This window comes from Nocardiopsis sediminis (genome assembly GCF_042650565.1).
Lineage (GTDB): Bacteria > Actinomycetota > Actinomycetes > Streptosporangiales > Streptosporangiaceae > Nocardiopsis_B > Nocardiopsis_B sediminis.
Map to the genome: position 1 here is coordinate 57620 of NZ_JBHSBH010000022.1, position 40908 is coordinate 98527.

Consider the following 40908-nt stretch of genomic DNA (forward strand, 5'->3'; position numbering starts at 1 on the left):
CCGCCGTTCGCGCCGACCGCTAGTCGGCGCTGCTGTGGGTGTGCGACGACACCGCGCCGTGCGGGCCGGCGTGCTCGAAGGCTTCGTGGTACTCGGCACGGCCGTCCTTGGCGTGGGCCTTGACCTCGAAGGAGGTCGCCCCCTTCGGGCCGGCCTTGCTGAACTCGTTCTCGTAGTGGGCGTCGGCCATGGCCACGGCGGGCGCCCCGAAAGCCAGGGCAGGAGCGGCGATGGCCGTGAAAACGATCCGGCGGACAGTCGACTTCTGCATGGTGGCTGGTTTCCCTTCGCACACAGGCTCCGGCGATCTGCCGGACCCTCCGGCCCTCAGGCCCGTGGCACGTCCCCGCCCCCGCGACGACCGCGGGCTGCATGACGGCCACTCCCATGCTCAGCGCAGACCCGCCCAAGATAGAACACAGTGTGGCTGTGCAATCACAAAAATCCCGATTCGCACGGAAAAGCCCGCGCCGCGGCGCGGGCCCGTGGTGTGGCGGGGGTGTCAGAAGGCCGCGCCGAGGTCCGGGTGGTCCTTGGGGCGCAGGAAGTCCGATGGCGGGATGCCGCCGCCGGCCGGGCGCTCTCCGGTGATCGCGCCGGGGTCGGTGCCGAGGAGGTCGGCGTCGGTCCAGGAGTCGGAGATGTCCCACGAGTTCCCGGACCCCGCGGAGCCGTCGCCGGTCTCCACCGGGCTCGCGTTGCCCACCGACAGGTTCGCCGACAGCTCGGCGGAGGAGCGGTCGAACTGGAAGCCGACGTCGTCGTTGCCGTAGGCGGTGCCGCGGGTCACGTTCAGGGCGCCGGGGTTGCCGTTGTCGGTGTAGCCGTCGGCGGCGTTGCCGAACGACATGGTGTTGGCGACCGTGTGGGCGACGCCCGGGGCCGGGTCCCCGCCGCCGAGCTTGAAGCCGTTGCCGTCACCGGAGAAGTCCGGCAGGTCCCAGCGGTTGAACCCGTTGCCGTAGGCGATGGTGTCCTCGATGGTGATGGGCGACTCGAACAGCCAGGCGTCGAAGCCGTCGTCCACGTTGTTCCACAGCCGGGCGCCGCGGACGACGTTGCCCGTTCCCGAGCCCTCCTTGATGGCCAGCCCGTCGGCGCTCTCCCCGTTCTTGCGGGGGTCGCGGTTGCCGTAGCTGTCCAGGTCGACGATGAGGTTGCCGGTGGACGCGCCCTGGAGCTGGAACCCGCTCTCGTAGTTGTCCCGGGTGGTCAGGCCGGAGAACATGTTGGAGTCGCAGTCGTTGCAGTAGATCCCGTAGGGCCCGTTGATGATCTCCAGCCCGTTGATCCGCCAGTGCGACGCCTCCTGGTGGATCGCGCCGCGCTCGTCGCGCGGGATGCTGCCGCCGACGGGGGTGTGGCTCGCGGGCAGCTGCTCGCCGTCGATGATCGCCCGCTCGCCCTCGTAGGCGGTGAGGGTGATGGGGGCGTCGGCCGTTCCGTCGGTTTCGATGGTGATGTTGTCGTCGGTGAGGGCGTAGGTGCCGCCGCGCACGGCGATCACGTCTCCGGGGCCGGCGAGGTCGACCGCGCGCTGCACCGTGGCGAGCGGTTCCTCCAGGGTTCCGGGGTTGGCGTCGTCGCCGTCGGTGGCCACGACCAGGGTGGGGTCGGCCGCGGCGGGGGTGGGGTCCGCCGCGGCCGGTGGGACCGCCGCGACCAGCGCGGATGCGGTCGCGACAGCGGCGAACACGGTGAGGGGACGTGCCGGGTGGGGGGAGCGTCTCGGGGGCATGGGGCTCCTTGCCGAGATGGGGAAGCGCTTTCCGGATGCGCTCAGTGTGCCACTCCGCCCGCGTGTGTGCCAGGGCCCTGCGCCCCCGGCGCGGGCCCGGCGCCGCCGGGCCCGCGCACCGCCGCTACCGGTGCGCGACGGGGGTGGAGCCGTCGGCGACCAGGTCGATCAGGGATGCCTCGGGCCGGCAGCAGAACCGGACCGGCGCGTAGGGCGAGGTGCCCAGCCCGCCCGACACGTGCAGCCAGGCGCCCTCGTAGCGGCTCAGCCCCCAGGCCCGCGGGCGGTCGATGCCGCAGTTGGTCACGAGGGTGCCGTAGAACGGCATGCAGATCTGCCCGCCGTGGGTGTGCCCCGCCAGGAGCAGCTGGTAGCCGTCGGCGGCGAAGCGGTCCAGGTTGGCCGGCTCGGGCGAGTGCATGACGCCGAGCCGGAGGTCCGCGGTCGGGTCGGCGGGCCCGGCGATGGCGTCGTAGCGGTCCAGCTTGATGTGGGAGTCGTGCACGCCCGCGGCCGCGATGTCGAGCGTGCCGGCCTTGAGCGAGCCCGTGCGGTTGTTCAGGTCGAGCCAGCCCGCCCCGGTCATGGCCGCGCCCAGGGTGCGCCACGGCAGGTCGGGGACGGTGCGCTTCTTGTAGTCGGCCTTGCTGCTGCGCCACAGGTAGCGGGCGGGGTTCTTGAACTGCGGGGAGAACAGGTCGTTGGAGCCGTACACGAACGCGCCCGGCCGGTCGAGCAGCGGCCCCAGCGCGTCGATGAACGGGCCCACGGCGTCGGGGTGGGCGAGGGAGTCGCCGGTGTTGACCACCAGGTCGGGTTCGTAGGCGTCGAGCCCGCGGACCCAGTCGATGAGCATCTTGCGGCCCGGGGTCAGATGGGCGTCGGAGAGGTGGAGCACGCGCAGCCGCCGGCTGCCCGCCGGCAGCAGCGGGATCTCATAGCGCCGCAGCCGGAACCAGTTCCGCTCGATGACCGACGCGTAGCCCAGCCCGGCGACGCCGATCGCGCCCGTGACCATGGCCGCCCGGCCCACTGTGCGCAGTGCCCTGCCCATCGTGCCCACCGCTCCTTGTTGATCGCCCGTTGCGACGATGGTGTCAGATCCGGTGCACCGGAATGTCCGTACGGCGCCGCGGCCGGGGCGCCGGGGGAGGGCGCCGGGAAAACCCCTCGGTGCGGTGCGCCCGCTGACCCTATGATCTCTCCCATGTCCGAACTCAAAGACCGTCTGAAGGCCGACCTCACCGCCGCCATGAAGGCGCGCGACGACGTGCGCACCCGGACCCTGCGCATGGTGCTCACCGCGATCTCCAACGAGGAGGTCGCCGGCAGCTCCGTCCGCGAACTCGGCGACGACGACGTCGTCAAGCTGATCACGCGCGAGGCGAAGAAGCGCCGCGAGGCGGCCGAGGCGTTCGAGAAGGGCGACCGGCCGGAGCAGGCCGAAGCCGAGCGCGCCGAGGGGGAGGTGCTCGCCGGCTACCTGCCCGCCCAGCTCGGCGACGACGAGCTCGCGCGGTTGGTGGCCGACGCGGTCGCCGAGTCGGGGGCGAGCGGGCCGCGCGCCATGGGCCAGGTCATGAAGATCGTCAACCCGAAGGTGGCCGGCCGCGCCGAGGGCGGCCGCGTGGCGGCGGAGGTCAAGCGGCAGCTCGGCGGCGCCTGACGCACAACGAAGGGGCGGGCGATCGGATCGCCCGCCCCTTCCGTGTCCTCGGCCCTGCCGCGCCGGCCGTCGTGCCCGGCGCTACTCCTCGCGGCGCCCGGGCGTGTACATGCCGGTCTCGGCGGGCGTGCCGTTCAGCGGCTGCCACACGCCGCTGTCGGGGACGCTGGTGGTGCGGTCCGACCCGCTGCCGTCGCTCAGGAAGACGTTGACCGTGGCGCCCTCGGCGAGCTGCGTGCCGGGGTCGGGGTTGACCGCGGCGACGGTGTCGCCGGCCTCACTCGACCGCACCCGGGTGCCGGACACGCTCACCCGGAACCCCGCCTCTTCGAGCATGCTCACCGCGGAGTCCTGGCTCAGCCCGATGACGTCGGGCACCCCCGCCTCGTTGTTCGCGGGGCGGGCGGAGTCCTCGTCGTCGTCGCGTGACGGCTCCGATGTGGAGCCGAACTGCGAGGGCGCCGCCGGGAAGTCCTCCTCGTCGAGCTCGGACACCGCGGCCCGCATGGTCTCCTGCCAGATCGGGCCGGGGATGGTCGCCCCGAACACCTCGCCGTAGTGGCGGTCGCCGATCGTGACGTTGCGCAGCGGGTAGTTCTGCGGCCCGCGGGGGTCGCCAACGAACACGGCGCTGGCGAGGTTGGGGGTGTATCCGGCGAGCCAGGCGCTGGCCGAGCCGTCGGTGGTGCCGGTCTTGGCGGCGGCCGGCCGGCCGATGCCCAGGCCGTTGGTGGTCCCGCCCCGGAAGGTCTGCTGCAACAGGTAGCTGACGCCGGCCGCGACGTCCTCGTCGATGGCGCGCTCGCAGTCGCTGTCCATCTCGATGGTCCGGCCGGACTGGCGGTCCTCGATCTTGGTGATGGCCTGCGGCTCGCAGTACATGCCGCCGGAGGCGAAGGTGGCGTAGGCGTTGGCGACGGTCATGGGGGAGACCTCTTCACTGCCGAGGGTGAAGGAGTTGTTCCCCTGGGTCCGCTCGTTGTCGAAGGACGTGCCGTCGGCCCGGTGCACGCCGAGCCGCTCGGACATCTCGATGACGTTGCACAGCCCCACGCGCCTCTGGAGCATCGCGAAGTAGGTGTTCACCGACCCCTTGGTGCCCGAGACCATGTTGTTGCTGCCGCTGCCCTTGGTGTCGCCGGCGTTGCTCACCGGCCACGGGGCGAGCGGGGCGCCGTCGCAGTTGCGCTGCCCGGTGACCGTGGTGCTGTTGCTGGAGCTGAACGAGGTGCCGAAGCCCAGGCCCTGGTCGAGCGCCGCGGCGAGGGTGAACGCCTTGAAGGTCGATCCGGCCTGGAACCCGGTGCTGCCGCCGCGGTCGAAGTCGGTGGCGAAGTTGATCGAGGTCTCGCCGAGCCTGGATTCGTCGGGGCCGTAGTTGCGGCTCTGGACCATGCCGCGGATCTCGCCGGTGCCCGGTTCGATCAGCACCTCGGCGGCGACCTTGCGCGACTCGTTGGTGCGCGGCACCCACTTGTCGACGGCGTCCTGGGCGGCGGACTGCATGTCGGCGTCGAGCGTGGTGTGGATCTGGAGCCCCGCGGTCCGCAGCCAGCGGGCGCGCTCGGTCTCGTCCTCGCCGAACTGGTCGTTCTTCTCGATCTCCTGGACCACGTAGTCGCAGAAGAACGGTTGGTCGCTGGGCATGCAGCCGTTGCTGGGGTTGGAGACGTCGAGTTCCAGCTCGGTGCCCTTGGCCTCCTCGGCCTCTTCGGCGCTCGCCGCGCCGACGTCGACCATCCGGTCCAGGACGATGTCGCGCCGCTCGGTGGCGTCGTCGGGGTTGAGCCGCAGGTTGTACAGGTAGGGGTAGCGGACCGCGCCGGCGAGGGCGGCGGACTGCTCCAGGTTCAGCTCGTCGGCCCCGATGCCGAAGTAGTGCCGGGCGGCGGACTCGACGCCGTAGGCGCCGTCGCCGAAGTACGCGATGTTCAGGTAGCCCTCGAGGATCTCGTCCTTGGACATGCGCTGTTCGAGGGTGATGGCGTAGCGGAGTTCGCGCACCTTCCGCGAGATCGTGGTCTCGCGGGCCTCCTCCTGCTCGGCCTGGGTGGTGGCGCTCTCGACCAGGACGTTCTTGACGTACTGCTGGGTGAGCGACGACCCGCCCTGGGTGCTGCCGCTGAGGGTGCGCAGCGCGGCCCGGAACGTGCCGGAGATGTCGATGCCGCCGTGCTCGTAGAAGCGCGCGTCCTCGATGGCGATGATGGCGTCCTGCATCACCGGCGACATGTCGTCGAGCTTCACCAGCTCGCGGTTCTGGTCGTAGATCTCCGCGATGACCTCGCCGTCGCGGTCCAGGATCTCCGATCTCTGCGGCGGCGGTGGTGTCTCCAGTTCACTGGGCATGTTGAGGAACCCTGTGGCGACGTTGCGCGCGGTGATGCCCAGTCCACCGACGGCTGGCAGTGCAAGGGCGGCGCACAAGACGCCCGCCACGATTCCGACGCCAAGGAGTTGACCGATTTTTTGCAGCAATGTCCCCTGACCCACCCCATCAGACTACGTGCGGTCGGCCGGCTCGTGGTGCGCGATTTACCGTGATTTCGGGGGAATCCTGACGGCTGCACACACGGGGCCCCGCTATCCCCCTTCTATTGTGAACGCTCCGGCGAGCGACATCGGCCTGCCTGCGGATCGTCACCGTTCGTATGGGAAGGATGACGGGTGGCATACGCGGCAATGGCCCCAGCGGGCTATATGGGAAATGGGCCCAATGGGGCCTGTTGGCCGTGCGTGGTGATCCGTAGTTTCGTGCTCAGTGGTGAGGAGGGACTCAGGCGCCGAAACGCAGGCCCCGATGGCGATCCGGCCCGTGCCCGGCCCCGCTGACAGCCCCCGCTTTCCGGTGCCCCGCCCTCCGCCCCATGCCATGCCGACGCCCGCGCCCGTCGGCGCAAGGACGAACACACATGCTGATCTTGGGAGTGGGGCACATGTGGATCACGGACTGGACCTCGCGCGCCGTATGCCGCCAGGCCGATCCGGACGCGCTCTTCGTGCAGGGAGCCGCGCAGAACAGGGCCAAACTCATCTGCCGGGGCTGCCCGGTGCGCACCGAATGCCTGGCCGACGCGCTGGACAACCGGATCGAGTTCGGGGTCTGGGGAGGGATGACCGAACGCGAGCGGCGCGCCCTGCTGCGCAGGCGGCCTGATGTCGCCTCGTGGAAGGACCTCTTGGAGAACGCCCGCAAGGAGTACGAGGGCGAGCCCGGCCCCGCCGGCCCCGGCGACGGATCCGTGGCGGTCTGCTGAGAACGGGTTTCCCGCTCGGCACCTACCGGGCCAGGTCGTGGCCGATCGCCCGCAGGGCGGCGAGGTCGTGGACGTCTTCGGGGCGCGCCGGGACGTCCACCACCGGTACCTCCGGGTGCGCGGCGGTCAGGCCCCCGCGCAGGCGCGCCTCGCGCGCCCGCACCCGGGCCGACTCCGCGTGCAGCCGCAGCGCCGCCTCGGCCAGCGGGTGCTCGGCGGCCTCCGCCAGTGACCGCGCCGCGGCCTCCGCCCGTTCGGCGGCCAGCCCGGGGGCCGACACCGGATGCACGCGGTTGAGCACCAGCCCGGCGAGCGGCATGCGGTCGGTGCCCAGCCGGTCGATGAAGTACGACGCCTCGCGCAGCGCGTCGCTCTCGGGCACCGCGACCACGATGAACGCCGTGCCGGGGGCCTGCAACAGCCGGTAGGTCTGCTCGGCGCGCTCCTGGAAGCCGCCGAACACCGCGTCGAACGCGGTGATGAACGTCTGCACGTCCTTCAGCACCTGGGCGCCCACGATCTTGCCGATCATCGACGTGACCATGCCGACCCCCGCGCCCAGCAGGCGGAACGCCCCGGTGGCCGGGGGCGCGCTGAGGAAGCGGATCAGCCGGCCGTCGAGGAACCGGCCCAGCCGCTTGGGGGCGTCGAGGAAGTCGAGGGCCGACCGGCTGGGCGGGGTGTCGACGATGATGAGGTCCCATTCGCCCGACTGCCGGAGCTGGCCGAGCTTCTCCATGGCCATGTACTCCTGCGTGCCGGAGAAGCTGGTGGACAGCGACTGGTAGAAGGGGTTCGCCAGGATCTGCCGCGCCCGTTCGGGGTCGGCGTGGGCTTCGACGATCTCGTCGAAGGTCCGCTTCATGTCGAGCATCATGGCGTGCAGGGAGCCACGCGGGCGGCCGGTGCGCTCCGCCGTGGCGTCCCCGGTCTCGGCGGGCAGCTCCACCGGGCGCGGGGTGTTGTCCAGCTCGCTCAGGCCCATCGACTGCGCGAGCCGGCGTGCGGGGTCGACCGTGATCACCACGGCGTGGCGGCCGCGCTCGGCGGCGAGCACGCCCATCGCGGCGGCGGTCGTGGTCTTGCCCACGCCGCCCGAGCCGCAGCACACCACGATCCGGGTGGACGGGTCGGCCAGCAGGGCGCCCAGGTCGAGCCGGGGCCCGGACGGAGGGGGCGCGGTCACGCCGCCCCCTGTGCCCGGAGCAGGCCGGCGAGCGTGTCGAGGGCCGCGCGGTCGACGCCACCCGCGCCCAGCATCGGCAGCTCGTAGCGGGGACGGTCGACGCCGGCCAGCCGGTCGCGGATGGCGGTCTCGACGCGTACCCGGCGGGCGTGCGCGGTGATCTCGGCGGCGAGGCCTCTCGCGGCCTCGTCCGGCCGGTCCACGCGGGCGGCCTTGAGCCCCTGCGCGAGCGCATCGGTGTCGAGGGTGCCGGCGATCGCGTCGGCCAGCGCGGCGTCGTCGAGGAAGCGCTCGCGCACGAGGTTGACCATGATGGCGCCGACGTTGAGCCCCACCTCGCGGACCTCGCCGATGCCGTCGATCGTCTCCTGGGCGGGCATTTCCTCGAGCAGGGTCACGAAGTGCACAACGGTCTGCGGGGAGCGCATGGTCTCCATGACCTTGTCGGCGTGGTTGCGGATGGGGCCCATCCGGGCGAGCCCGGCGACCTCGGCGTTGACGTTGAGGAACTGGGCGATGCGCCCGGTGGGCGGGGCGTCCATGACCACGGCGTCGTAGGCGTAGGGCGCGCGCGGGTCGTCGCGGGCGCCCCGGCGGCGGTCGCGGGCCCGGCGCCGGACGGCCTCGGTGGCCTTGCCGGTCAGCAGGACGTCGCGTACGCCGGGCGCGATGGTCGTGGCGAAGTCGACCGCCCCGAACCGGGTGAGCGCCTGCCCGGCGCGGCGGATGCCGTAGAACATCTCCAGGTACTCCAGGAGCGCCGCCTCGGCGTCGACGGCGAGTGCGTGCACCTGTCCGCCGCCGGGGGCCGAGGCGACCTCGCGCTCGCCGTAGGGCAGCGGGGGCTGGTCGAACAGCTGGGCGATGCCCTGGCGGTCCTCGACCTCGACCAGCAGCACCTTGCGCCCGCCGGAGGCCAGCGCCAGGGCGAGGGCCGCGGCGAGGGTCGTCTTGCCGGTGCCCCCTTTGCCGGTGACGACATGGAGACGGACGCCGTCCCAATCGCGATCGCGTGCACTCACCTCACGGAGTTTATGTCGCAACCGCCGGGCTCGTCGGTCCGCGCAGGGGGTGCGGTGAGTAAGGTGGCGCCCATGACGAAGTGGGAGTACGCGACGGTGCCACTGCTGTCGCACGCGACGAAGCAGATCCTGGACAACTGGGGCGAGGACGGCTGGGAGCTGGTCTCGGTGATCCCGGGGCCGTCGGTCGACGGCGATCCCCGCAACCAGCAGCTGGTCGCCTACCTGAAGCGGGAGAAGTAGCCACATGAGCGACCCGGAGCAGCGCCTCGCCGAGCTGGGGCTGACCATCCCCGAGGTGGTCCCGCCGGTGGCGTCCTACACGCCGGCCGTCCGCACCGGCGACCACGTGTACGTGTCCGGCCAGGTGCCCATGGTCGAGGGCACGCCCGCCGGGACCGGCAAGGTCGGCGCCGAGGTCACCCCGGAGCGGGCGGCCGAGCTGGCCGCGGTGTGCGCGCTGAACGCGATCGCGGCGCTGAAGGCCGAGCTCGGCGACCTGTCGCGGGTGCGCCGGGTCGTCAAGGTCGTCGGCTTCGTGGCCAGCGACCCGTCCTTCACCGGCCAGCCGAAGGTGATCAACGGCGCCAGCGACCTCCTCGGCGAGGTCTTCGGCGCCGCGGGGGTGCACGCGCGCAGCGCCGTCGGCGTGGCCGCGCTGCCGCTCGACGTCCCCGTCGAGGTGGAGATGATCGTCGAGGTCACCGACTAGCGGGGCCCCGGCGGAGCCGGGTGGCGCAGCGTTCGTTCACCGTGATGACTGGAGGACGACCATGACAACGGAACATCCCCCGGCCGGCGACACGGCCGACGGGCATGCCGAGCCGGTGGAGCCCCGCCCCGCCGCCACCGTCGTCCTGCTGCGCGAGGGCGCGGCCCCACCCGGCGCCGCCTCGGGCGGGATCGAGGTCTACCTGCTGCGCCGGGCGCGGACCATGCCGTTCGCCCCCGGCGCCTATGCGTTCCCCGGCGGCCGCGTGGACCCCCGCGACGCCGACCACGGCGTGCGCTGGGCGGGCCCGTCCCCCGGCGACTGGGCGGCCGTCCTGGGCGCCGCCGAGCCGCTGGCGAGGTCCCTGGTGTGCGCGGCGGTGCGCGAGACCTTCGAGGAGTCCGGCGTCCTGCTGGCGGGCGCCTCGGCGGCCGAGGTGGTCGCCGATACGCGCGGCGACGACTGGGAGGCCGACCGGACCGCGCTCATCGACCGCTCGCTGTCCTTCTCGGACTTCCTGGACCGGCGGGGACTCGTGCTGCGCTCGGACCTGCTGAAGGCGTGGTCGCACTGGATCACCCCGCGCGGGGAGCCGCGCCGGTTCGACACGCGGTTCTTCGTCGCGGTCCTGCCCGTCGGCCAGCAGACCCGCGACGTCGGCGGCGAGGCCGACCGCGTGGTGTGGATGCGCCCGGCCGACGCCGTCGCCGGGTGGCGCGACGGCTCGCTGCCGATGCTCCCGCCCACGTCGACCACCTGCCGGGAGCTGGCGGGGTTCGCCGCCCCGGACGCCGCCATGGCCGCGCGGCGCACGATCGCGCCGATCCTTCCCGAGCTGCGGCGGGTCGGCGGGCGGACCCGGATCGTGGTGCCCGGCGACACCGGCTGCCCGCCGCCGTGAGGCCGTACGCGCCCCCTGTCCATGCGGGACCCCCGCCATTGCCGGCCCCGCACCGTTCCAGTGAGGGAGACGAGGTTCGATGAGGATCGACGGCTCAGGCACCCTGCGTGCGAGCTGCGTGCTGTGCCCCAACCCGGGGCCCATGACGCTCGACGGGACCAACACGTGGGTGCTGCGCGAGCCCGGTTCGCGGGGTGTCGTCGTGGTCGACCCCGGCCCGCATGACGAACGGCACCTGGAACGCGTGGCGCGCACGGTGCAGGAGCAGGGCGCGCAGGTCCTCCTGGCGCTGCTCAGCCACCACCACGGCGACCACAGCGAGGGCGCGCGCTACTTCTCCGAGCTGACGGGCGCCCCTGTGCGCGCGGTCGACCCGGAGCTGCGCATCGGGGGCGACGGGCTGACCGACGGCGAGCTGATCACCGCCGACGGACTGGAGCTGCGTGTGGTGGCCACACCGGGGCACACCGCCGACTCCGTGTGCTTCCACCTGCCGGCCGACGACGTCATCCTCACCGGCGACACCGTGCTGGGCACCGGGACCACGGTGATTTCCGGCGACGGCGGGCTGGCCACCTACATGGACTCCCTGCGCCGGCTGCGCGACCTGGTGATCACCACCGACGCCCGGGCGCTGCTGCCGGGGCACGGTCCCATCTGCACCGATCCGCTCGCCAAGCTCGACGAGTACATCGGGCACCGGGAACTGCGGCTCGCGCAGGTCACCGAGGCCGTTCGCGCGGGCGACCACACGCCGGCGCAGATCGTGGCCCGGGTCTACGCCGGCGTCGAGGACGCCGTGATCCCCGCGGCCGAGGCGTCGGTCCGCGCCCAGCTGCGCTACCTGGCCAAGCGGGGTGACATCCCCCCGGAGCTGGGGGAGTCCTGAAGGGCGGCGACCCGGAACCCGGGAAGAGGGAATGCCGAAAGCCCGGCCATCGGCCCTATCCGGCGCTCCCCCCGTACGTTGTCGGGGGCCACCGGGCGGGGCCGAGGACCGGGCTCGCGGTGTCGGCGGGTCAGCGTGCGCGCCGGCGCATCCGCTCGATGTCGAGCAGCACGACCGCCTTGGCCTCGATGCGCAGCCAGCCGCGCAGGGCGAATTCGGCGAGCGCCTTGTTGACGGTCTCGCGCGAGGCGCCGACGAGCTGGGCCAGCTCCTCCTGGGTGAGGTCGTGGTGCACGTGCAGGCCGTCCTCGCCCTCCTTGCCGAACCGGTCGGCGAGGTCGAGCAGGGCCTTGGCCACGCGGCCGGGGACGTCGGTGAACACGAGGTCCGACATGACGTCGTTGGTGCGCCGCATGCGGGTCGCGAGCGCCTTCAGCAGCTGCAACGCCACCTGGGGCTGGCCTGCGATGAAGGGCCGCAGGTCGTCGTGGCCCAGACCGGCCAGGACGGCGTCGGTCACGGCGACGGCGCTCGCCGTGCGCGGGCGCGGGTCGAACAGTGAAAGCTCGCCGAACATCTCACTCGGGCCGAGCACGCTCAGCAGGTTCTCGCGCCCGTCCACAGCGGTGCGGGTCAGCTTGACCTTGCCGCTGAGGATGACGTAGAGCCGGTCGCCCTCGTCGCCTTCGGAGAAGAGGGTCTGGCCCCGGCCGAGGCGAACCTCGCTCACCGAGGCGCGCAGTGCGGCCGCGCCCTCTTCGTCGAGTGCCTCGAAAAGAGGGGCCTTCCGCAGCACCTCGTTGGTCTCGTCCACCGCTTCCTCCTTGCAACCTGACCGTCAACAGTGTGACGTATATCGCACCCCAGTGTGAAACCAGGTCGTTACCTCGGCTTGTCGCCCGGGTGACAACCAGCCCGTCACGGCCGACGGCAGCATCCCCGATCTTAGTTGCATCATCCCCCTGGGCAGTGCTGTCCCCGCCGATCTCGGGCGAATGCCCACATTAATTCGGTCACGATCCACGAAGACGGGAGAAGTCGGACCCGTGAGGCCGACGCCGGACGCGTCCCGGACTACGTACTCTTTGGGTGTGCCTGGCGATCCTTCTCCCGCTCCCGCGGCCGCCGCCGCGGCCGATCGCGGTGACCACCCACCCACCGGCGAGTCACGCCTCGCCCTGGTGCGGCGCGCCCGCAGGATCAATCGCGAACTCGCCGTGATCTACCCCGATGCGCGCGCCGAACTGAACTTCACCGGCCCGCTGGAGCTCCTCGTCGCCACGATCCTGTCGGCGCAGTGCACCGACAAACGGGTCAACGCGGTCACGCCGGGGCTCTTCGCACGTTATCCCACCGCCGCCGACTACGCCGCGGCGGACCGCGAAGAGCTCGAGGGCATCATCCGCTCCACCGGGTTCTTCCGCGCCAAGGCCAACAGCATCATCGGCTTGGGCCAGGAGCTGTGCGCCCGGCACGGCGGCGAGGTCCCCGGCGACCTCCGCGAACTGGTCCGCCTGCCCGGCGTGGGGCGCAAGACCGCCAACGTCGTCCTGGGCAACGCCTTCGGGGTGCCCGGGATCACCGTCGACACCCACTTCGGCCGGCTCGCCCGGCGCCTGGGCTGGACCGGCGCGAGCGACCCGGTGAAGGTCGAGCACGAGATCGGGGCGCTGTTCCCGCCCAAGGAGTGGACGATGCTGTCCCACCGGCTCATCTGGCACGGCCGCCGGGTGTGCCACGCCCGCCGGCCCGCCTGCGGGGCGTGCGCCGTCGCGCGCTGGTGCCCCTCGTTCGGCGAGGGCCCGACCGACCAGGACCAGGCGCGCAAGCTGATCAGGAACGGCCCGTTCCGATGACCGGCCCCAACGCAACCGGGGACCGCGGCCATGGCGCCCCGCGCGACCGCCTGAACGGCGGCGCGGCCGAACCCTCCGGCGCGCCGGCGATCAGCACGCCCGCGTGGCTGGCCTCGCTGGCGGCCGCCTCCAAGCGGATGCCCGTTCCCGCCGTGATGCGCCCGCCCGAGGAGGGCGGCCGCAGGTCGGCCGTCCTCATCCTCTTCGGCGAGGGCGAGCGCGGGCCCGATGTCCTGCTCATCCAGCGCAACAACGGGCTGCGGCGGCACTCCGGGCAGCCCGCGTTCCCCGGCGGTGCCCTGGACCCCTCCGACGACGGCCCCGAGGACTGCGCGCTGCGCGAAGCCCGCGAGGAGACCGGCGCCGACCCCGACGGCATCGAGCTGCTGGGCCGGCTGCCGGAGCTGTACATCAACCGCAGCGGCTTTCGCGTGCAGCCCATCCTGGCCTGGTGGCGCACGCCCTCCGACGTCCACCCCGCCGACCCCGGCGAGGTCGCCGGCGTGGTGCGGGTCCCCATCGCCGACCTCGCCGACCCCGCCAACCGGGTCCGCGTGCGCGAGCCCGGGGGAGCCGCCCGGCCGGCGTTCCGGGTGGGCGGGATGCTCGTGTGGGGGTTCACCGCGGCCATACTTGACCGGTTGCTCGTTTTGGGCGGATGGGAACGCCCCTGGCTCGACACCGCGTTGGAGACAGAGCTACCTATGAACGGGCTACCCGTGAACGGGGCGACGGCGGCGGACGTGCCGGGGAGCCCTTCGGCTCCGTGATCTAAGAGGAGGGCATCGTGCTGGACGTGATCCTCATCGTCCTGGTGATGGTCTTCGCGCTGTCCGGCTACCGGCAGGGGTTCATCGTCGGCGTCATGAGCTTCGCCGGGTTCATCGGCGGCGGCGTCCTCGCGGCGCTCGGCGCGCCGGGGCTGATCCAGGAGCTGGTCGCCGACCCTGGGCGGCAGGCGCTCCTGGCGATCGCGATCGTCTTCCTCTCCGCGGCGCTGGGCCAGTTCGTCACCTCCTACCTCGGGGCGCTGGTGCGCAACCGGGTCACGTGGGACTCCGCCCGCGTCGTCGACGCCCTGGGCGGGGCTGTGGTCAGCGGGCTGTCGGTGCTCCTCGTGGGGTGGCTGGTGGGCAGCGCCGTGGCCAACTCCGCGATCCCCATCGTCAACACCCAGGTCACCGACTCCCGGGTGCTGCGCGCGGTCGACGACGTCATGCCCGACGCCGCGCAGACCTGGTTCTCGACCTTCCGCCGGATCGTCGACCAGAGCGCGTTCCCCCAGGTCTTCAGCGGCCTCGGCTCCGGCGAGCTGGCCGAGGTCGCCCCGCCCGACCCCGATGTGCTCAACACCGAGGGCCTGCGCCAGGCCAGTCAGAGCGTCGTGAAGGTGCTCGGCACCGCCCCGTCGTGCCAGCGGCGGGTCGAGGGGACCGGGTTCGTGTACTCCGAGGGCCGGGTCATGACCAACGCCCACGTCGTCGCCGGCGTCACCGAGGACCTGCGGGTGGTCACCCGCTCCGGCCAGCAGGTTCCCGCCACCGTCGTGCTCTACGACCCCCAGCAGGACATCGCGGTGCTCGACGTCTCGGGTCTGGACCTGCCGGCCCTGGAGTTCGACCCCAATGCGCAGAAGGGCGACGACGCCGTTGTGGCGGGCTTCCCGCGCAACAACGGGTTCACGGCGGTGCCCGCGCGCATCCGCGCCGAGCAGACCGCGCAGGGCCCCGACTTCTACCACTCCCAGCAGGTCAGCCGGGAGATCTACCAGGTGCGGTCGGTCGTGCGCCCCGGCAACTCCGGCGGCCCGCTGATTTCCCCCGACGGAACGGTCTACGGGGTCGTCTTCGCGGCGGCCACCAACGAGGAGGAGACCGGCTACATCCTCACCGCCGACGAGGTCGCCGCCAACGCCGCCGCGGGCCGGACGGCCACGGAGCCGGTCTCGACCCAGGCCTGCGACTGACCATGCGAACGACCGGGGCCGGGGCGGGCCGCGCCTGAGCCGCGGCGCGGGGGACCGGCGGGATCAGTCGCCGGAGCGGTGGATCTCGACCGACTCCAGCACGATGTCCTCGGCGGGGCGGTCGGCGGCGTCGGTCTCGACCGCGGAGATCGCCTCGACGACCTCCAGGTCGGAGTCCGCGGCGACCTCGCCGAAGATGGTGTGCAGGTCGTCGAGGTGCGGAGTGGGCGCCGAGGTGATGAAGAACTGCGAGCCGTTGGTGTCGGGCCCGGAGTTCGCCATGGCGAGCTTTCCGGGGGCGTCGAACGCCAGCTCGGGGTCGATCTCGTCGGCGAACGCATAGCCGGGGCCGCCCGTGCCGGTGCCCTCGGGGTCACCGCCCTGGATCATGAAGTCGGGGATGACGCGGTGGAAGACGGTGCCGTCGTAGAAGCGGTCCTCACCGGTCTGCGGGTTCTGCGCGCGCCCGCCCTCGGCGAGCCCCACGAAGTTCTGCACGGTCTCGGGGGCTCTGTCGGGGAACAGCACCACCTCGATGTCGCCCTCGCTCGTGCGCAGGGTCGCGCCCTCGACGCCGGCGATGTCGACCTCGGGCAGCTCCTCACCGGCGGGGGAGGAGGCCCCCTGGCCGGGCTCCGGCTCCGCGGCCCCGGACTGGCAGGCCACCGATGCGAGCAGGGCGGCGCCGGCGGCGGCGCAGGCCGCGGACCTGGTGAAGCGGTTCATCTGGTTCGTCTCCGGCTGTTCGGCGCAGGGTCGGTCGGACAGCACAGAGTAGCGTTCCGGTGAGAATGCCCCACAGGGCCCTTCGACACGTTCGGGCGGCCCCCGCTGAGGGGACCGCCCGATGGTGCGCGTGCAGCGGCGGTCAGCCGACGAGCCGGTCGTCCTGATCCGGCTCGGTCTGCCCGACCGGCCAGCTCATCCGGACCACGGTGCCGTTCTCGTTGGGCTCGATGCTGACCTCGTCGGCCAGGCCGACGATGACGGCCAGCCCCACATCGGGGGAGAGCCCGGTGACCCCGCCCGGAGGCGTGTGCTCGTCGAGGTACACGCCGCCGCCCTCGGCGTCGTGGTTCAGCGGCGTGCCCGGCTCCTTCGCCGGGGCGAGGTCCGCGACCACGACCTCGAAGCGGTGGGCGGCATGCCCGTTGTGCGGCGCCACGGCGGGGGTGTCCCGGCGTGCGGAGGGCGGGCCCGCGCTGTCGATGAGGTCGAGCCGGATCGGCTGATCCGGGCAGTAGGCGCGGTGCGCCTCGACCGCGCGCGAGCACGCCTCGCCGACCGCCAGCCGGATTTCATCGAGCGCGGATTCCGCGATGCCCGCACGCCGCGCAACGGCCGTGGCCATCAGCCGGGCCGTGCGCACGTGGGCGGGCAGCGCACTGATCGTGAGCTGGACGAGTGCCATGGGTCGCTCGTTACGCAGCTACTTGGACTTACGCTTGTCGATGGCTTCCTGCACTGAGTCGTAGATCCCGAAGACCTTGGTCAGGCCGGTGATCCGGAAGATCTTCAGGATCCGCTCCTGGGTGCACACCAGGTCGAGCGTGCCGTCGTGCGCACGCACGCGCTTCAGCCCGCCGACGAGCACGCCGAGACCAGTCGAGTCGAGGAACTCCACCTTCTCCATGTTGACCACGAGGTGGAAGTTACCCTTGTTGACCAGATCGATCAGGAGCTCACGCAGGCGTGGCGCGGTATAGACGTCGATCTCACCCTCGACCACGACGATCTCAGTGTCGTCCTGGGTGTGGTGATCAAGCTTCAAGTCCACTAGTCCTCCAGCGCCGAACCGCGATAAACCGCGAGTGATCTCTGCCGGGCGTTACCCCACAGTGCGGCATTCAACCATGCGTGTGCACGGCGTCTTCCTGTAACCACAAGAAAACCACGACACCGCGCGTCTGTTCCCCCAGATGTCACACTGAAACCGGTCCAACGTCCGCGATCCCTGTGACGTGCGGAGTCTGCCGAGGAGGGTGCCGGGGTGAATCAGTGGGAGCCGACACTCCGACGGCTGTGGCGTGACAATACCCGGAACTCGCAGGTGACACATGTGGAGCGGCTGGCACGTGGCGACGGGGTAAGTGAAGACTGGCCAGACTGGACACCGCCCCCGGTTCGTGAGCGGTTATCAGCACTGGGAATCACGGCTCCATGGTCCCACCAGGTCGCCGCCGCGAACCTCGCGCGCTCCGGTAGCAACGTGATCATAGCCACCGGTACCGCTTCGGGAAAGTCGCTCGGCTTCCTGCTTCCGTGCGCCGAGGCCATCGGCGAAGGCGGAACCGTGCTCTACATCTCCCCGGCCAAGGCGCTCGCCGCCGACCAGCTGCGCGCCCTCACCGATCTCGACCTGCCCGGCCTGCGCGCGGCCACCTACGACGGCGACACCCCCGGGCAGGAACGGGCGTGGATCCGCACCCACGCCAACTACGTCCTCACCAACCCCGACATGCTGCACCACGCCGTGCTCGGGCGGCACGCGGCGTGGGCGGGGTTCCTGCGCCGGCTGCGCTACGTCGTCATCGACGAGGCCCACCGCTACCGGGGGGTGTTCGGGTCGCACGTCGCCCAGATCGTGCGCCGCCTGCGGCGGGTATGCGCCCGCTACCGCAGCGCGCCCGTGTTCATCCTCGCGTCGGCCACCACCGGCACCCCTGAGGAGAGCGCCCACCGCCTCACCGGGCTGCCGGTGCACGCGATCACCCGCGACGCCTCCCCGCGCGCCGCACTCAGCTTCGCGCTGGTCGAGCCCGAGCTGACCGACGAGAAGGGCGAGAACGGCGCGCCCGTCCGCCGCACGGCCACCGCGGAGGCCGCGTCCGTGCTCGCCGACCTCGTGGCCGAGGGCGTGCGCACCCTGGCCTTCGTCCGCTCGCGCCAGGCGTCGGAGGTGGTCGCGCTGACCGCGCAGCGCACCCTGCGCGAACGCGGGCACGCGCGGGTCCCCGTGGGCGGCGAGGCCGGTGCCGGGGGAGAGGGCGCGGCGGAGCACCACGACCTCGCGCGGGCGCGCCCCGAAGGCCGCCTGGACGCAAAGGTCGCCGCCTACCGCGCGGGCTACCTGGCACACGACCGGCGGGGCCTGGAGGCCTCCCTGCGCAGCGGCGACCTGCTCGGCCTGGCGACCACCAACGCGCTCGAGCTCGGCGTCGACATCACCGGCCTCGACGCCGTGCTGATCACCGGCTGGCCCGGCACCCTCGCGTCCCTGTGGCAGCAGGCCGGACGGGCGGGCCGCGCGGGCGAGGACGCGCTGGCCGTCTTCATCGCCCGCGACGATCCGCTCGACACCTACCTGGTCCACCACCCGGAGGCGATCTTCGGGCGCCCGGTCGAAGCCACCGTCCTCGACCCCGACAACCCCTACGTCCTCGGCCCGCACCTGTGCGCGGCGGCGTCGGAGATCCCGCTGACGGCCGACGACCTGGAGCTGTTCGGGCCCGTCGCCGAGGACGTCCTGGCCGGCCTGGTCGACCGCGGCCTGCTGCGCAAGCGGCCGCGCGGCTGGTTCTGGACCAGGCGCGACCGCGCGAGCGACCTCGCCGACATCCGCGGCGCGGGCGGCCCGCCCGTGCAGATCGTCGACTCCGGCAGCGGGCAGCTCCTCGGCACCATCGACGAGGCAGCCGCGCACGGGACCGTGCACGACGGCGCGGTCTACCTGCACCAGGGGCTGACCTACGTGGTGGAGGAGCTCGACCTCGACGCCGGGGTGGCCCTGGTGTGCGGTGCGGCGCCCGAGTACAGCACCTGGGCGCGCGACGTCACGGAGATCGAGATCCTGCGCACCTTGAAGGAGCACGCCTGGGGCGATGCCGCCACGGTCCACTTCGGCGAGGTCGAGGTGACCCGCCAGGTGGTCGCCTACCTCAAACGTGACGTCCGCACCGGCGCCGTGCTCGGCGAGCAACCACTCGACCTGCCCGAACGCACGCTCAACTCCCGGGCGGTGTGGTGGACGCTCGCGCCCGAGGAGGCGGAGCGCCTGCTCGCGGCCGACGTGGAGCTGCGCGGCGCCGCCCACGCGGCCGAGCACGCCGCCATCGGCCTGCTGCCGCTCTTCGCCACCTGCGACCGGTGGGACATCGGCGGTGTCTCCACGGCGCTGCACGCCGATACCGGACGGCTGACGATCTTCGTCTACGACGGCCACGAGGGCGGGGCGGGCTTCGCCGAACGCGGCTACGCGGCGGCCCGCGCCTGGCTGACCGCCACACGCGCCGCCATCGCCGACTGCGAGTGCCACGACGGCTGCCCGTCGTGCATTCAGTCCCCGAAGTGCGGTAACGGCAACGACCCACTCAGCAAGCCGGGCGCACTGCGCCTCCTCGATGCGCTCCTGGCGGGGACGGCCTGATCGGGGGTGGGGTGGACGGCCCGGGGGCGGCCGGCCGAGCGGATGATCACGGTGAGTGTTTCTCGCGAAACGTAGGGTGCGGATCGAGCGGGAGCGGCGGGAACGGCGGAAAGAGCAGGAGCAGCGGGAAGAGCGGGACCGCGGAGGCGCCGCGGACCCGTCGACCGGACGGGGCCGTGCATCCGTTGTCCGTCGTCTTGACCCTCGCTCGCCGCGACGACGTCCGATCAGGCTGTGGGGGTAGGGGCTCGACGCCGCCCTCCGTACGGTGCCGGTGAGCCGAGAGCGGGACGCCGTCTCACGCGAACGGGCACCTCCCCCGGAGCCGGCCGAACGGTCGGAGGGGGCCGGAGATGCCGCCACCGCCCAAGGGCGGTACGCGCTCCCCGTCCGGTTATCCACAGGCTTGGGATTGCGCTTTCGCCGCACGCACGCCGCCGCGCACTCTGGGATCAGGACGCGGGACACCGCCCCGCGCCCCGTCCCCGGCCCGTTGGAGGTCGCCATGCCCATCCCCCCTCCCGCTGCCGTCCGCCGCCTCGCCCGCATCCCCCTCGAACGCCGCACCGCCCCCGGCCGCGCCGTCGTCCCCGCCGTCGGCCGCGACCGCGGCATGTCGACGGCGGAGTACGCCGTAGGAACGGTCACGGCGTGCGCTTTCGCCGCAGTCCTGTACGTCATCCTCACCAGCTCCGAGGTACGCGACACCCTCACGCAGATCGTCACCGATGCGTTGCGCGTCGGCGGGTGACCGCGGTGGGGTCACCGCCGAGATCGCCGTCGCACTGCCGTCGCTGGCGCTCGTGCTCGGCCTCGCACTGGCCGCCGTCCAGGCGGCGGCCGCCCACGTCGCGTGCGTCGACTCCGCCAGGATCGGCGCCCGCGCACTGGCGCGGGGCGACTCCGAGTCCGAGGTGCTGACCTTGATCGCCCGGACCGCGCCCGAATCCGCCGAGACCCGGCTGTCCCGCGGCGACGGCATGGCCCGCGTCACCGTGACCACGCGGATCCCGATCGGCCCGTCGTTCACCGCCCCGGTCGTGGTCGGCGGCGAAGCCGCCACCCCGGTCGAGCCCGGCACATGACGGCACCCGCACCACGGACCGGCGCGCCCTTGGACGGCCGGCGGTGGCCCACTCCGGTCACGCCCCGGGTTCCGAGTCCCGCACCCGTCCGTGACCGTGCGCCATGCGGCGTCAGAGGTGAAGGGAGGCCCGCCATGCGGTGTGTGCCACTGCTCCTGCTCCGGCATGTGACGACCACACGATCACCGAACGACGCCCCTGTAGAGGGAGGCCGCTGCCGGTCCGCCCGGGTCGTGTCCTGGACTCCGAAGCCCGCGAACGCCTATGACCGTGCGCCGTGTGGCGCGCGGGGTCGAAGGAGGCCCCCAGTGCGCTGTGTTCCGCCGTTCCGGCATGGGACGTCTACGGGGTCACGCAAGCTCGTGGACGGCGGATGTTGCCGGCACGTCCTGACCTCGCCCCGGTCTCGGAGGATCGCGTGCGCCGGCGACCGTGCGCCGTGTGGCGCCGGAGGTGACGGGAGGCCCGCCGAACGGCGTGTTCCGCCGCTCGGGCGCGACGGACCCGTGCCCCTCCCTCCGGGGCACGGGAGGATGCCCCGCGCCGGAACGGCGCCGGACCGCGGTTCTGGGACGGTCTGGACGCTCGTCCTGTGCATGATCGTCTGGTTCACCGCGCTTGCGGTGCTCGTCGTCGCAGGGGTCCGCGCCGACCGCCACCGCGCGGCCACCGCCGCCGACCTCGCCGCCGTGGCCGGGGCCCGCGACGCCGCCCACGGGAGCCGCCTCGCCTGCGCCACGGCTCGAGAAGTCGCTGCGGCCAACGATGCCCGGCTCACGTCCTGCACGGTCACCGGCCTCATCCTGCACACCGAGGTCAGCACCCCCACACGCACCTGGCCCGGCAACGTGACCGCCCGCGCCGCCGCCGGCCCCGTCGAAGCCCCCGGGTGACATCGCCATTCGCTGAAACGCCGCCCCGAGCAACGGAAACGGAGCACGCGCGCCGATGACATCTCCCGCCACGGAGTGCCGCACATCCCCGGCCCACGCACGCGCAGGGGCCTCGGAGCGGGCGCACCGCCCTCCCGCGCGGGCCGACCATCGCTCATGTCTCTGCGGAGCCGTGGTCCCCCGGGGCCAAGGCGTGGGACGCGCACGCCCACCCGGCGGGGGCGCGGTAGGGCCGTGCCCGTCGCGGTCGCCTCCGCCGAAGGGCCAGGGCGGCGGGTGCGCACTTGGGCGTCGGCAGATCGACCGAACGCGTGCCGACCGCGCCGCCGATCGAGCGAGACACCCTCCGCCGCGTGAGCGGACCGTCCGGTCCTTCGCAGGTGGGGCCGATGCCCCCAACAACGATCCGCGGAGGTCCGCCTTCGTCTCTCACCGCCTCAGGCCCTAAAGCCGGGGGCGAAGACCCCGGACGCGCGTCCGGCCGGCCACCCGGGGACGTCACCCCATCGCCGGCGACCACAGACCACGATCCACCGGCCGTATCCGGCCCTGCGGGCCATCCGACGACTTATGGAGGACTCCATGTTCGAGCGTGTCGACGTTGTTTCCGGGATCCGGGCCGCCGCCATGGCCGCATCGGCCATCGTGATCTGCGGCGGGTTCTCCATCCCCGGCCCCGGAGGGGAGGGGATCGTCGACCTCGATGCGCTGGACGTCCGCATCGGCCCTGACCCCCATGGAGCAGGGGCGGACGCCGCGCCATCGCCGAACCCGCCGGTCGACATTTCGCCGTCCCCGTCCCCGTCCCCACCTCCGCCCTCCGACCATGACGACGATTCATCGGAGCCGGAGGACCCGGCCGGTGCAGTCCCACTGGTGCCGTCCCCCATCGTCGATCCGCGCCCTCTCCTCCCCTGGGAGTGGCCCGCACCGCCACCGGGGATCGATCCCGGCGACCTCCCTGATCAGCGCCCGCCCGGACTTCCCGTCCCACCCGACCTCACGGAGCCCCCGGAACCGGAGCGGAACCACGACCGTGCACCCGTGACCCACGACGCCCCTGCCGCCGACGACGAATCATCCGGGTCCTCGTCCGATGCCCCTACCGACCACGAGCCGGAACCGGAGCCGGGCTCCCCGAACGCGTCGGACGACGCTGCACCGGCCGGCCCGGCGATGGCAGCGGGGCCCGACCGAGCCGACACGTCCGGCCACGCCGCTGGTGCCGGCCCCGCGCCCGCCGTCCCGAGCTCTCCGGAGGCCGAACCTCCCGACGGGGGCACGGATACCGGCGGCACGTCGTCCTCCGCTTCCTCCGCAGCGGGGAAAGCGACCGACCCGCAGACCGGCGCACCGTCGGCGGGTCCGGCGCGTCCCCCGCAGGCGGCGCCGCAGCCGATCACCGGCCTCGGGCACCGGCCCGCCGACCACACCTCCGTCGCCGGGGGAGGGCTCGCCGGAACGCTCGCGGCGTGGACACTCGTCCTGCTCGCCGTCGGGACCCTCGCCCTCCGGCTGACGGTCGGCTGGCCCCGGTTCCCGCCCCGCTATCTTGGCCGGCGCCGGGCGTCCGGCCTGCGGGTCAGGGGGTCATCAGGCCCGAAATGAGGCCCGCGGCGAGCGGCACCACCCCGATGAGCACGAACGCCGGAAGAAAGCACACCCCCAGAGGGACCACCACGAGCACCCCCAGCCGCTGAGACCGCGCCAGCGCCCGGTCCCGGGCGCCGGCGCGGATCTCGGCCGCTTGGCGGTGGAGGAGATCGGCCACGGGCGCGCCGCTGTCGGCGGCTCTGGCCACGGCGCGCCCCACCGCCGTGACGTCAGGCGGTCCCGCCACCCGGCCCCATGCGCTGACGGGATCGGCGCCGAGCCGCAGCTGATCTGCCACCCCGCCGAGGAGCGCGCCCAGGGGTCCGGGCACCGCCTGGGTGACGGCCGCCAGGGTGTCGGGCATGGTGCAGCCGGCCCGTAGCCCGGCCGCCATCAGGTCCACGGCCATGGGCAACTCCGCCACCAGCCGCGCGCGTTCCCGTTCACCCGGGCCGGACGCCCCCCGTGCCAGGCGCCGCCATCCCGCCACCGCCAGCGGAACCCCGATGAGGGCGCCCGCGACGGGGCCGGCGACCAGCGCCAGGGTCAGTGCGGGCAGCATCGGGACGGCCCAGAGGACCGCCCGCCCGGCGCGGCTGTTCAGGCTCCGGGCGGCGGGTGGCGCGGCCCCGGGAAGCAGGGAGCGGAGCCGCGTGCGGACGAGTGCCCGAGGGGACCCTGAGAGCAGCACCGCCGCCGCGGTCCCGAGAGCGATCACGCCGACATCCAGCACCGTCATCGCCGCTACACCGCCCCGTAGGCGGCCATGGCCCCGCGGACCATCCGCCGGGTCCACCAAAGGCCGAGCGCGTCGAGGGAGACTCCGGCGCCGAGGCACGACAGTCCCGCGGGGGTACCGAACAGGAACGCGAGCGGGGCGCCGCCCAGCGCCGTGGACATCGCGAGTCCGAGCGCCGGGAGCACGCTCAGTACGATGGCGGTGGTGCGCGGCCCCGAGAGGTGGGCGGCGACCTCCCGCCGCGCCGCATCCTCCTGTGCCAGGCTCTCGGCCAGCCGGTCGATGACATCGGCGAGCCCGGCGCCGGTTCCGGCCGCCACACTCCAGCACGCCCCGAGGTAGCGGAGCCCGGCCGCTCCGGGGAGCGCAGATGCGTCCCGGAGGGCGTCGACCGGGTCGCGTCCGCCCCGGGCCGCCGCCACGACGGGGGCGAGTTCGGCGGCGATGGGCGGATCCAGCGCGGCTATCCCGGATTCGACGGCGGCCAAGGGAGCGCGGCCCGCTCGGAGTTCGGCGGCCAGGGCGCGGCACAGCTCGATGACCGCCCGCCCGCGCCGCCGGGACGCCCGGCCCGAGGCGCCATCGATCCGCGCACGCAGCCACGCCGTCATCGTCGCCACAACGGCCGGGGGGCCGTCCGCTTCCGCGCGGGTGGCCGCCCCGGTCCGCCCGCCACCGGCCGCGCGGGTGAGCGCGCCACGCAGCCGGACGGTCGCCATGGAGGGGAGCGCCCGGGCGACCACGAGTCCCGCAGCGCAGACGAGCATCAGCCACCACCCGGTTTCCGCCCGGATCAGCGGATCGATGAGATCGACCGGAGCAGTCATCGGGCGCACCGCCCTTCGGACGCCGGGCCCGCCGACCGGACCGCGATCGAACGGCCGTGCCGTTCGCTTCCCCGCAAGCCCGGCGAACCCCACTGGATCTGCCCTGTCGCTGTGCGGCGGCCGGCGGGCGTTCCCGGAGGATGGCCGCCGCCGGCGCACGACCCGAACCGGATCGCGCCGCACCAGCGAACGCCAAGGGCGCGTTCCCGTGCGGCTCGGGAGGTCGATCCGGCGAGGTGGGGTCGCTTCCCGGAGGCTTCGTGGGGGATGGGCGGTGCGGCGGGTCGGCGGCACGTGGGCGGTGGATCCGTTGCGTGGTGGTCGGACACGGTGACTCCGTGGGGTGTCGGGCGGTCCTGGAGGGTTGGCGTAGCCGGTGGGGGATGTCCGTGCGGCCGACGCTGCGGGCTCTTCCCCTCGGGGCGCCGATCGGGATCGGGGCAGGGTCGGCGTTCGGACATGACGACGGGGAGTTTCGGGCCGGTCGGTGTGGTGACGAGCGCCCGGAGCTCTGACGGGACGCATACGCGGCCGGGTGTGGTCTGGCAGGCTGGGCGCCGTCGGGCCCTGAGGACCGGCCGTCGTGATCGATTCGGCCGGCTCCGTGGGGTCGTCCAGGGCCGGGGACGACCGTCGGTCGTGGACTCGCGATGTTGGGCTCCGTCTGTGCGCCAGGTATCCGGCCGCGGAGGTCGTGTGGGCGGTGGCCTCCCACCGGTTCGGCGGGCTTTCGTCCTCCCGGGGATCGTCAGGGCTCAGGCGTTCTCGCCGCCGGCGGTCCGGCGGCCGGGGTGAGGGCGATGCGGGACGTGAGTGCGGGCAGGCCGTCGTGGGAGGTGATCGTGCCGTTCGCCGTGAAGCGCACCGCGGGGACGGCTTCGACCAGGCCGGTCGGCGCGCGACGCAAAACGCAGATTTCGGCGACGCGGCGGTTACCGCCAGGGCCCCGGTGGAGGTGGACGATGACCACGCGTGTGGCGGCGAGCTGACTGTGCACCGCTTCGCGGCTGAGCCCGGCCGCGCAGCCCAGGGCCTCGATGCGCGCCGGGACGTCGACCGCGGCGTTGGCGTGGATCGTGCCGGATCCCCCTTCATGGCCGGTGTTGAGCGCTGAGAGCAGGGTCACGACCTCGGCGCCGCGCACCTCGCCCACCACCAGCCGGTCCGGGCGCATTCGCAGCGCCTGGCGGACCAGCTGGTGGATGCCGATCTCTCCGCTGCCCTCGATGTTGGGCGGCCGTGCCTGGAGGCGGACCACGTGCGGATGGTCGGGCATCAGCTCCGCGGAGTCCTCGACGAGGACCAGCCGTTCCCGGTGGTCGGTCAGGGAGAGCAGTGCGGACAGCAGGGTCGTCTTCCCGGTGCCCGTTCCGCCGCAGATCAGGAACGCGGCACGGGATGCGATGAGCGCGGAGAGAAGCCTGGCGCCCGAGGCTGGCACCGTGCCCGACGTGACCAGCTCGTTCAGGGAGAACACGGTCCGCCGGGGGAGCCGGAGCGACAGGCAGGCGCCTTCGGGTGCGACCGGAGGCAGGACGGCGTGGAGGCGGGCTCCATCGGGAAGCCGGGCATCGACCCAGGGCGCCGCTGCGTCGAGGCGGCGGCCCGCCTGTGCGGCCAGGCGCTGGGCGAGCCGCCTGACGGAGTCGTGGTCGGGGAACACGACGCCGGGCGCCCGGCGCAGGCCGCCGCCGTCGTCGACCCACACCTCTCCGGGGCCGTTCACCAGGATGTCGGTGATGCCGGGGTCGGCGAGCAGGGGGTCGAGCGGTCCGGCTCCGGCGAGGTCGGCGCGCAGTACCCGGACGAACGAGAGCACTTCGGCGTCGCCGAGGACGCCGCCTTCGGCGCGGAGCGCGGCGGCGACACGGGCGGGCGTGGGGTCGGCGGCTTCACGGGCGAGGCGGGTCCGGACCGAATCGAGCAGCGCCGGGTCGGGCACGGGGTGCGCGGAGTCGGCGGTCATGAGGGGGTGCCTCGTCGGCGGCGCCGTATCGGCGCGGCGCCGCGATCCGCGGCCGGGCCGCCGCCGGTCCGGCCGCGCGTGTTCCCGGAGCCGCCGGAGCCGCCGGAGCGGTCCAGGAGCGTCGCGACGATGCCGTCGGCGAACCTGGCCAGAGGAGAGGAACGGCGCCCCGCGGGCGGGTCGCCGCGATCCAGGGTCCGGGCGAGGCCGGGCTCGGTCGGCAGTTCACCGAGCATCGGGAGGTCCAGGGCGTGGGACACGGTTTCGGCGGGGAGGTCGGGGCAGGCCCCGCGGACGACGATCCGGAGGTCGCCGGTGTGCTGGCGCAGCTGCGGCACGAGCCGGTGGGCGGACATGACGGCGTGCAGGTCGGCCGGGACGACCAGCAGGGCGGTGGTGCTGCGGCGCAGCGCCTCGCCGGAAGCAGAATCGAGCGCGCGGGGGAGGTCGACCACGACGAGGTCGGCACCGCGTGCCGCGGACGACAGGACGGATCGCATGGCGATCACCGGGATGGGGACGGCGGGGCCGTGGTCCCAGGTGAGCACCGCGCAATCGCGGATGTCGGGGAGCGAGGTCCGCAGCGCGGCCCAGTTCATCCGGCCTTCGCGTGCGGAGAGGTCGGACCACCTGCTGCCCGTGGCGTGCTCGCCGCCGATGAGCAGGTCGAGCCCGCCGCCGAGAGGGTCGGCGTCGATCAGCGCGGTATCCGCTCCGTGCCGCGGACCGGCCAGAGCCAACGCGATGGCCAGTGTGCTGGCGCCGGCTCCGCCGCGGCCGCCGACGACCGAGACGATCGGTGCCGGGGGCGTGCGCGGGCCGGCGGATTCGGCGAAGAGGTCGGCGAGGCGGGGTTCGTCGTGGGGGAGGCGGAGAACGGCGCAGGCACCGATCCGGGCCGCGGCGGTGCCCGGTTTCGCAATACGGATGCGGGGTTCCGGGCCGTCCTCGCGTTCGGCGACGACGACGAGCGGGTGCGGGTCGGGCTCCAGCTCGGCGACGCCGCCCAGGAGGTCTGCTCCCACGACGATGAGTGACGCGCGCGGCCAGTCGCGCCCGGCGTGCTGTGCGGTGTGGGCGACGGTGGGCTCGACGGCCGCTGCGGCGGTGAGCCGGAGCAGGTCGTCGAGGAGGTCGGGGTCGTCGGTGACCAGGAGGGGACGGGACGGGTTCGGGGCTTCCACGGAGCCTCCGTGAGTGGTCGGGCGGGCCCGGAAGGACCGGCGGACGGGCCTCTTTCATGTGGCGGTGTGCGTGGCGGGTTCCCTGGACCGGCGGGTCGGGCTGCGGAGAAGGGAGGCGCCGCTCGGTGGCCGTTCGTGCGTGGTGAGGTCGGTGCGGCAATGGGCGCGAGCGTGACGCAGTGAGCGGGACGGTGTTGTGCCGCGGGGCGCACGTGAGTGGGGAAGGCGGCACGGGTGCATCGGGCGTCGGTCAGGGGCGCGGGCGATGCGGTGGCCGGGTGCGAAATCCGCGATGCGAGGTGGCTGCCCATATCCACGGTCCCTGATCCGGTCACCCCGGCGAAAGTCGACTTCCGCAACCTGTGGATATCGGAACGGCGAGCCGACGAGTGAGCGGAGGCGGCGCCGCCACCGGCCGAAGGCCCTCGTCCGCGGGGCCGTTGGAGCGTGCGGAGGCGCCACCTTCCCCCGGCCGTCACCAGGGGGTGTGGAAAGGCGACGGCCCCCGCCGGGGGGAGAGCGGGGGCCGTCTTACGGTCCGGCTCGGGGGGGTGGAGCCGGGCGCCGCATTCCAATCAGGTCATGTGGGCCGCCGGAGGAGGTTCCGTGGCCGGTCGCGGTGACCGTATCGGCGTGAGTACGGAAGCCGTGCGCCGCATGCACGGAGGGGGATTCCGGGGGAGATCCGGGTGTGCCGCCCGGCCGCGTATCCGGCGGCGGGGGAAGGGCGGGGCGATCCCGTTCTCAGGGAGGTAACAGATATGACACGCTACGTTACCACGCCGGTTTGTCGGCCTTATGGGGAAAGCTTGACCCCGCGCCCGTTTCGCGGCGCCGCCGATCGGAGTAGAAAGGGTGGTAAGGGGGAGGTCGACCCCACCCGCACGAAGACCGGGAACCCACGCGCCACCAAGCCGCGGGAGGCCCGTCCAGATCAGGCTCCACCTGGTCGGACTACATGAGTTGCACGCTTGATAGCCCGGTGGACGTGCTCGCGGCGGCGTCCGTGTTCGACCCGGAAGGGCGGGTACGGGCGCCGTTCGCATTCCCGGTGAATCTCGCAAACGCCCCAAAGCGCGCGATCGACGTCTTCGTGAAATGTGATCCAACCGAGACGAACGCCGTGCGCGTCGCAGACCCCCACGGATCGGGGTGTGTGCCGCCCCTGAACCACCGCGACGCAGGTCAGCCGCGCTTCAGCGCCTCACACGTCGCCAAGGAGTCGCGGGCGCCGGCCGCCACCGCGTCGCAGCAGTGGACCACCCACGCCGCCACGCCATCGGCCGTCCCGGAGGTGTAGCCGCGCAGTGCGGGACCGTACCCCTCGCGCAGTTCCTCGTGCCCCACTTCCGGCGGGACCAGCGACTTGGGGTCGAGCCCGCGCCGGATCAGCGTCAGCCGCTCCGCCGCCCGGGCCACCACGCCGTCGCCCCACCCGAACGGGCGCAGCGCCGCGAGCTCCCCGTGCACGATGGCGCCCACGACGAGCGCGGGCACCGAGGCGGGCGCGGCCAGCAGCGCGCCCAGGCCGTCGAGCCGGGCCGCCACTTCGGCCGGCCCGGGCGCGGGCCCCACACCGAGCGGATCGGCCGCCGGCTCCCCCAGTGTCCGCGGCCGCCCCAGCGCCGAGGCATCGACGCCGTCGGCGGCGGCCAGCGTGTGCAGCCGCGCCAGGACCTGGCGCGGGGCCTTGGGCCAGGTGTCGGCGAGCACGCCCAGCTCGCCCGACACGCGCAGCGCGCCTTTGACCCGGGGGTCGTCGCACGCACCGGCGCGCACCTGCTCCAGGGTGGCGTCGGCGCCGTCGAGGACCGCGGATGCGCGGGCGCCGCGCAGGGCGGACTCCATGGACACCTCCGCGCTGCGCCGGCGCAGCACGCGGTGGCCCAGCAGCCGGTCGACGATCGCACGCGTCTCCTGGACGGCGGCGTCAACGGGGGCAAGCCGGGCGATCTGCTCAAGGGGATCGGCTGACACTGCGCTCACCCTTCGAACCTTACGCGCGGGTAACACATGCGCCGTCCGTCTGCCCCCTTGTAACGGCCACGTGCTCTTGATGGAGTGGTCTCCACCACATACTCGAGTCGTGGGTTCGTGAACAACAAGGAGACGTAACCGTGGCTGAGACTCCCCGGGAGCAGGGACACGAGACGCTGTCCAACCTTCTTCAGGAAACGCGGCGGTTCCCGCCCCCCGCGGATCTCGCCGCCGACGCGAACGTCAAGGAGGGCGACATCGAGGCCGCGGCGGCCGACCGCCTCGGCTTCTGGGAGGAGCAGGCGCGCAGACTGCACTGGGACCGGCCGTGGGACAACGTCCTGAACTGGAACCCGCCCTTCGCCGAGTGGTTCACCGGCGGCAAGCTCAACGCCGCCGTGAACTGTCTCGACCGCCACGTCGACGCCGGCCGCGGCGACCGCGTCGCCTTCCACTGGGAGGGTGAGCCGGGCGATACGCGGACCATCACCTACGCCCAGCTCACGGACATGGTCTGCCAGGCGTCCAACGCCCTCCTCGAACTCGGGGTGGCCAAGGGCGACCGCGTCGCGGTCTACATGCCGATGATCCCCGAGACTGTTGTCGCCATGCTCGCCTGCGCCCGCATCGGGGCCGTGCACATGGTGGTCTTCGGCGGCTTCTCGGTCGACGCCCTCGGGACCCGGCTCGACGACAGCGAGGCAAAGGTCGTCGTGACCGCCGACGGCGGCTACCGGCGCGGCAAGGCCAGCGCGCTGAAGGCGGCGGTCGACGACGCCGTGCGCGACCGGCCCGCGGTCGAGCACGTCCTGGTGGTGCGCCGCACCGGACAGGACGTGGAGTGGACCGAGGGCCGCGACGTCTGGTGGCACGACATCGTGGACCGCCAGAGCACCGACCACCAGGCCGAGGCCCACGACGCCGAGCACCCGCTGTACATCATGTACACGAGCGGTACCACGGCCAAGCCCAAGGGCATCCTGCACACCACCGGCGGCTACCTCACCCAGGTCTCCTACACGCACTGGGCCGTCTTCGACGTCAAGCCCGACACCGACGTCTTCTGGACCGCCGCCGACATCGGCTGGGTGACGGGCCACTCCTACATCGTCTACGGCCCGCTCTCCAACGGCGCCACCTCGGTGATGTACGAGGGCACCCCGGACACCCCCCACCAGGGGCGCTTCTGGGAGATCGTGGAGAAGTACAAGGTCACCATCGCCTACATGGCGCCGACCGCGATCCGCACGTTCATGAAGTGGGGCGCGGACATCCCCGCCCGCTTCGACCTCAGCAGCCTGCGGGTGCTCGGCTCGGTGGGCGAGCCCATCAACCCCGAGGCCTACATGTGGTACCGGACCAACATCGGCGGTGACCGCACGCCCGTCGTCGACACGTGGTGGCAGACCGAGACCGGCGCGATCATGGTCAGCCCGCTGCCCGGCGTCTCTTCGGGCAAGCCCGGCGCCGCGATGCGGCCGATCCCCGGCGTCGTCGTCGATGTCGTCGACGACGAGGCGAAGTCCGTGCCCAACGGGGGCGGCGGCTTCATCGTGATCCGCGAGCCGTGGCCCGCGATGCTCCGCGGTATCTGGGGCGACCCCGAGCGCTACAAGCAGACCTACTGGTCGCGCTTTGAAGGCCTGTACTTCCCCGGCGACGGCGCGAAGCGCGACGAGGACGGCGACATCTGGCTGCTCGGCCGGGTCGACGACGTCATGCTCGTCTCGGGGCACAACATCTCCACCACCGAGGTGGAGTCCGCCCTCGTCAGCCACCCCAAGGTGGCCGAAGCCGCGGTCGTGGGCGCCACCGACCCCGTCACCGGGCAGGCGATCGTGTCGTTCGTGATCCTGCGCGGCGAGGCGGGCGAGGGCGGCGACGGCCTCGTCCAGGAGCTGCGCACCCACGTGGGCGACTCCCTCGGCGCCATCGCAAAGCCGCGGCAGATCCTGGTCGTGCCCGAGCTGCCCAAGACGCGCTCCGGCAAGATCATGCGCCGGCTCCTGCGCGACGTCGCCGAGAAGCGCACGATGGGCGACGTCTCCACGCTCACCGACTCGTCGGTGATGGACGTGATCGCGGCCAAGCTGCCCGACGCCAAGGGCGAGGAGTAGCGGCCGCCGGGCGGGGCGGCGCCGCCGGAGCCGCCCCGCCCGCACCCCCCATCCGGCGGCCGCGCACCCCCTTCACGCGCGGCCGCCGATCCGGCGTGCGCGCGCGGCGGATGCGGCCAGGGCGGCGATGTGTGCAAGGATGCGGAGGACCCACGTCCCAGCGAAGGGAGCCACCTCGATGCCCGAGACCCGATCGGGTGGCCAGGAGTCCGAGGACTTCGACGCCGCCGAGCGCTCGCTCGGAGAGCTGTTCTCCGACGCCGGCGGCAACGTCTCGCGGCTCATCCGCCTCGAACTGGAACTCGCCAAGCTGGAGATCGCGCGCGACGCGAGCCAGATCGCCCGCGGTTCGGTCATGTTCATCGGCGCCGCGGTCATGGCCCACATGGTGCTGGTCCTCGCGTCGATCACCCTGGGCCTGGGCCTCTGGGCGCTGGGGCTCGCGGCCTGGCTCGCGTTCCTCATCGTCACCGTGCTCTACGTGCTGCTCGCCGGGCTCCTGGTGTTCCTCGGCAACCGCAGGCTGAAGAAGATCCAGGGGCTGCCGCGCACCGGCGTCACCATGGCCCGCACGATGGCCGTGCTGCGCCGCGAGCACCCCGCGGACTTCTGAGGGCCCTGATCGGCGGACCGAGCGTGACCGGGGAAACGGCGGTCCTCATCGACGGCCCGTGGACGCACCGTACCGTGACCGCAGCGGGTACCCGGTTCCACGTGGCCGAGGCCGGCGACGGCCCCCTCGTCCTGCTGCTGCACGGGTTCCCGCAGTTCTGGTGGACCTGGCACGGGCAGTTCGCCCCGCTGGTCGACGCCGGATACCGCGTGGCGGCGGTGGACCTGCGCGGCTACGGCGCCAGCGACAAGCCGCCGCGCGGCTACGACCTCGTCACCCTGGCCTCCGACGCCGCCGGGCTGGTCCGCGCTCTCGGCGAGGCAAACGCCGCCGTCGTCGGGCACGCCACCGGCGGCCTCCTCGGCTGGACCATGGCCGCCTACCACCCCAAGTCCGTGCGGCGGCTGGCCGTGCTGTCGATGCCGCACCCGCTGCGGCTGCGCGGCGCGATGCTCGCCGGCCGCCAGGGCTGGGCGGGCCGGCACCTCTACGGCTTCCAACTCCCCGTGCTGCCCGAGCGTCGGCTGCTCGCCGACGCCGCCGCGCCCGTCGCCGCCATGCTGAGCGACTGGTCACGGCCCGGGTGGCCCGACCCCGTCACCGAACGCCGCTGCCGCGACGCCTTCCAGGTCCCCGGGGTCGCCCACGCCTCGCTCGAAGCCCACCGGTGGCTGTTCCGGTCGCAGGCGCGCCCCGACGGCCACCGCTACATGCGGCGCATGCGGCGGCCCATCGCCGTGCCCACCCTGCACCTGCACGGTGCACTCGACCCGTTCCTGCTGCCCGGCACCGCGCGCGGCTCCGGGCTCTTCGTCGACGCCCCCTACCGCTGGCGGCTCATCGACGGTGCGGGACACTTTCCCCACCAGGAACAGCCGGACCGGGTCAACAGGGCGCTCACGGGCTGGCTCGCCGACGCCGAGCCGGACACCTGACGGGAGCGCCCCGGCCCGCGGACGGGTGAACGAGGGCGGAGGACCAAGGGCGTCCCGTGGCCGCGCCGAGACCCCGCCAGGACGAGAACGGAGCGGCGCATGGGCGCGACAGAGGACGGCGGACGGGACCGCGACCCCAGCGGGCGGGCGCAGAACCAGCGCCCCCGCGACCGCCTCGGACGCCCCCTGCCCTACGGCTCCCCCGGGGTGCCCCGGGTCCCCGAGGACGCGGTGTTCACCGCCCAGGAGGGCCTGGACGCCGCACAGCGGTTCCTCGACGACGGCTATGCCTTCCATGCCCATGAAGTGCTGGAGGCCGTCTGGAAATCCGCCCCCGATGAGCAGCGCGAGCTGTGGCGCGGGCTGGCCCAGATCGCCGTCGGGCTCACCCACGCCCAGCGCGGCAACCGCGTCGGCGCCGCCCGGCTGCTGCGCCGCGGCGCCGACCGGGTCGAGGCGTACGGCCCGCAGGCCCCCGAGGGCACGGATGCCCTGGGCGCCGCCGCCTTCGGCCGGGGCGTCGCCGACGCCCTGGACCGCGGGGACGACGCGCCGATCGACACCGCCGGCCTCCGGCTGAGGCGCGGCGGTGAGTCCCCGGCGCCCCCGGCGGCACCGGGCGACGACGGCACGCCCCAAGGCGTGCGCTAGGACACATCGGCCCCGTTCCGGTGGCGAAGGCCGCCGCGGTCCGGTTGGCTGGGGGGAACGGGGAACACCCTCGCCCTCGGGCTCTCGTCCCGACGCGGCCTCCCATCGGCGTCGCTCGACCGGCGCGTGCGGTATTCATGCCTCTTTGAGCTGTTTATCCCTAATGCCCCGTTGCTTAATGTCTGATGATAAATGCTGAGTTCCATCCTCTATAAACTGAAATATCATGTTTTGGAGATCACCGTGTGATCACATATCCACGGCACGCCACTTAACTTCAGGCCCTCCTCTCACGTTTCGCGGTCGCGGTGCGTAGAATCCCCGACACCGTGCCCTTCGGAAACGCCGGTCACGGGAAGCTGAATATGTGTTGGTGGCACCCCGCATGACCCTGCACAGCGTGCCGTCGGGCTACCTGTTCGGGCCCAAATCCGGACGGCGGCGTGCGCGAGCGCGGGGCCGGGACGTGCCCGTCTCAAGGAGGACGGTTTGCCTGGGCTCAGCCTCGCCGCCGAAAGCGGTCCGGCTCTGGCTCTGAACGGCATGGATCTCACGCTGGTCGTCGTGGTCTTGGCGGTGGCGCTGCTGGCGCTCGCCGTGGCCGGATGGCTGGTGCGTGAAGTTCTCGCCGCGGGTCAGGGTACCGAGCGGATGCAGAACATCGCTCTCGCGGTACAAGAGGGTGCGGCGGCGTACCTCAAACGCCAGTTCCGCACCTTGGCGATTTTCGTCGTCGCCATTCCCCTGCTGCTCCTGCTCCTCCCCGCCGACAGCGAATCGGTGCGTTACGGCAGGTCGGTGTTTTTCGCGATCGGCGCGATCTTCTCCGCTCTCACCGGCTTCATCGGGATGTGGCTCGCAGTGCGCGGAAACGTCCGCGTCGCAGCGGCGGCCCGTGAAGGCGGCGAGAGCGGTGAACACGCCGCAATGCGGATCGCCTTCCGCACCGGCGGGGTCGCCGGCATGTTCACCGTCGGCCTCGGCCTCGCCGGCGCGGCCATCGTCGTCCTCCTGTACCGCGGCGAGGCCCCCCTCGTCCTGGAGGGCTTCGGGTTCGGCGCCGCCCTGCTCGCGATGTTCATGCGTGTGGGCGGCGGCATCTTCACCAAGGCCGCCGATGTCGGCGCCGACCTGGTGGGCAAGGTCGAACAGGGCATCCCCGAGGACGACCCGCGCAACGCCGCGACCATCGCCGACAACGTGGGCGACAACGTCGGCGACTGCGCCGGCATGGCAGCCGACCTCTTCGAGTCCTACGCCGTGGTCCTCGTGGCGTCGCTGATCCTGGGCCGCGTGGCCTTCGGCGTCGAAGGGCTGGTCTTCCCGCTCCTGGTCCCGATGATCGGCGTCCTCACCGCGATCATCGGCATCTTCGTCGTGCGGCCGCGCTCGCGCGACAGGAGCGCCATGGCGGCGATCAACCGCGGCTTCTTCATCTCCGCGATCATCTCCGCGGTCCTCGTCTCGGCCACCGCCCTCGTCTACCTCCCGTCCAGCTTCTCCGGGCTCAGCGGGGTCGACGCCGAGACCGCCGCCCTGGACGGCAACCCCGCCGTGATCGCGATCGGCGCGGTGCTGGTCGGCCTGGTCCTGGCCGCCGCCATCCAGGTCCTCACCGGCTACTTCACCGAGACCGACCGGCGCCCGGTCCGCGAGATCGGCGAGAGCTCCGAGACCGGGGCCGCCACCGTCATCCTCTCCGGCATCTCCGTCGGGCTGGAGTCGGCGGTCTACTCGGCGGTGCTCATCGCCGGCGCCGTGTACGCCGCGTTCATCATCGGCGGCGTCTCCGTCACCGTCAGCCTGTTCGCGGTCGCGCTGGCGGGCACCGGCCTGCTGACGACGGTCGGCGTCATCGTCGCCATGGACACCTTCGGCCCCGTCTCGGACAACGCACAGGGCATCGCGGAGATGTCCGGCGACGTCCAGGGCAGCGGCGCCGAGGTGCTGACCAGCCTCGACGCGGTCGGCAACACCACCAAGGCGATCACCAAGGGGATCGCGATCGCAACGGCGGTCCTCGCGGCCACCGCCCTGTTCGGCGCCTTCCGTACCTCGGTGGAGGGGGCGCTCGGGGACGCCGCGAGCAGCTTCAGCCTCTCCATCGACCAGCCCAATGTGCTCGTGGGCGTCATCCTCGGCGCCGCGGTCGTGTTCCTGTTCTCGGGGCTGGCGATCATGGCGGTCGGGCGCGCGGCCGGACGCGTGGTCCTGGAGGTGCGCGAGCAGTTCCGCACCCGTCCCGGGATCATGGACGGCACCGAGAAGCCCGAGTACGCGCGGGTCGTCGACATCTGCACCCGCGACTCCCTGCGCGAACTGGTGACGCCCGGCCTCCTGGCCGTGCTCACGCCGATCCTGGTCGGGTTCGCCCTGGGCTACGCCCCCCTGGGCGCGTTCCTCGGCGGGGCGATCGCCGCCGGGACGCTCATGGCGGTGTTCCTCGCGAACTCCGGCGGCGCCTGGGACAACGCGAAGAAGCTCGTCGAGGACGGCCACCACGGGGGCAAGGGCTCCGAGGCGCACGAGGCCACCGTCATCGGCGACACGGTCGGCGACCCGTTCAAGGACACCGCGGGGCCGGCCATCAACCCGCTGCTCAAGGTCATGAACCTGGTCGCGCTGATCATCGCGCCGAGCGTGGTCCTCTACGCGGAGAACACCGCCCTGCGCGTGGGGATCACGGTGGTGGCGCTGGGCGTCATCGCCGGCGCGATCGTGTGGTCCAAGCGCCGCTCCACCGAGGGCCCAGCTTCGGGGCTGCCCGCATCGGACGGTCGCGACTCGGGTACGGATGCGTCGTCCGGGACGCCCGGCCAGGCCGACGGCGGTACCGCCGTTCCCGGCGCGGACGACAACGCGGACGTCAACGCGAGCGTGCCCGGCATCGACGACTCCGCACCGGCGACCGACCGCAAGGAGCAGGCCCACGCGGGCGAGGGCGGCAACGGCTGACCCGATGACGTGATTCAGGGCACGCCCCCTGTTGCTGATGCCGTGGCCGCCGGGTCCGCCAAGGATCCGGCGGCCACGCCGTTTCCCGGCTCGGTGAGGGGTCGGTGAGGGGGAGGCCGCCGGTTCCAGCGAGCCCTCGGTCGTGGAGGTGACGGGACCCGTGGGGATGGAGTCGTCCGAGGTGGGACGGGGGAACGGGGGAGCGAGAGGGGTGGACGGAAGACGCGCATGGGAGACCATAGGCTCATCAACTTCATTAGTCATCCCTAGTGTTGTGCATGCATGTATATTTCCATGCATGGAGTTGCTGCGTATGTCCAAGGCTGCGAAGCGTCTCGGGATACACCCGATGACGCTTCGCCAGTGGGCGTTGGACGGCAAGATCCCGTTCACGTGGGTCGGCCGTGAGCGCCGGTTCTCCTCGGTGGACGTGGAGAACATGAAGCGCGGCAGCGACTCCTCAACTTCCCGGCCGCGTCGGGAGTTGCTGTATGTGCGAGTGTCCGGCTCGTCCAGGCAGGACTCCGACTCCTCGCTGGAGACCCAGGAGGCCGAACTGCGGGCCACTTCTACCGGCGAAATTGTCAAGGTCGTCAAGGATCGCGGCTCAGGCCTGAAGGAGAACCGGCCGGGCCTGAACCGGGTGGTGGCGATGGTGTCGGACGGCACAGTGACCGTCGTGCGCGTCACCCACGAGGACCGGCTGGCCCGATTCGGGGTGGGCTGGCTCAAGCGGCTGTTCGCCGTGTACGGGGTCACCGTCGAGGTGCTGCACCCCAAAAAGCCCGGCAGCCGCGATGAACTCCTCGACGACTTCGTCTGCCTGGTCACCACGTTCGCGGGCCGCTTGTACGGCATGCGCAGCGCGGAGAACCGCAAGCGGCTGCTGGCCGAGTCCGGCCAGTGCGACGAGGGCCGTGCCGCATGAGCCGGAACCGGAAACTACCGCTCGCCAAGGGCGAGACCTCCCGCACCGCCTGCGCCCGCGTCCTCATCCGGTCGGGCGTGGACGACACGACCGGCGAACTCCTCACCGCCACCGCTCTGGCCGAACGCGTGGGCTGGTGCACCGACCTGGTGACCGCGATGAGCGCCACGCTGATCGCCGACCACTGGAACGCCACCGACGTGAACGTACTGGCCTGCGGTAGGGACGCGGGCGGCAGGAAGCTGCCGTCGAACGCGTGGATGGCGCTGCGCCGCCTCGGCTGGACCACCACGTGCGAGGCGAAGGTGAACGACCGGATCGTTCGCATGGCCCAGGAGCAGGCCGGGCGCGCTTTGCGGTCGGTGAAGTGGCGTGCCGACCTGGTGACCGGTGTGCTGGCCGCATGGCCTGGCGACCCGAAGAAGCGCACGGCGGATGAGTGGGACCAGGTGCGGGCCGCGATACCGGGCGGCGCGTACCTGCCGTCCAGCGTCATCGGATCCCGCACCCGCCAGGTCGCCGCCTTCGAGCGCAAGAACGGGCGTCTCCCGGCCGACGTGTTCGAGCTCGAGCCCGCCCCGCGTGTGGCCAGGATGCTGCTGCTGGCCGCGTGTGACGCCCAGCAGGCCACCGTCGAACGATCGACCGCCGAGCCGACGAAGGCCCTGCTCCGGCTCCGGCTCCCTACCCGGCCCGACCCGCAGGCATATGGCCACTGGACCTGGGTGGAGTGCCCGATCGCCCTGCCGCCGACCGTCCCGGCCAACGCGGTGATCCACCTGCCGACCCTGCGCATCACGGGCCAGAAGGTACGCGCCGACGTGGTCTACACGCATCCGGTCCCCAAGGCCCGACGCAGCGGCCACACCGTGGCCTTGGGCGTGGACTGGGGCCTGAACACCCTCCTCAGCGCGGGCCCGGCCCGGCTGCACCAGGACGGGCGCATCACCGCTCTGGGGGCAGGTGCCCAGTTCCGGGCCGCTGGAGTGCTGGCCAAGCAGCACCGGCTCCGTCGTATCTCCGAGCGCCTGCACGCCAAGGCCGACCAGTACGTCCGCCTCGCCGACACCGGCCTTGACCGCAAGGCGCAGATCCTGGCACAGGAGATCCGGCGGGTCTGCGAGCGCCGCTCAAACCTCAACGACGCGTTGGCGTGGGCGGGGGCCCGGTGGGCCGTCGACCAGGCTGTTGGGGCCGGGGCGACGGTCATCTACCTGGAGGACCTGCGGTCGATGGAAGCGGGCGGTATGGGCCGTACCCACAACACCCGCATGTCCCAGACGGCGCGCGGGCGGATCGCCGACCGGATGCGGCACCTCGCCGCCGAAGTCGGGATCGCCGTGGTCATGGTGCCGCCGCGCAACACCTCCAAGCACTGCCCCCACTGCCTGATCCCGCTGGGCCACCGCAAGGCGCCCGACCGCCCTACCGTGCCGGGCTGGAAGTGGGCCATCTGCCCCAGCCCCGAATGCGGGTGGCAGGGCGACCGCGACCAGGGCGCCTGGCGACGTATCGCAGCACGCGGCCTCATCCACCAGACCACGACCGTCGTAGACCGCGCCAGCGGACAGATGGTGATCCGTGCTGTGGTGGACACGCTGGAGGCCAAGGCCGTTGTCAGGGCCGCCCCCACGACCAGCCGGCCGGACCGGTCCAAGACCGGCCCGACCCGGCCGCGCACCAACCGCCCTGCGCCCAGGCGACGCAGGGTTCCCTCCCCAGGACGGCCCTCGGGGCGTCCTGGCCAGCGTCCGGAGGGACACGCACCAACGGGCCGAACCCGGCTGCCGCGCGCAGCCCACCGGCACCAGGGCGTGACCACGATCAGCACACCCGCCACCGGCCACCGGCCACGCGGAGCGGAACTAGGGGCGGGATTCCATTTCCACGCTCATGCGACCCCGCCCAGGTGGGCAGAACCCGCGCCGGACCTTACAGTTCGTATAGGTTCACTGAGCTGATCAGAGACGCTGTGGCCTGAGCAGAGTTCACGCCAACGAATCGCGAGTGAGGAGCACGGTCCCGTGTCCGGTATGAAGGGGCTTGCCATCATCATGGGGGTCATGTTCGGCTCCCTGGCCCTGCTGGCCGTCATCGCCACGGTGCTGTCGCCATGAGCCGGCGACTCGTCATCCTGCGGCACGCACGGGCGGAGCACGGGTTCGCCGGTCCGGACCACGACCGTTCCCTGACGGAGAGCGGGCGCGCCCAGGCCCTTGAAGCGGGGAGACGGCTGGCGCTCGCCGGTCTCGTTCCCGACCACGTCATCTGCTCCACGGCGACACGGACCCGCCAGACCCTGGACGGGGTGCTGGCCGAGCTGCCGGCCAGGCCGAGCGTCGAGTTCGAGGAGTCGGCGTACGCGGCCGACCTCGACACCGCTTTCGCGCTGATCAATGCGGCCGATCCCGACGTGGGAACCCTGCTGCTGGTGGGCCACAACCCCACCATGGCCGACCTGGCGTCGGCGTTCATCGACGATCCAGGCCTGGTGTCCTTCCCGCCGGCGAGCCTCGCGGTCGTCGACCTGGAGGTGGAGTGGCTCTACGCGGCTCCGGGGACGGGCGACGGCCGCATCCTCGACGGTGAGGGACAGGTAGGGAAGGGTGAGGGGTAGTTCGCCCTAGCTCCACCGGGACGGGACCCGTTGGCCTGCGGTGTTCGGGGGACCGGCACGGAACCCCTGTGCCGCCCAAAATTTCTTCCGCGTTCAGGTTGGCGCCCGGCGGGACAGCGGCTATAGTCGTTCGAGTCGCCTGGCGCGGGCCTGTTGGGTCTGCCGGCCGGGCGGTGGTCTTCTCTCGGCCGATCCGCACACCGTCTGGTAACAGCGTCTGGTGGGCGGGGCCGCATCCGGTTGGTCTGTCTGGTTCTCGAGTGGTGTTT

36 protein-coding genes are annotated in these 40908 nt (G+C 72.6%); 21 read left to right on the top strand and 15 right to left on the bottom strand.

Features of this window, described 5'->3' with window-relative positions; translation table 11 throughout:
• Positions 1–19 precede the first annotated feature (19 nt).
• The 3 genes from ACFOVU_RS28735 to ACFOVU_RS28745 form a co-directional block, all read right to left on the bottom strand.
• A complete protein-coding gene (locus ACFOVU_RS28735) occupies positions 20–271 on the bottom strand; it encodes a hypothetical protein (protein ID WP_378538601.1) in 252 nt (83 codons plus the stop codon).
• A 231-nt stretch (positions 272–502) separates the two neighbouring features.
• Positions 503–1738, bottom strand: a complete 1236-nt coding sequence (locus ACFOVU_RS28740; RefSeq protein WP_378538602.1) for a right-handed parallel beta-helix repeat-containing protein — start codon at positions 1736–1738, stop codon at positions 503–505.
• A gap of 124 nt (positions 1739–1862) precedes the next feature.
• Positions 1863–2792, bottom strand: coding sequence for a metallophosphoesterase (locus ACFOVU_RS28745; RefSeq protein ID WP_378538603.1), 930 nt, complete (start codon positions 2790–2792; stop codon positions 1863–1865).
• A 153-nt stretch (positions 2793–2945) separates the two neighbouring features.
• On the opposite strand from ACFOVU_RS28745, the gene ACFOVU_RS28750 reads away from it, so the two are divergent.
• The gene (locus ACFOVU_RS28750) at positions 2946–3404 is read left to right on the top strand and encodes a GatB/YqeY domain-containing protein (protein ID WP_378538604.1); all 459 of its coding nucleotides are present in this window, start codon (positions 2946–2948) and stop codon (positions 3402–3404) included.
• A gap of 81 nt (positions 3405–3485) precedes the next feature.
• On the opposite strand, the gene ACFOVU_RS28755 is transcribed toward ACFOVU_RS28750, so the two are convergent.
• Complete coding sequence (locus ACFOVU_RS28755; protein WP_378538629.1) at positions 3486–5882, bottom strand: penicillin-binding protein; 2397 nt, start codon at positions 5880–5882, stop codon at positions 3486–3488.
• A gap of 458 nt (positions 5883–6340) precedes the next feature.
• Between ACFOVU_RS28755 and ACFOVU_RS28760 the strand changes: the two genes are divergently transcribed.
• Complete coding sequence (locus ACFOVU_RS28760; protein ID WP_378538630.1) at positions 6341–6661, top strand: WhiB family transcriptional regulator; 321 nt, start codon at positions 6341–6343, stop codon at positions 6659–6661.
• Between the two features lie 22 nt (positions 6662–6683).
• On the opposite strand, the gene ACFOVU_RS28765 is transcribed toward ACFOVU_RS28760, so the two are convergent.
• Positions 6684–7847 (bottom strand): ArsA family ATPase, encoded by a 1164-nt coding sequence (locus tag ACFOVU_RS28765; protein WP_378538605.1) that lies wholly within the window; start codon positions 7845–7847, stop codon positions 6684–6686.
• A complete protein-coding gene (locus tag ACFOVU_RS28770) occupies positions 7844–8869 on the bottom strand; it encodes an ArsA-related P-loop ATPase (RefSeq protein WP_378538606.1) in 1026 nt (341 codons plus the stop codon). The genes ACFOVU_RS28765 and ACFOVU_RS28770 overlap by 4 nt, the downstream gene beginning before the upstream one ends.
• 72 nt (positions 8870–8941) lie before the next feature.
• Here ACFOVU_RS28770 and ACFOVU_RS28775 point away from each other — a divergent pair, with 72 nt between their 5' ends.
• From ACFOVU_RS28775 to ACFOVU_RS28790, 4 genes are all read left to right on the top strand, one after another.
• A complete protein-coding gene (locus tag ACFOVU_RS28775) occupies positions 8942–9112 on the top strand; it encodes a DUF4177 domain-containing protein (protein ID WP_133739902.1) in 171 nt (56 codons plus the stop codon).
• A gap of 4 nt (positions 9113–9116) precedes the next feature.
• A complete protein-coding gene (locus ACFOVU_RS28780; protein WP_378538607.1) occupies positions 9117–9581 on the top strand; it encodes a RidA family protein in 465 nt (154 codons plus the stop codon).
• Between the two features lie 61 nt (positions 9582–9642).
• Complete coding sequence (locus ACFOVU_RS28785; protein ID WP_378538608.1) at positions 9643–10482, top strand: NUDIX hydrolase; 840 nt, start codon at positions 9643–9645, stop codon at positions 10480–10482.
• Positions 10483–10561: 79 nt separating this feature from the next.
• The gene (locus tag ACFOVU_RS28790) at positions 10562–11371 is read left to right on the top strand and encodes an MBL fold metallo-hydrolase (RefSeq protein ID WP_378538609.1); all 810 of its coding nucleotides are present in this window, start codon (positions 10562–10564) and stop codon (positions 11369–11371) included.
• 130 nt (positions 11372–11501) lie between these two features.
• On the opposite strand, the gene ACFOVU_RS28795 is transcribed toward ACFOVU_RS28790, so the two are convergent.
• Positions 11502–12185 (bottom strand): Crp/Fnr family transcriptional regulator, encoded by a 684-nt coding sequence (locus tag ACFOVU_RS28795; protein ID WP_067974011.1) that lies wholly within the window; start codon positions 12183–12185, stop codon positions 11502–11504.
• A gap of 364 nt (positions 12186–12549) precedes the next feature.
• Here ACFOVU_RS28795 and nth point away from each other — a divergent pair, with 364 nt between their 5' ends.
• From nth to ACFOVU_RS28810, 3 genes are all read left to right on the top strand, one after another.
• Positions 12550–13227 (top strand): endonuclease III, encoded by a 678-nt coding sequence (gene nth, locus ACFOVU_RS28800; RefSeq protein WP_378538631.1) that lies wholly within the window; start codon positions 12550–12552, stop codon positions 13225–13227.
• A gap of 137 nt (positions 13228–13364) precedes the next feature.
• Positions 13365–13997 (top strand): NUDIX hydrolase, encoded by a 633-nt coding sequence (locus ACFOVU_RS28805; RefSeq protein WP_378538632.1) that lies wholly within the window; start codon positions 13365–13367, stop codon positions 13995–13997.
• 17 nt (positions 13998–14014) lie between these two features.
• A complete protein-coding gene (locus ACFOVU_RS28810; RefSeq protein WP_378538610.1) occupies positions 14015–15193 on the top strand; it encodes a MarP family serine protease in 1179 nt (392 codons plus the stop codon).
• A gap of 63 nt (positions 15194–15256) precedes the next feature.
• Here the strand turns inward: ACFOVU_RS28810 and ACFOVU_RS28815 are convergent, their stop codons facing one another.
• From ACFOVU_RS28815 to ACFOVU_RS28825, 3 genes are all read right to left on the bottom strand, one after another.
• Positions 15257–15919 (bottom strand): peptidylprolyl isomerase, encoded by a 663-nt coding sequence (locus ACFOVU_RS28815; RefSeq protein ID WP_378538611.1) that lies wholly within the window; start codon positions 15917–15919, stop codon positions 15257–15259.
• Between the two features lie 142 nt (positions 15920–16061).
• Positions 16062–16604, bottom strand: a complete 543-nt coding sequence (locus tag ACFOVU_RS28820) for an ATP-binding protein (protein WP_378538612.1) — start codon at positions 16602–16604, stop codon at positions 16062–16064.
• An 18-nt stretch (positions 16605–16622) separates the two neighbouring features.
• Positions 16623–16970, bottom strand: coding sequence for an STAS domain-containing protein (locus ACFOVU_RS28825; protein ID WP_040272705.1), 348 nt, complete (start codon positions 16968–16970; stop codon positions 16623–16625).
• Between the two features lie 213 nt (positions 16971–17183).
• On the opposite strand from ACFOVU_RS28825, the gene ACFOVU_RS28830 reads away from it, so the two are divergent.
• From ACFOVU_RS28830 to ACFOVU_RS28845, 4 genes are all read left to right on the top strand, one after another.
• Positions 17184–19559 carry a DEAD/DEAH box helicase gene (locus tag ACFOVU_RS28830; RefSeq protein WP_378538613.1) on the top strand — a complete coding sequence of 792 codons (2376 nt, stop codon included), beginning with the start codon at positions 17184–17186 and terminating at the stop codon, positions 19557–19559.
• Between the two features lie 505 nt (positions 19560–20064).
• Positions 20065–20310 (top strand): DUF4244 domain-containing protein, encoded by a 246-nt coding sequence (locus tag ACFOVU_RS28835; protein ID WP_378538614.1) that lies wholly within the window; start codon positions 20065–20067, stop codon positions 20308–20310.
• On the top strand, positions 20288–20644 hold the full coding sequence (locus ACFOVU_RS28840; RefSeq protein ID WP_378538615.1) for a TadE family type IV pilus minor pilin: 357 nt from the start codon (positions 20288–20290) through the stop codon (positions 20642–20644). Before ACFOVU_RS28835 ends, ACFOVU_RS28840 begins: the two co-directional genes overlap by 23 nt.
• 533 nt (positions 20645–21177) lie before the next feature.
• Positions 21178–21537, top strand: coding sequence for an Rv3654c family TadE-like protein (locus tag ACFOVU_RS28845; RefSeq protein WP_378538616.1), 360 nt, complete (start codon positions 21178–21180; stop codon positions 21535–21537).
• A 1582-nt stretch (positions 21538–23119) separates the two neighbouring features.
• On the opposite strand, the gene ACFOVU_RS28850 is transcribed toward ACFOVU_RS28845, so the two are convergent.
• From ACFOVU_RS28850 to ACFOVU_RS28870, 5 genes are all read right to left on the bottom strand, one after another.
• The gene (locus tag ACFOVU_RS28850) at positions 23120–23869 is read right to left on the bottom strand and encodes a type II secretion system F family protein (RefSeq protein WP_378538617.1); all 750 of its coding nucleotides are present in this window, start codon (positions 23867–23869) and stop codon (positions 23120–23122) included.
• A 5-nt stretch (positions 23870–23874) separates the two neighbouring features.
• Positions 23875–24696, bottom strand: coding sequence for a type II secretion system F family protein (locus ACFOVU_RS28855; protein WP_378538618.1), 822 nt, complete (start codon positions 24694–24696; stop codon positions 23875–23877).
• A 748-nt stretch (positions 24697–25444) separates the two neighbouring features.
• Positions 25445–26662 (bottom strand): TadA family conjugal transfer-associated ATPase, encoded by a 1218-nt coding sequence (locus ACFOVU_RS28860; RefSeq protein WP_378538619.1) that lies wholly within the window; start codon positions 26660–26662, stop codon positions 25445–25447.
• Positions 26659–27846 (bottom strand): septum site-determining protein Ssd, encoded by a 1188-nt coding sequence (gene ssd, locus ACFOVU_RS28865; RefSeq protein WP_378538620.1) that lies wholly within the window; start codon positions 27844–27846, stop codon positions 26659–26661. Before ssd ends, ACFOVU_RS28860 begins: the two co-directional genes overlap by 4 nt.
• Positions 27847–29031: 1185 nt before the next feature.
• Positions 29032–29832, bottom strand: coding sequence for a Fic family protein (locus ACFOVU_RS28870; RefSeq protein ID WP_378538621.1), 801 nt, complete (start codon positions 29830–29832; stop codon positions 29032–29034).
• Between the two features lie 131 nt (positions 29833–29963).
• Here ACFOVU_RS28870 and acs point away from each other — a divergent pair, with 131 nt between their 5' ends.
• The 8 genes from acs to ACFOVU_RS28910 all read left to right on the top strand — a co-directional run bounded on the left by acs (position 29964) and on the right by ACFOVU_RS28910 (position 40639).
• Positions 29964–31940 carry an acetate--CoA ligase gene (gene acs / locus ACFOVU_RS28875; protein ID WP_378538622.1) on the top strand — a complete coding sequence of 659 codons (1977 nt, stop codon included), beginning with the start codon at positions 29964–29966 and terminating at the stop codon, positions 31938–31940.
• A 178-nt stretch (positions 31941–32118) separates the two neighbouring features.
• Complete coding sequence (locus tag ACFOVU_RS28880; protein ID WP_378538623.1) at positions 32119–32553, top strand: phage holin family protein; 435 nt, start codon at positions 32119–32121, stop codon at positions 32551–32553.
• A gap of 23 nt (positions 32554–32576) precedes the next feature.
• Positions 32577–33488, top strand: a complete 912-nt coding sequence (locus tag ACFOVU_RS28885) for an alpha/beta fold hydrolase (RefSeq protein WP_378538624.1) — start codon at positions 32577–32579, stop codon at positions 33486–33488.
• A 99-nt stretch (positions 33489–33587) separates the two neighbouring features.
• Positions 33588–34139 carry a DUF309 domain-containing protein gene (locus ACFOVU_RS28890; RefSeq protein WP_378538625.1) on the top strand — a complete coding sequence of 184 codons (552 nt, stop codon included), beginning with the start codon at positions 33588–33590 and terminating at the stop codon, positions 34137–34139.
• A gap of 543 nt (positions 34140–34682) precedes the next feature.
• Positions 34683–37094 (top strand): sodium-translocating pyrophosphatase, encoded by a 2412-nt coding sequence (locus ACFOVU_RS28895; RefSeq protein ID WP_378538633.1) that lies wholly within the window; start codon positions 34683–34685, stop codon positions 37092–37094.
• Positions 37095–37407: 313 nt separating this feature from the next.
• The gene (locus tag ACFOVU_RS28900) at positions 37408–38022 is read left to right on the top strand and encodes an IS607 family transposase (protein ID WP_378538634.1); all 615 of its coding nucleotides are present in this window, start codon (positions 37408–37410) and stop codon (positions 38020–38022) included.
• Positions 38019–39983, top strand: coding sequence for a zinc ribbon domain-containing protein (locus tag ACFOVU_RS28905; protein WP_378538626.1), 1965 nt, complete (start codon positions 38019–38021; stop codon positions 39981–39983). Before ACFOVU_RS28900 ends, ACFOVU_RS28905 begins: the two co-directional genes overlap by 4 nt.
• Positions 39984–40135: 152 nt before the next feature.
• Entirely contained in the window at positions 40136–40639 is a 504-nt protein-coding gene (locus ACFOVU_RS28910; protein ID WP_378538627.1) for a SixA phosphatase family protein, read from the top strand.
• Positions 40640–40908 lie beyond the last annotated feature (269 nt).

Coding starts and splice junctions, on each gene's coding strand:
- ACFOVU_RS28745 (WP_378538603.1), bottom strand. CDS start 2,792: ATGGGCAGGGCACTGCGCACAGTGGGCCGGGCGGCCATGGTCACGGGC.
- ACFOVU_RS28750 (WP_378538604.1), top strand. CDS start 2,946: ATGTCCGAACTCAAAGACCGTCTGAAGGCCGACCTCACCGCCGCCATG.
- ACFOVU_RS28790 (WP_378538609.1), top strand. CDS start 10,562: ATGAGGATCGACGGCTCAGGCACCCTGCGTGCGAGCTGCGTGCTGTGC.
- ACFOVU_RS28890 (WP_378538625.1), top strand. CDS start 33,588: ATGGGCGCGACAGAGGACGGCGGACGGGACCGCGACCCCAGCGGGCGG.
- ACFOVU_RS28815 (WP_378538611.1), bottom strand. CDS start 15,919: ATGAACCGCTTCACCAGGTCCGCGGCCTGCGCCGCCGCCGGCGCCGCC.
- ACFOVU_RS28895 (WP_378538633.1), top strand. CDS start 34,683: ATGGATCTCACGCTGGTCGTCGTGGTCTTGGCGGTGGCGCTGCTGGCG.
- ACFOVU_RS28805 (WP_378538632.1), top strand. CDS start 13,365: ATGCCCGTTCCCGCCGTGATGCGCCCGCCCGAGGAGGGCGGCCGCAGG.
- ACFOVU_RS28775 (WP_133739902.1), top strand. CDS start 8,942: ATGACGAAGTGGGAGTACGCGACGGTGCCACTGCTGTCGCACGCGACG.
- ACFOVU_RS28900 (WP_378538634.1), top strand. CDS start 37,408: ATGTCCAAGGCTGCGAAGCGTCTCGGGATACACCCGATGACGCTTCGC.
- ACFOVU_RS28860 (WP_378538619.1), bottom strand. CDS start 26,662: ATGACCGCCGACTCCGCGCACCCCGTGCCCGACCCGGCGCTGCTCGAT.
- ACFOVU_RS28905 (WP_378538626.1), top strand. CDS start 38,019: ATGAGCCGGAACCGGAAACTACCGCTCGCCAAGGGCGAGACCTCCCGC.
- ACFOVU_RS28840 (WP_378538615.1), top strand. CDS start 20,288: ATGCGTTGCGCGTCGGCGGGTGACCGCGGTGGGGTCACCGCCGAGATC.
- ACFOVU_RS28835 (WP_378538614.1), top strand. CDS start 20,065: ATGCCCATCCCCCCTCCCGCTGCCGTCCGCCGCCTCGCCCGCATCCCC.
- ACFOVU_RS28910 (WP_378538627.1), top strand. CDS start 40,136: ATGAGCCGGCGACTCGTCATCCTGCGGCACGCACGGGCGGAGCACGGG.
- ACFOVU_RS28855 (WP_378538618.1), bottom strand. CDS start 24,696: ATGACTGCTCCGGTCGATCTCATCGATCCGCTGATCCGGGCGGAAACC.
- ACFOVU_RS28845 (WP_378538616.1), top strand. CDS start 21,178: ATGCCCCGCGCCGGAACGGCGCCGGACCGCGGTTCTGGGACGGTCTGG.
- ACFOVU_RS28735 (WP_378538601.1), bottom strand. CDS start 271: ATGCAGAAGTCGACTGTCCGCCGGATCGTTTTCACGGCCATCGCCGCT.
- ACFOVU_RS28760 (WP_378538630.1), top strand. CDS start 6,341: ATGTGGATCACGGACTGGACCTCGCGCGCCGTATGCCGCCAGGCCGAT.
- ACFOVU_RS28785 (WP_378538608.1), top strand. CDS start 9,643: ATGACAACGGAACATCCCCCGGCCGGCGACACGGCCGACGGGCATGCC.
- ACFOVU_RS28880 (WP_378538623.1), top strand. CDS start 32,119: ATGCCCGAGACCCGATCGGGTGGCCAGGAGTCCGAGGACTTCGACGCC.
- ACFOVU_RS28740 (WP_378538602.1), bottom strand. CDS start 1,738: ATGCCCCCGAGACGCTCCCCCCACCCGGCACGTCCCCTCACCGTGTTC.
- ACFOVU_RS28780 (WP_378538607.1), top strand. CDS start 9,117: ATGAGCGACCCGGAGCAGCGCCTCGCCGAGCTGGGGCTGACCATCCCC.
- ACFOVU_RS28820 (WP_378538612.1), bottom strand. CDS start 16,604: ATGGCACTCGTCCAGCTCACGATCAGTGCGCTGCCCGCCCACGTGCGC.
- ACFOVU_RS28850 (WP_378538617.1), bottom strand. CDS start 23,869: ATGACGGTGCTGGATGTCGGCGTGATCGCTCTCGGGACCGCGGCGGCG.